At 42.3% G+C, this 57,671-nt stretch carries 48 protein-coding genes, 4 tRNA genes and 1 pseudogene (1 of these 53 running past the window's edge); 48 read left to right on the forward strand and 5 right to left on the reverse strand.

Going from position 1 to position 57,671, the window contains the following annotated elements; genetic code table 11:
* Positions 1-304 precede the first annotated feature (304 nt).
* From HNQ46_RS09205 to HNQ46_RS09260, 12 genes are all read left to right on the forward strand, one after another.
* Positions 305-1,438: a hypothetical protein gene (locus HNQ46_RS09205; protein WP_183684431.1), complete on the forward strand. Its 1,134-nt coding sequence runs from the start codon at positions 305-307 to the stop codon at positions 1,436-1,438.
* A 16-nt stretch (positions 1,439-1,454) separates the two neighbouring features.
* The gene (locus HNQ46_RS09210; protein WP_183684432.1) at positions 1,455-3,260 is read left to right on the forward strand and encodes a PIN domain-containing protein; all 1,806 of its coding nucleotides are present in this window, start codon (positions 1,455-1,457) and stop codon (positions 3,258-3,260) included.
* A gap of 119 nt (positions 3,261-3,379) precedes the next feature.
* A tRNA-Leu gene (locus HNQ46_RS09215) sits at positions 3,380-3,462 on the forward strand.
* A gap of 371 nt (positions 3,463-3,833) precedes the next feature.
* Complete coding sequence (locus tag HNQ46_RS09220; protein WP_183684433.1) at positions 3,834-4,598, forward strand: SDR family NAD(P)-dependent oxidoreductase; 765 nt, start codon at positions 3,834-3,836, stop codon at positions 4,596-4,598.
* Between the two features lie 3 nt (positions 4,599-4,601).
* Positions 4,602-5,624 (forward strand): RluA family pseudouridine synthase, encoded by a 1,023-nt coding sequence (locus HNQ46_RS09225; RefSeq protein ID WP_183684434.1) that lies wholly within the window; start codon positions 4,602-4,604, stop codon positions 5,622-5,624.
* 309 nt (positions 5,625-5,933) lie between these two features.
* Positions 5,934-7,514, forward strand: a complete 1,581-nt coding sequence (locus HNQ46_RS09230; protein ID WP_183684435.1) for a YifB family Mg chelatase-like AAA ATPase — start codon at positions 5,934-5,936, stop codon at positions 7,512-7,514.
* A 2-nt stretch (positions 7,515-7,516) separates the two neighbouring features.
* Entirely contained in the window at positions 7,517-8,419 is a 903-nt protein-coding gene (dprA, locus tag HNQ46_RS09235) for a DNA-processing protein DprA (protein ID WP_183684436.1), read from the forward strand.
* Between the two features lie 398 nt (positions 8,420-8,817).
* A complete protein-coding gene (gene topA / locus HNQ46_RS09240) occupies positions 8,818-10,827 on the forward strand; it encodes a type I DNA topoisomerase (protein ID WP_183684437.1) in 2,010 nt (669 codons plus the stop codon).
* 88 nt (positions 10,828-10,915) lie between these two features.
* Complete coding sequence (locus HNQ46_RS09245; protein ID WP_207720021.1) at positions 10,916-11,272, forward strand: type II toxin-antitoxin system RelE/ParE family toxin; 357 nt, start codon at positions 10,916-10,918, stop codon at positions 11,270-11,272.
* Complete coding sequence (locus HNQ46_RS09250) at positions 11,269-11,559, forward strand: helix-turn-helix domain-containing protein (protein WP_007156363.1); 291 nt, start codon at positions 11,269-11,271, stop codon at positions 11,557-11,559. Before HNQ46_RS09245 ends, HNQ46_RS09250 begins: the two co-directional genes overlap by 4 nt.
* A gap of 73 nt (positions 11,560-11,632) precedes the next feature.
* Positions 11,633-11,715, forward strand: a tRNA-Leu gene (locus HNQ46_RS09255).
* A gap of 128 nt (positions 11,716-11,843) precedes the next feature.
* A complete protein-coding gene (locus tag HNQ46_RS09260; protein ID WP_007156362.1) occupies positions 11,844-12,257 on the forward strand; it encodes a hypothetical protein in 414 nt (137 codons plus the stop codon).
* Between the two features lie 150 nt (positions 12,258-12,407).
* On the opposite strand, the gene HNQ46_RS09265 is transcribed toward HNQ46_RS09260, so the two are convergent.
* Positions 12,408-12,493, reverse strand: a tRNA-Ser gene (locus tag HNQ46_RS09265).
* Positions 12,494-12,797: 304 nt separating this feature from the next.
* Here HNQ46_RS09265 and HNQ46_RS12400 point away from each other — a divergent pair.
* The 3 genes and pseudogenes from HNQ46_RS12400 to HNQ46_RS09275 form a co-directional block, all read left to right on the forward strand.
* Positions 12,798-13,042 (forward strand): annotated as a pseudogene (locus HNQ46_RS12400) (IS1634 family transposase); the annotation flags it as partial.
* 250 nt (positions 13,043-13,292) lie between these two features.
* Entirely contained in the window at positions 13,293-14,084 is a 792-nt protein-coding gene (locus HNQ46_RS09270; RefSeq protein ID WP_183684439.1) for an ABC transporter ATP-binding protein, read from the forward strand.
* Complete coding sequence (locus tag HNQ46_RS09275) at positions 14,074-15,744, forward strand: hypothetical protein (RefSeq protein ID WP_243155906.1); 1,671 nt, start codon at positions 14,074-14,076, stop codon at positions 15,742-15,744. Before HNQ46_RS09270 ends, HNQ46_RS09275 begins: the two co-directional genes overlap by 11 nt.
* A gap of 316 nt (positions 15,745-16,060) precedes the next feature.
* Here HNQ46_RS09275 and HNQ46_RS09280 read toward each other — a convergent pair whose 3' ends face one another.
* Positions 16,061-16,558 (reverse strand): COG2426 family protein, encoded by a 498-nt coding sequence (locus HNQ46_RS09280; RefSeq protein WP_183684441.1) that lies wholly within the window; start codon positions 16,556-16,558, stop codon positions 16,061-16,063.
* Between the two features lie 202 nt (positions 16,559-16,760).
* On the opposite strand from HNQ46_RS09280, the gene HNQ46_RS09285 reads away from it, so the two are divergent.
* The 19 genes from HNQ46_RS09285 to HNQ46_RS09375 all read left to right on the forward strand — a co-directional run bounded on the left by HNQ46_RS09285 (position 16,761) and on the right by HNQ46_RS09375 (position 38,932).
* Positions 16,761-16,916 carry a hypothetical protein gene (locus tag HNQ46_RS09285; protein WP_007156354.1) on the forward strand — a complete coding sequence of 52 codons (156 nt, stop codon included), beginning with the start codon at positions 16,761-16,763 and terminating at the stop codon, positions 16,914-16,916.
* On the forward strand, positions 16,913-18,214 hold the full coding sequence (locus HNQ46_RS09290) for a tetratricopeptide repeat protein (RefSeq protein ID WP_183684442.1): 1,302 nt from the start codon (positions 16,913-16,915) through the stop codon (positions 18,212-18,214). Before HNQ46_RS09285 ends, HNQ46_RS09290 begins: the two co-directional genes overlap by 4 nt.
* On the forward strand, positions 18,214-18,858 hold the full coding sequence (locus tag HNQ46_RS09295; RefSeq protein WP_183684443.1) for a hypothetical protein: 645 nt from the start codon (positions 18,214-18,216) through the stop codon (positions 18,856-18,858). Before HNQ46_RS09290 ends, HNQ46_RS09295 begins: the two co-directional genes overlap by 1 nt.
* A gap of 20 nt (positions 18,859-18,878) precedes the next feature.
* Positions 18,879-19,787, forward strand: a complete 909-nt coding sequence (locus HNQ46_RS09300; protein ID WP_007156351.1) for a hypothetical protein — start codon at positions 18,879-18,881, stop codon at positions 19,785-19,787.
* 34 nt (positions 19,788-19,821) lie between these two features.
* Positions 19,822-20,706 (forward strand): diadenylate cyclase CdaA, encoded by an 885-nt coding sequence (gene cdaA / locus HNQ46_RS09305; RefSeq protein ID WP_007156350.1) that lies wholly within the window; start codon positions 19,822-19,824, stop codon positions 20,704-20,706.
* Positions 20,707-21,891: a CdaR family protein gene (locus tag HNQ46_RS09310; RefSeq protein WP_007156349.1), complete on the forward strand. Its 1,185-nt coding sequence runs from the start codon at positions 20,707-20,709 to the stop codon at positions 21,889-21,891.
* On the forward strand, positions 21,803-23,257 hold the full coding sequence (locus HNQ46_RS09315; protein ID WP_183684444.1) for an O-antigen polymerase: 1,455 nt from the start codon (positions 21,803-21,805) through the stop codon (positions 23,255-23,257). The genes HNQ46_RS09310 and HNQ46_RS09315 overlap by 89 nt, the downstream gene beginning before the upstream one ends.
* Positions 23,229-24,353: an AI-2E family transporter gene (locus HNQ46_RS09320; RefSeq protein WP_243155900.1), complete on the forward strand. Its 1,125-nt coding sequence runs from the start codon at positions 23,229-23,231 to the stop codon at positions 24,351-24,353. The genes HNQ46_RS09315 and HNQ46_RS09320 overlap by 29 nt, the downstream gene beginning before the upstream one ends.
* Positions 24,354-25,838 (forward strand): methyltransferase RsmF C-terminal domain-like protein, encoded by a 1,485-nt coding sequence (locus tag HNQ46_RS09325; RefSeq protein WP_183684445.1) that lies wholly within the window; start codon positions 24,354-24,356, stop codon positions 25,836-25,838.
* Positions 25,839-25,951: 113 nt separating this feature from the next.
* Positions 25,952-27,325 carry a carboxyl transferase domain-containing protein gene (locus HNQ46_RS09330; RefSeq protein WP_183684446.1) on the forward strand — a complete coding sequence of 458 codons (1,374 nt, stop codon included), beginning with the start codon at positions 25,952-25,954 and terminating at the stop codon, positions 27,323-27,325.
* Positions 27,326-27,334: 9 nt separating this feature from the next.
* On the forward strand, positions 27,335-28,132 hold the full coding sequence (locus HNQ46_RS09335; RefSeq protein WP_183684447.1) for an OadG family protein: 798 nt from the start codon (positions 27,335-27,337) through the stop codon (positions 28,130-28,132).
* Positions 28,133-28,141: 9 nt separating this feature from the next.
* Positions 28,142-28,519 (forward strand): biotin/lipoyl-containing protein, encoded by a 378-nt coding sequence (locus HNQ46_RS09340; protein WP_183684448.1) that lies wholly within the window; start codon positions 28,142-28,144, stop codon positions 28,517-28,519.
* Positions 28,520-28,541: 22 nt separating this feature from the next.
* Entirely contained in the window at positions 28,542-29,690 is a 1,149-nt protein-coding gene (locus HNQ46_RS09345; protein ID WP_183684449.1) for a sodium ion-translocating decarboxylase subunit beta, read from the forward strand.
* A gap of 12 nt (positions 29,691-29,702) precedes the next feature.
* Positions 29,703-31,100, forward strand: coding sequence for an oxaloacetate decarboxylase subunit alpha (locus HNQ46_RS09350; protein ID WP_183684450.1), 1,398 nt, complete (start codon positions 29,703-29,705; stop codon positions 31,098-31,100).
* Between the two features lie 687 nt (positions 31,101-31,787).
* A complete protein-coding gene (locus HNQ46_RS09355) occupies positions 31,788-33,383 on the forward strand; it encodes an N-acetylglucosaminidase (RefSeq protein ID WP_183684451.1) in 1,596 nt (531 codons plus the stop codon).
* A 116-nt stretch (positions 33,384-33,499) separates the two neighbouring features.
* Entirely contained in the window at positions 33,500-34,759 is a 1,260-nt protein-coding gene (locus HNQ46_RS09360; RefSeq protein ID WP_243155901.1) for a cohesin domain-containing protein, read from the forward strand.
* A gap of 237 nt (positions 34,760-34,996) precedes the next feature.
* Positions 34,997-37,471, forward strand: a complete 2,475-nt coding sequence (locus HNQ46_RS09365; RefSeq protein ID WP_040648359.1) for an ATP-dependent Clp protease ATP-binding subunit — start codon at positions 34,997-34,999, stop codon at positions 37,469-37,471.
* Positions 37,456-38,829, forward strand: a complete 1,374-nt coding sequence (gene radA / locus HNQ46_RS09370) for a DNA repair protein RadA (RefSeq protein ID WP_007156334.1) — start codon at positions 37,456-37,458, stop codon at positions 38,827-38,829. Before HNQ46_RS09365 ends, radA begins: the two co-directional genes overlap by 16 nt.
* Before the next feature lie 32 nt (positions 38,830-38,861).
* Positions 38,862-38,932: transfer RNA gene (locus HNQ46_RS09375), tRNA-Trp, on the forward strand.
* A 62-nt stretch (positions 38,933-38,994) separates the two neighbouring features.
* Here HNQ46_RS09375 and HNQ46_RS09380 read toward each other — a convergent pair.
* Positions 38,995-39,810 (reverse strand): CPBP family intramembrane glutamic endopeptidase, encoded by an 816-nt coding sequence (locus tag HNQ46_RS09380; RefSeq protein WP_183684453.1) that lies wholly within the window; start codon positions 39,808-39,810, stop codon positions 38,995-38,997.
* Positions 39,811-39,947: 137 nt separating this feature from the next.
* Between HNQ46_RS09380 and HNQ46_RS09385 the strand changes: the two genes are divergently transcribed.
* The 3 genes from HNQ46_RS09385 to HNQ46_RS09395 all read left to right on the forward strand — a co-directional run bounded on the left by HNQ46_RS09385 (position 39,948) and on the right by HNQ46_RS09395 (position 43,828).
* Positions 39,948-41,792, forward strand: a complete 1,845-nt coding sequence (locus HNQ46_RS09385) for an ABC-F family ATP-binding cassette domain-containing protein (RefSeq protein WP_183684454.1) — start codon at positions 39,948-39,950, stop codon at positions 41,790-41,792.
* A 223-nt stretch (positions 41,793-42,015) separates the two neighbouring features.
* A complete protein-coding gene (locus HNQ46_RS09390) occupies positions 42,016-43,632 on the forward strand; it encodes a Y-family DNA polymerase (protein WP_243155902.1) in 1,617 nt (538 codons plus the stop codon).
* Entirely contained in the window at positions 43,622-43,828 is a 207-nt protein-coding gene (locus HNQ46_RS09395) for a hypothetical protein (protein ID WP_183684456.1), read from the forward strand. Before HNQ46_RS09390 ends, HNQ46_RS09395 begins: the two co-directional genes overlap by 11 nt.
* Here the strand turns inward: HNQ46_RS09395 and HNQ46_RS09400 are convergent.
* A complete protein-coding gene (locus tag HNQ46_RS09400; RefSeq protein WP_183684457.1) occupies positions 43,794-45,068 on the reverse strand; it encodes an ATP-binding protein in 1,275 nt (424 codons plus the stop codon). The two genes, HNQ46_RS09395 and HNQ46_RS09400, sit on opposite strands and share 35 nt — an antisense overlap.
* Before the next feature lie 78 nt (positions 45,069-45,146).
* Positions 45,147-46,094, reverse strand: coding sequence for a hypothetical protein (locus HNQ46_RS09405; protein WP_183684458.1), 948 nt, complete (start codon positions 46,092-46,094; stop codon positions 45,147-45,149).
* Positions 46,095-46,344: 250 nt separating this feature from the next.
* Between HNQ46_RS09405 and HNQ46_RS09410 the strand changes: the two genes are divergently transcribed.
* The 11 genes from HNQ46_RS09410 to ilvB (HNQ46_RS09460) all read left to right on the forward strand — a co-directional run.
* The gene (locus tag HNQ46_RS09410) at positions 46,345-47,205 is read left to right on the forward strand and encodes a YitT family protein (protein WP_183684459.1); all 861 of its coding nucleotides are present in this window, start codon (positions 46,345-46,347) and stop codon (positions 47,203-47,205) included.
* A gap of 85 nt (positions 47,206-47,290) precedes the next feature.
* Positions 47,291-47,935, forward strand: a complete 645-nt coding sequence (locus HNQ46_RS09415; protein ID WP_183684460.1) for an HAD hydrolase-like protein — start codon at positions 47,291-47,293, stop codon at positions 47,933-47,935.
* A gap of 101 nt (positions 47,936-48,036) precedes the next feature.
* On the forward strand, positions 48,037-49,101 hold the full coding sequence (locus HNQ46_RS09420; protein WP_183684461.1) for an ABC transporter substrate-binding protein: 1,065 nt from the start codon (positions 48,037-48,039) through the stop codon (positions 49,099-49,101).
* Between the two features lie 88 nt (positions 49,102-49,189).
* Positions 49,190-49,930: an ABC transporter permease gene (locus HNQ46_RS09425; RefSeq protein ID WP_183684462.1), complete on the forward strand. Its 741-nt coding sequence runs from the start codon at positions 49,190-49,192 to the stop codon at positions 49,928-49,930.
* The gene (locus tag HNQ46_RS09430) at positions 49,930-50,526 is read left to right on the forward strand and encodes an ABC transporter ATP-binding protein (protein WP_183684463.1); all 597 of its coding nucleotides are present in this window, start codon (positions 49,930-49,932) and stop codon (positions 50,524-50,526) included. Before HNQ46_RS09425 ends, HNQ46_RS09430 begins: the two co-directional genes overlap by 1 nt.
* Before the next feature lie 160 nt (positions 50,527-50,686).
* Positions 50,687-51,643 carry a hypothetical protein gene (locus HNQ46_RS12185; RefSeq protein ID WP_183684464.1) on the forward strand — a complete coding sequence of 319 codons (957 nt, stop codon included), beginning with the start codon at positions 50,687-50,689 and terminating at the stop codon, positions 51,641-51,643.
* A gap of 279 nt (positions 51,644-51,922) precedes the next feature.
* Entirely contained in the window at positions 51,923-53,569 is a 1,647-nt protein-coding gene (gene ilvB / locus HNQ46_RS09440; RefSeq protein WP_183684465.1) for a biosynthetic-type acetolactate synthase large subunit, read from the forward strand.
* Positions 53,570-53,583: 14 nt separating this feature from the next.
* A complete protein-coding gene (ilvN, locus tag HNQ46_RS09445) occupies positions 53,584-53,835 on the forward strand; it encodes an acetolactate synthase small subunit (RefSeq protein WP_007156254.1) in 252 nt (83 codons plus the stop codon).
* 120 nt (positions 53,836-53,955) lie between these two features.
* Positions 53,956-54,969 (forward strand): ketol-acid reductoisomerase, encoded by a 1,014-nt coding sequence (gene ilvC, locus HNQ46_RS09450; protein WP_040648345.1) that lies wholly within the window; start codon positions 53,956-53,958, stop codon positions 54,967-54,969.
* A gap of 61 nt (positions 54,970-55,030) precedes the next feature.
* Entirely contained in the window at positions 55,031-56,227 is a 1,197-nt protein-coding gene (gene ilvA / locus HNQ46_RS09455) for a threonine ammonia-lyase (RefSeq protein WP_183684466.1), read from the forward strand.
* 50 nt (positions 56,228-56,277) lie between these two features.
* Positions 56,278-57,671, forward strand: the 5' portion of a protein-coding gene (gene ilvB / locus HNQ46_RS09460; protein ID WP_183684467.1) for a biosynthetic-type acetolactate synthase large subunit. 241 nt of this gene lie beyond the right edge of the window; only the first 1,394 of its 1,635 coding nucleotides appear in the window; the start codon lies at positions 56,278-56,280; its stop codon lies beyond the right edge, outside the window.

Raw genomic sequence — 57,671 nt, forward strand, 5'->3', positions numbered from 1 at the left:
GATTTACTTAGATAATAGATTGTCTGATTTTTTGATTTTGATACAGATACTTTCATGACGCAGTCCCTCCATGCGCCCATTATACCATATATAGCCAAATATAGCTAGTACTATTTTCATAAAATTTGACAAAAAAATACAGGCTTTTCAAGGCCTGAGGAGATTTTGGAACTATTTAACTGTCAAACTACCGCCAGTATACCATTAGCTTTTTTGAAAATCAAGCATTATTTTTTAGAACTTTGCTGTATTTTTCGAAACGATACGTTATAATGAAGCTAACTAAAGAGAAAGGAGAGGCTTCATGCTGGAGTACTTGAATTTAAAGCTGGACGGACTGGGTGTAGGGGAAAGCTCATTGAACATTTGGATGAAGAATGGTCGGATTAAGTATGCCTATGATGCGCCTGTAGAGGATGAGGGTCCGGCTCTTGTCTTGAATGTGCCCAAAGAATCTTCGGAAAGCTTCTTAAACTCTTTAGATGAGTGTGCCATACCGAAGTGGAAGCGTAGCTATTTTCAGGAAAAAAAAGGAGGTATTCCTGCATTTTCCTTCCGTTGGTTTTTGCTGTATAAAGAAGAGAATCAAGAGGCGAAAGAGTATCAAGGGATTAATAGTGTTCCGGGAAGTTGGAACCGTTTTATTGCTTCTTTAAACAGACTGACGGCTGAGGTGAACAGCGCGAATTCTCATCAGATTATGCGTTTTTCCTTACGTGTGGAAGAGGAAAGGGAGAATGTAAGCTGGAATCCTTTGACACAGAAAGAAGAAAGAGAGGATGTCTTTTTTGAAGAAACCCTGCTTCTTTCCAGAGAAAGTCAAAGCCTTGTTTACCTGCAGAACATGAATAAGCTTCCTTCGGTAAAGCATGAGTACTTTATACCCAAAATCGTGGATTATCTTTTGGGCAATATAGAACGCTATTTTCAACATTATGATCAGAGTGAGGGAAGCATAGGGGAAGAGAGTCCGGCCCTTTTAGAGATTACAATTCAATATCGGGATGGTCGGTATTTTCAGGTAAAGAGGTCCTATGATCGCTATGGCCTTCCGGATGACTGGGAAGACTTATTGGAGGACTTTCATAAGACTCTGTCCTACTACGGTGTATTCGGTTCTCTTTTTGATCCAAGACTGTATCGACATGGTGTGAAAGAAGGAGAACATATTTTTCTAAGCTGTTTATCTGAACCGAATGGAAAGCCTAGTTATTTTAGGAGCTTAGAGGACAATATTTCCGTGGGAGATTTTGTGTTGGTTCCCAGTCTGAAGCAGGAAAATGCGGAAACTGTGGTGATGATTTCTGAAGTTCTATATTGTAAAGAGGGAGCACTGCCTTGTCCTTTGGAGGAAGCCAAGCTTATTCTCCGAAAACTGGATGAAGGAGAATTCTTCGGCTTTTTATCCCAGGATAATCATAACGATGACTTTATGTGAAAAAGGAGAATAAGTTGTGATTTTTTTAGTGGATTTTGAAAATACCCATGCCAGCGGCTTTGAAGGGTATCATTATCTGACAGAGCAGGATACCTTGGTAGTGTACTACAGTGATGAAAATTCTGCTTTACAGAAGGGCGTAGTAGAGGATTTAAAGGAAAAGGCTGTCCATGTAAGAATGGTGAAGCTTTTAAAACAGCACAGCAATGCATTGGATATGTACATTGCTTCCACAACGGGAATGTTTTTGGATACAGGAGAAAAGATTTGCATTGTTTCCAAGGACAAGGGCTATGCAGCGGTTCGAGACTTTTGGCATAGCTTAAGAGGTGCGGAAATTCTTTTGGGAGAGACCATTGAAGAGTGTTTTCTCCATTCTGTGGCCAATGACGATGAAAGAATCAGAAGAGCCAAGGAGAGAAACCAAAAGGTACAGCTTATTGATGCCTTTGAAACCACCAACAATGTTCCTACCAGACCGACATTAAGCTACAGAAACAATTACAGAAGAAGAAAAAATCAATTCCTGGACGTGAACAGTCATTTGGAGCCGGTAGAGCTCTTACCGAATCCTTTGGCAAAGGAAGATGTAAGCTATGCTTCTTTGGTGGAGGAGGAAAATGACGGAGAGCATTTTTCCGTGGATTATTCTGCAAGTATCAAGGAAGAAAAGCTTTATCCGGATGAGGATCATGCTGAAAGCTTCGAGAAAGAGCTATCTTCCGATAGAGCTACAGAAGAAACTGTTGTTACTAAAGAAAAAGAAGATTTGGATTCTCGAGAGGAAGCTAAAACCGCAGATAATACCAAGCCGGAAGAAGCGAAGCATGAGGATTCTTCCAAGAGTTCGATAGAAACCGTGAATCGTATTTATCCTAAGACGGAAAAGAAAGCAAATGCTGGAAGACCTTCTAATCAAATCCAGTATATTTATGATCCGGTTTTAAAAAGAATGAAGCGTGTGGATGTAGAGGAAGTAGCTGAAGATAGCATTTCCGAAACCCCGGAGGAAGAGTCTAAGAAAACGGAAGAGAAAAAGTCTTCCGATGCAGGAAAAGATGAGGCTGTACAGGAGGATGCCAGCGCTGTAACAGAAAATCGTCCTGTGGAGCAGAGGGAACGGCAAAGACATCATAATCGTAGAAGAAGACGTTCTAACGGAAAGAAGGAAAACGGAACACAGGCTTCCTTACAAGCCTCTAATCAGGAAGTAAGCCAGGACAATACTAAAGCGGTGTCGCAGGATAGTGCTAAAGTAGCAGCAAAGGACAATGCTAAAACAGTAGTAAAGGACAGTTCTAAAGAACATGGTAAGGATGTTTCTAAGGAACGTGGAAAGAATGCTTCCAAGGAGGAGTCCAAGTCTGTAAAGGAAAAGAAGACGGAGAAGCAAGGAAAAGCGGAATCAGAAGAGAAAAATGGAAAGACTGATAAAGCAGTAAAGGAAAAGAAAGCTAAGGCTAAGGACGCGGAGAAGACTGCAGAAAGCAAAAACGATTCCAAAGCTACAAAGGCAAAGCCGGTAAGAAAGTCTACGAAGTCTAAGGCAGGAGAGGAAAAGTCGGAAAGCAAGTCGACTCGGACCAAGACCACAGAAAAAAACGCTAAGGCAAAGACCGAAGAGAAGACAAGTACAGCGAAGGAAGAAAAAACAGCAAAATCAAAGACCGGTACTAAGACTTCCAATGAAAAGACCTCTGAAAAATCTGTAAAAGTGAAGGCTGATACAAAGAAAACAGAAACCGCAAGTGTGGAGAAGCCCGTTCGGAGAGGCAGAAAGAAAAAGGAAGAAACAAAGGCTGCCGACAATAAGTCGGAATAGTAGAAAAGCTAAAAAAGCTAATCATTTATTCGCCGGAATAAATTTGGCATAAACTTTTCGCTTCCGTAAGAAAAATACTTGCACAGTAGAGGAAATTGTGATAGAATTTCCTCTGTTGCGCGGGAGTGCTGGAATGGCAGACAGGCAAGACTAAGGATCTTGTGTCCGATAGGACGTGTGGGTTCAAGTCCCATCTCCCGCAGGAGTTGAAAAACCTAGGAATTAAGCCTACAATGGCTTGAAACCTAGGTTTTTTATTGCTTATTTGGTATCTGTTTTTACAGAAAAAGCAGGGATTTTCCTCATTTTACAGTGAATGTATCCCATGAATATCCCACGAAACTGCCTATGAAACTGCTTACGGAACTGTTCATGAAATTATGGGTATAGTCCGACAATTCGGAAAAGAGATTGAGATTATACTTTGAGTAAGCTATACTTAATTCAGTATTCAAGGAAGAGTGCCGTTGGTTCGGTGACTAAAATCTTCTTTGGGCTTCCTCTGCGTAGGCTTTACTAGTATAACAGGCCCAAGGAAGTGTAGCATATTTCATAGAATCTAGGATGGATGGGATGAAAATAGCAATAATTACAGGGGCGAGTTCGGGAATAGGAAAAGAGATTTGTTTTGCATTGCAGGATCGTATTCCGGCAATACAGGAATTTTGGCTTTTTTCCAGAAGGAAAGAAAGTCTGCAAGAGGTAGAAGAACAACTATTCAGACCGGTTCGTCTTTTTTCATGGGATTTAACAAAAGAAGAGTGTTTTCAAAAGTATGAGGACTTGCTGAGAAAAGAAAATCCGGAAATTCTTTTTCTGGTCAATGCGGCTGGCTTCGGAAAGCTGGGGAGAGTGACGGAAATACCCGTTGAGGAACAGCTGAAGATGCTGGATTTAAATGTAAAGGCTTTAACGGCATTTACTTTGAAATCATTGGAGTATATGGGCTCCAGTTCCCGGATTATTCAAATGGCTTCCGCCGCAGCTTTTTTACCCCAGGCTGAATTTTCCGTTTATGCGGCTACAAAGTCTTATGTATACTCATTTTCCTTATCCTTAAGAGAAGAGTTACGAAATACAGGCGTTGGACTGACCGTGGTTTGTCCGGGACCGGTGGATACTCCCTTCTTTACGGTAGCGGGAGGTGGAGGAAGAATGCAAAAAATCAAGCAACTTTTTATGGCAAAGCCTAAGAAGGTGGCAAAGCTGGCGGTGATGGATGCGGTATTAAATCGTCCTATTTCCATTTATGGCTTGCCGATGAAGGGATTTTATCTTCTATGTCAGATTTGTCCGGATATGCTTTTGATTCCTGTAGTTCGTAAATTTTATAGGTAGACTATGCGAGAAATTCTGATATCACAAAACGAAAAGGAACAAAAGCTCTTAAAGCTTTTACAAAAATATTTTAAAGGACAGGCAGATTCCTTTCTTTACAAGATGCTTCGAAAGAAAAATATCCTTTTAAACGGGAAAAAAGCCGATGGTAAAGAGATTTTACAGCTGGGAGATACCGTTCAGCTTTATTTCAGTGAAGAGAGCTTGGGCAAGCTGATTCAGGAGCGGGAGAGTGGGGAAAAGGAGCTTTGGACTCAGAAGTGGCAGAGCTTTATTCTTTATGAAGACAAACACTGTATTTTATTTAATAAGCCGGTAGGACTTCTTTCTGAAAATGATGGAAGTTCTTCTTTTTCTGTAAATTCCCTGCTTTTATCCTATATGCGAACAAAGGGAGAGCTCAGTAAGGAACAAGAGAAAAGCTTCCGTCCGGGGATTGCCAATCGCTTGGATAGAAATACATCGGGAATCATCATTTTTGGAAAAAGCTTGGGGGGATTGCAGGCATTTGCCAAGCTTCTACAAAGCCATGATTTAGAGAAAAAATATTATGCCCTGGTGTATGGAGATTTTCAAAAAACAGGGCTGCAGGAGCATTTTCTGGAAAAAGATAAGGGGAAGAATAAGGCCTTAGAAAGTGAAAGAGGGAAAAGAGTCAAGAGTGCGTTTGAGAAGCTGGCTTGCGTGGAAAGCAGTGTGGGATCCCTTTCCCTTCTTTCGGTACAGATTTTTACCGGAAAAACCCATCAAATTCGCACCCAGCTATCCCTTCTTTCCCATCCTATTGTGGGAGATGATAAGTATGGAGATACAAGGAAAAATGCGAGATTAAGAAAAACTCTGCCCTTATCTTATCAGCTTCTTCACGCCTATTCTCTACGGTTTCCGAAATTACTGGAGAGCAGTGTGTTGTTTTCTCTTTCGGAAAAATGCTTTTTTGCTCCACTTCCAAAAGAATATTTTGAGATTTTAAAAAGCTTTCATTTGGATGCTTATCATATTGACAAGACTAAGGGGAAGGACTAAGATTATTTCTAGAGATAGTCTTAGTCTTTATTTATATATCTATATATCTATCGTTCTATTGCCTTTAGCTTCTATTGTTTTACATTCTATTGTTTTACATTCTATTGTTTTACATTCTATTATATTTTAATTCTGTTGCTTTCCTTTTCGATTGCTTTTTTTCAGCTCTTCTTTTCATTGTATTTTTTCAGGATTTCATTTTTTACTTTTCTATTCTTATCATTCTATTTTTGTCATTTTTTTCTTGTCATTCTTTTGCTCTTGGTGTCTTTCAATTTCTTTTTTAAAAAATGTATATGAGGTATTCGAATGTTATCTAAAGTCTATTCTGCTGCAATTCATGGGTTAAATGCTTATGTGGTTTCCGTTCAGGTGGATGAAAGCAATGGGCTTCCCCGCTCCATGACTCTGGGAAATGTTTCTGCTTCCGTGAAGGAGGCGATAGAACGAGTGAGTATTGCCTTAAAAAATTTAGGCTTAGAGCTTCCGCCGAAGAAAATCACCATTAATTTACAACCTGCGGATCTGCGAAAAAACGGCAGTTCCTTCGATCTTCCCATTTTTATGGGAACCTTACTGGCTCTCTATCCAAGCTGCGATTTTCCCTATGAAAACTATGGATTTTTGGGGGAACTAGGTTTAGATGGAGAGATTCGACCTGTATCCGGTGTGCTTCCCATGGTTCTGGCCTTGGAAGAGGCTGGAATGGAGGGGGTATTCGTTTCGAAAGACAATGAGCGGGAGGCTAGGAACAGTGAAAAATTAAAGGTAATTTCCTGCTCTCATATCACAGAGCTTTTGGATATTTGTAAAATTCCTTACGGAAAAAAGGAGAAGAGAAAAAATATAGGAGCAGGACCTTCTGTAGGAAGCAATGATGAAAGCTATGCAAACGGTAATGAAGAAGATCAAAATTTAGATTTCCAAGATGTTTTGGGACAAAGCTATGGAGTTAGAGCGGCATTGATTGCAGCGGCAGGACATCATGCCCTTCTTTTTTCCGGTCCTGCCGGGTCGGGAAAGACGATGATTGCCAAGAGAATTCCCGGAATTTTACCAAAGATGAGTAAACAAGAGAAACTTGAGCTAACAAAGATTTATTCTATTGCATCTTGCCTTCCTTCTGAAAAGGGCTTAATAGAGAAACGCCCCTTTCGTGCCCCCCACTCTGCTGTCAGTCAAAATACCTTGCTTGGCGGGATGTCTTCCGGAAGATTGATTCCGGGAGAATTGGCATTGGCAGGGAAGGGGGTGCTATTCCTGGATGAATTACCTTTATTTAAAAAAGAAAGCATTGAAGCGTTAAGAGGTCCTATGGAGGAAAAAAGAGTTACCTTACATCGCCTGCAACAATTCTTCTCCTATCCGGTGGATTGTCTTTTTGTGGCGGCGATGAACCCCTGTCCCTGCGGATATTTTCCGGATCGAAATCGATGTCATTGTACGCCGGGACAGATTCGAGCTTATCAACGGGGAATTTCCAAACCGATTCTGGAAAGAATGGATTTATGCGTATCCTTGCCGTCGATTACTTTGCAGGATGCATTGACCAAGGAAAAAGGAATTTCTTCGGCGGTTTTAAGAAAACAGGTGGAAAAGGCAAGGAAAATGCAGGAAAGACGCTTCTTTCAAGAAGAGAAGATACGTTGGAATGGAGATATGAATGTTAGGGCAGTAAACGAATACTGTGAACTGGGAAAAGAGGAAGCGGAATACATGGAGAATATTTTTAAGCTCAAAAATCTCTCCATGAGAACCTATCATAAAATATTAAAGCTTGCCAGAACCATTGCGGATTTGGAAGAAGAGGAGAAGATTAATATGAATCATCTGGCGGAAGCAGTTTCTTACCGAGGCCTGGAGGAGGTATTGTTTTCTTTTGAGGGATAAGTATGGAAAAGAAAAATATAGAGCTGTCAATTAGAGAATTATTGCCTTTTCAAGAGGATTTTCCGAAACGATTAAGTGAAATTCCGGATAGTCCGGAATGCCTTTATTTAAAGGGCTTTCTTCCTAAAGAAGGAGAGCATACTGTGGGCATTATTGGAGCTAGAGATGGAACGGAATATGGAAAGGATATTGCAAGGTCTATCGCGAAAACTTTGGCCAAAAAAGGGATAGGCATTGTGAGCGGAATGGCTTACGGCATTGATTCCGCGGCGCATGAAGGGGCATTGGAAGGAAAGGGCAAAACCTATGCGGTTTTAGGCTGCGGAGTAAATATCTGTTATCCAAGCTGCAATTTTAGACTGTATGAAAATATTGAGAAGAATGGAGGAATTCTCAGTGAGTATCCTTTACATTCCCCTCCTTTGCCCCATCATTTTGTGGAAAGAAACCGCCTGATTTCAGGACTCTCCGATGTGATCCTGGTGGTGGAAGCGAAGGAAAAATCCGGTACTTTTATTACGGTGGATAGAGCGTTGGAACAGGGAAAGCAGGTATTTGCCGTTCCCGGAAGAATCGTAGATCGTTTATCTCAGGGCTGTAACAGATTAATTCGGGAGGGTGCATCGGTGTGTACCTCTGCCGAAGACATATTATCCTACTTTTCTTTAGAAGCGGAAAAGGAGGAAAGCAAAGAAGATGAGATTAAAAATTTTCCAAAGGAAAAACGAAGGATTTATCTTGCTTTGGGCTATGAAAGTAAGCATTTTCAAAGCCTTCAAGAGGAATTAAAGCTTCCGAATTACATGCTGCATCGTTATCTTATTGAGCTGGAAGTGGAAGGTTATTGTGAATGTGTACAAGCTGCATATTATAGAAGAAAAAATCGGAACAGTTACTTTAACTAGAAACTTAATTTCCTATAAAAATTATACTGATTTATGTTTCTATTTTGTTCACTGCTTCATCGAAATACCTGGAAGTGCCAAAAGTAAATCTCTGATTATTTCTTGCACTTTTCTTATAAAAGTATCAAAATCTTCCGATAAAGCTCTGAAATAGCTAAATTTCATGGAATCCGACTTGCTTTTTTTTTAGGATTCGTTTATAGTGTCCACGAATTTTTAGGAAAGCAGCTTTGTATTATTTTTTAATAATAAATTTTATCTTTAATAGCCTTTAAACATGAAGTAAGAGTGCTTTGACTTACTCAAAGAGAAAGACAAGGGCGCTTATTCATGCTATAGATAAAGGAAGTGTTCTTTCGCTTTACAGCAAGTTATACCGGAACAGGAAAGGATAAGGAATGGCAAATAATCTCATTATTGTAGAGTCACCCGCCAAGGTAAAAACCATCAGTAAGTTTTTAGGAAAGTCCTATACCATTGATGCAACTATGGGACATTTAATTGATATGCCCAAAAGTTCCCTTGGAGTAGATGTGGAAAATGACTATGAGCCAAAGTACATTACCATTCGCGGAAAAGGGGAACTGCTGAGCAAGTTGAAAAAGGAAGCCAAAAAGGCGGATAAAATTTATCTGGCAACCGACCCGGATCGTGAGGGGGAGGCAATCAGCTGGCATTTGCAAAGAGAGTTGAATAAGGATGAGAAAAATGCAGCGAAAATCTCCCGTATAAGCTTTAACGAAATCACCAAGAATGCAGTGCAGAATGCCATCAAGAATCCCAGAGAAATCGATATGGATTTGGTCAATGCGCAGCAGGCCAGAAGAGTCATGGATCGCTTGGTGGGATATACCATCAGTCCATTGCTTTGGCAAAAGATTCGTAAAGGCTTATCTGCGGGAAGAGTGCAGTCCGTAGCACTGAAGATGATTTGCGACAGAGAGGCGGAGATTAATGCTTTTGAGCCGGAAGAGTATTGGAGCCTTAGTGCCAGCCTTGCTGTAGGCAAGAAGGAAGTAGAGGCGGTATTTTACGGAAAAGATAAGAAGCTTTCTTTGTCAAAGGAAGAGGATGTTCTTTCTGTTATTTCCGAAATTGGAAAAGAAAAGCTAAAGCTCATTGAGAAAAAGAAGGGGGAAAGAAGAAAGAAGGCTCCCCTTCCCTTTACCACCTCTACTTTACAGCAGGAAGCGGCAAAGCTTCTTTCCTTCCCCACCCAAAAAACTATGCGAATAGCTCAGTCTTTGTATGAGGGCGTGAATGTCAAGGGCAGAGGAGTTGTAGGTTTAATTACCTACCTTCGTACGGACTCCACCAGAATTTCTGAAGAAGCCCATGCTGCGGTATTGGAAAAAATCGGACAAGAATATGGCCCTGAATATTGTCAGAAGAATCAGGCTGAAGATAAAAAAGAAGGTAAAATTCAGGATGCCCACGAGGCTATCCGCCCCAGCTACCTGGAGATTACCCCCTTCGAGGCTAAAGAAAGCCTTGGAAAGGATGAGTACCGTTTATATCAGTTGATTTATAAGCGCTTTGTGGCGTCCAGAATGGAAGCGGCAGTTTATGAAACGGAAACGGTAAAATTTCAGGCAAAGGACTATATTTTCACCTTAAACGGCAGCCGTCTGCGTTTTGACGGATTCCTTGCCGTATATATGTCTGAGGAAGATAAGGCGGAGAAAAATGTCACTCTCCCTGAGATGAATGAGGGAGACTCCTTTAAGGTGGAAAAATGGAATAAGGAACAGCATTTTACCCAGGCACCGCCTCATTATACCGAGGCTTCCCTGGTAAAGGCCTTGGAGGAGGGCGGCATCGGAAGACCTTCTACCTATGCACCTACCATTGGAACCCTTCTTTTACGGCGCTACATTACCAAAGAGAAGAAGAACATCTTCGTTACCGAATTGGGAAATGCGGTAAATGAAATGATGTCCAAGAACTTCCCTACTATCGTAGACAAGGGCTTTACAGCGAATCTTGAGTCCTTATTGGACTCTGTCAGTGTAGGGCAGACTTCTTGGAAAACCATTGTGGAAAATTTCTATCCGGATCTTTCCGAGGCTGTAGAAAAAGCCAAAGAAGAGGTGGAGAAGGTTAAAATAAACGAAGAAGAAACGGATGTAATCTGTGACAAGTGCGGCAGAAAGATGGTTATTAAGTATGGCCCTCACGGGAAATTTCTGGCTTGTCCCGGCTTTCCGGACTGTAAAAATACCAAGCCTTATGTGGAATACGCCGGTTTTCTCTGTCCGACCTGCGGTGCGGAGTGCGTAAAGAAGAGAAGTAAAAAGGGACGAATCTTCTATTCCTGTTCTCGTTATCCGGAGTGCGACTATATGACCTGGCAGAAGCCAAAGGACGCAGTAACCGGAGAGAAAAAAGAAGGGGAGATTATGGCGTAAGCTAGGAATATTAAGTTTGTTACAAAGGGAATATTGTTCTTGCGATAATGAGTTTTATCTCATATAATAAATGAACGAGGTAGTAACAATGAGATTCACTGTAGAGTTTTATGAGAAAGAAAATGGTGAAATTCCTGTAATAAACTTTATAGACTCCTTAGAACCTAAATTGGGATCAAAAGTATTATCTTTAATTGAAATACTAGAAGAGAAGGGTAATCAGTTGAGACTGCCTTATAGTGAATGTCTTGAGGATGGGATTTTTGAATTACGATGTAAGTTTGGTTCAGATATTACACGTACTCTGTATTTCTTTTATGAAGGTGCGAATATTATTTTGACGAATGGTTTCGTCAAGAAAACTCAAAAAACTCCTGCGCAGGAAATAAAACTTGCGAAACTAAGGAGAGCTGACTACTTGTCACGAAAGGGAAAGTTGAAATGAAGCTTCAAGAGTATAAACAGAATAAGATGCGAGATTCTGAATTTGCGAAAGCCTATGAAGAAGTACAGCCGGAAATGAATATCATTAGAGCTATTATTGATGCTCGAATAGCGAAGAATATGACACAAAAAGATTTATCTAATAAAACCGGCATTAATCAATCGGAGATTAGTAAGTTGGAGAATGGAACAAGAAATCCTTCTATAAAGCTGTTACAAAGATTGGCTGAAGGAATGGATATGGTGTTGGATGTATCTTTTAAAGAAAAAACTTTATCTAAGCCTTAAATCTTTTGAAATCTTTTGATTGAAATTCTTTTTCTTGACGAAAAAAAACGATGGTGATATACTACTTTCGTTTGCAGAAGTGGCGGAATGGCAGACGCGCACGGTTCAGGTCCGTGTGAGGTAACACTCATGTGGGTTCAACTCCCATCTTCTGCAGGAAAGAAGAGACTTGGAATAAGGGGATACCTTGTTCTAAGTCTTTTTTGATTCAAAGTCTACTTGTGAAAGATAGGAATCAAAGATTTGTGTTAAAAAGTAATACTTTGTTTTAAGGAGTTTGGAATATGTTGAAGATTTCCAATTTTGAGCTTATGGCAATATTATATATGATTGCACTATTGCTAATACTTATGATATCTGCAATGATTACCTTTAAGAATTGGGCGAAAAGAGAACAGAAATATGATGTTTTCATGATTAAGAATAATGAATTGACGGTTCTGTCGGGAATACCGGTAAGATATTGCCTTAATGATATCGAAAGAGTTGAATTTTCAAAGATAGTAAGTCGAGGAAGTTATGGGGGAAGAATGAGAATATGGAAAAAGGGAGCTTTGTTTGGGCGTATTTTTTTGTTCGATGCCAGTGCCTATCGTAAAAAATTTGCTTTCAGCAGTACATACGAAGAGATAGAGCTTGTTACGGACGATTTGATGAAAAAACTGAGAGAACATGGCATTACGTGCGTAAAGAAATAGTCTGTTAAGCGTGGTCGGTTTCGTGGTCGGCTTGTAGGGAAATAGTACTGCTCGAAAGCGAAATGGTGCTTCATGCTCAATGCCTTGTAGACAAGCAAAAAGCCTAGTGTTTTAAGCTGTTTTGGCTTATACACTAGGCTTTATCTTTAACGCAGAGGGTGGGGTTCGAACCCACGTGCCCTTGCGGACAAACGGTTTTCAAGACCGCCTCGTTATGACCACTTCGATACCTCTGCAATAGAACTTCTGCATTATATAACTATTGTGAATTTATGTCAATCCTTAAAAATTTATCATAAAGGCTAGCTGAAAATTTATCATAAAACCGGAAATTCTTGGTTTTTCGTAGAGATTTTCCCCTAAATTAGCTTGCCCAACAATCCCGTCTTTAGGATTTAGCACTATATTTCTTTAGGGATAACTTTATACGCACCTGCCTTTAACCAGTATAAACACTGGTTTTTTATTTTTAAATATTTGACAAAAATATTTTTTAACTCTTTACTTTATAGTGTTATCATAGTCCTGGAAATGATTTCTATATCTTATTTTTTGAAAAAAACCAAAAATAAAAAAAGTACATACCTACAGATTTATGAAAGCTATTATGATCCCGAACGTAAATGTGGTGCACATCGTTCTTTCAAACCAGTCGGATATATCCACGAACTCATTGATAAAGGTATTGATGACCCTATATCCTTCTATTCTGATGAAATAAAAAAATTAAACAGTGAGTACAAAAAAACAAGAGAAAGAATAAGGTCAGACAGATTTCTAAAGAGTTCAGACTTTATAAAGAAACTAGCTATAAATACAACACTTCCACTGACATTATATTTTCTTAATAATGAAGATATAAATAAAATGCTAAGCCATAGGTTCTAATCTGTGGCTTAGCACTATTTTTTAATCTCAACTCCAAAAGACAGGTAATATACATGTCAAATAGAAAAAACAAGAGTAGAATGTAATGGTTTGAGATCAATATTTAGTGATATTATTATTTTAATATAATCAGAGTGGAGGAATTGTATGGATACGGTAATTAGACTGACTAATGTGAATAAGAGCTTTGGAGAGCATCATGTTCTCCATGATGTGAGCTTTGAGGCAGGCAGGGGAGAGCTTATCGGCTACATAGGGCCAAACGGAAGTGGCAAGTCCACAACTGTTAAGCTGATGCTTGGAATCCTTGGTGGATACACAGGTACAATTGAGGTCTTTGGCAAGAATATAGAAGAAGATCTGGTAAGCTACAAGAGGAAGATAGGTTATGTTCCAGAGATTCTATCTCTCTATGAGAGCCTTACAGGGGAAGAATATATCTCTTTCTTATCCTCTGTCTATGAACTAAGCAACTGGAGAGGTAGGATGGAGGAGCTTGCGGAGATATTTCAGATAAATGATGCGCTCACCACTCGTATCTCTGGTTATTCAAAGGGTATGAAGCAAAAAATAGCCATCATAGGAAGCCTTATACATAACCCTGACATCCTCTTCCTTGATGAACCGCTTAACGGTATGGATACTAATAGCGTGGCTGTGTTTAAGGAGGTGCTTAAGACACTTACCAAGCAGGGGAAGACTATATTTTATTCTTCTCATATTATGGAAGTGGTGGAGCAAATGAGTAGCAGGGTTATCCTTCTTAAGGACGGTACTGTGATTGCAGACTCAACAGTTGAAGAGCTGAAAAAGAGTAACAAAGGAAGCAGTATGGAGGATATTTTCAATGACCTTACAGGCTTTACAAAGGGACACGACCTTGCAGTCAAGTTTGTAGATACACTGACTGGAGGTGAGACTATTGAAGATGAAAAATAGCGAACCCTTTGTGCTTAAGGTAGTTGATAAATGCGTAAAACCATTTTTAAGTAAGGACCTAAACTATAGCCAGGTTAGGGAGATGCTTAGGCTAAAGCTAATTATGGATAGCAGAAGGGTTTCACAAGCTTTGCAAAATAACGGGAAGAAGATAGGAAAAGAGCCGAAAAAATCTATGATTTTAACCTGCCTGGTTTATATGGGCTTAGGAATTTTTATCGCTTCTATGCAGGTTATGCCAAATATGTTTGGAGCTAATACAATCAGCTTTGCCATGCTTATATTCATGTTATTTTCCGTCTATATCAGTGAGTATTCAGCTGTACTCCTAGACACTACAGAAAAGTCATTTTACGGAGCACTGCCGATTGGAAAAAACGAGATAAGTACTGCAAAAAACATACATATAGCCTATTATATAGGAACTATAGCAGCTGCTATGATGCTGCCATCTATAGTTGTCGGCTTTATTTCTAAGGGAATCCTATACGGCTTTGCGTTCACTCTGGTATCGATTGTGATTGTTGTCGTTTGCCTCCACCTTGCAGGAGTTATTTACTACCTCCTTCTCAAGATATTTTCCGGAGAGAAGCTAAAGGACATATTAAGCGGCTTTCAGATATTTATGACAATAGCGATAATACTCTCGTATCAGATTGTGCCAAGAGTCGTAAGCATAGCAGGCTTCTCAAAGGGGGAACTTACATTTTCGCCGGTTTACTTTTTTCTGCCATCAGCTTGGTTCTCAGCTATACTGGAGAGCCTATTTGGTGCGGGTGGAGCATGGTATATATATGTACTGGCAGGAATCACAGTGCCTGCCGTCATCTTGCTTGAAGTAATATACAGGAAAAAGGCTATGCCGGAGTTTGAAGGAGAACTTGACAAGCTTACGGAAACAGCCAAGGAAAATAAAACACTTTCAGCATTTTCATATCTTATGTGTAAGCTCCTCTCAAAGGATGAGCAGGAAAATGCCTTTATGAAGCTTGTGCTGATACAGGTGTCAAGAAACAGGGATATGAAGCTTAAGCTCTATCCACAGCTTGCCAATGTATTTATTCTGCCTATAATAATGGTTCTGCCACAGATTACAGGTGAAAAAGGACTTACAGGCTTTATAGAAAATCTCAGAGAAGGAAGATGGGGGCTGGCTCTGCTTTATTTTACAGGGCTTACTTCCGCAGCCATCTATGGGATAATAACTCAGACTGAGAATAAAGAGAGCATAATGTTCTATCAGATTCTTCCAATTGAGAATCTAAGTAAATGTATAAGGGCAGGAGTTAAGGTAGTATTGTTTCGCTATCTGACGCCTATCTTTGTGGCTCTGTCAGCTCTGCTTTTTGCGGTTTATGGAATTGCTATCCTACCCGACATAGTCATTGCCTACTTGTCGTTTATATTTGTAACAAGTCTTATGATAAGAGTAGGTACTTGGGAGCTTCCATTTTCTTCGGAATTCAATCCTGCAAATGTAGGACGGGGATTACTGTTGTTATTTATGAGTTTATTCATACTTGCCTTATTTGGATGGACGCATATATTTTGGCTTAAAACCCTAGAGTTACAGCTAATAGGTATAGTGGTGATGATACTGGCTAACCTTGTATTATGGAAGTTCTTTATGAATAAGAAATACATTATAGCCAGAGGATAAGAAATATTTTTCTTAAAGGTTAAGAAAAATGAAGAGCTAAGTGACTTATGACGTATAAAAGCTTGTAGGAAGAGTATTTAGCTATAAATACAAAACTTCCATTGACATTGTATTTTCTTAATAATGAAGATATAAATAAAATGCTAAGCCATAGGTTCTAATCTGTGGCTTAGCACTATTTTTTAATCTCAACTCCAAAAGACAGGTTATATAACTATTGTGAATTTATGTCAATCCTTAAAAATATATCATGAAAGTTAAATGAAAATTTATTAGAAAACCGAAAATCCTCAGTTTTTTGTAGATATTCCCCCCCCTAAATTAGCTTGCCCAACAATCCATAGCTGAGTAGGGACATAATCCCTGCCGCTAGGCATACTCCGATACTGATGGCTAAGAAGGCTTTTTTTCTATTCATCTTTAAAAGACTGGCTACCATAGCCCCTGTCCAAGCTCCGGTTCCGGGAAGGGGAATTCCCACAAAAAGAACCAGACCCCAGAAGTCCACCTTATCAATGGCATCCTTATGCTTATCTACCTTTTTTCTAAACCAGGATGCCAAAGGTCTTGTGAAAGAGGACTTCTCCATAAGCTCCACAATCTTGGCAAAGAAAAAAAGGACAAAGGGGATGGGAAGGATATTTCCGATTAAACAATATAACAAGCCCTGTATATAATTTACCTTTAGTAAGGAGGCGGCAATCAAACCGCCACGCAGTTCAATAACGGGCATCATGGATAAAAAGAAGACCATCATTTCCCGAGAAAGAAATTTTTCAAAATGTGCTGTAAAAAATGTAATAAAACTTTCCATAATTCCCTTTTCTCTAAACTTGAATGCCATTTTGACTTATGTTAGAATTTCATGCAAAGGCATTTTCCCATTGAAACTGTTTGGGATTCTATAAAAGAAGTATAGGGGAGTCAATGCTTTTCACAAAAACTGCACATTTGCAAAGTAAAGTGCAAACTGTTCTTTTTTAAAAATTGAGCAGTTTTAAAAATAAAGGAGTGCAATGATTAATTTCGAGGATGAGATAAAAAGGTTTAAACCCAGCTTGGATGTGGATCAGTTAGAGGATGCCATTCTCAAGGTGGACCTTACCGATATGAATGATTTGATGACACAGCTTATGGAAGAGGCTTTAAAGAAGGGGAACGATCCGTCATGAAATATGATATTACCCTGGAACGGATAGCCAACTGTTATTATAACCTGGGACTGGAAAGAGCCAGACTTCGGGACTTAAGCGGTGCCGCAGAGCTGTTGAAGAAGGCCTTGCATTTTGATAAGTACCAAAGGGAAGCAAGAAATCTGTTGGGGCTTATTTTTTTTGAGATGGGAGAAGTGGCGGATGCCTTGGTGCAATGGGTCATCAGCATGAATCTTTTGCCGGAGGATAATCCTGCGGATTATTTTTTGGAGCAGATTCAAAGAAAGCCGGCGATTTTGCGCATTTGCTCTGATAATGTAAAGCGCTACAATCAAGCCTTGGACTATGCCCAGCATAATAACGAAGACTTAGCGGTTTTTCAGTTGAATCAGGTTATCGGAGACAGCCCGAACTATGTGAAGGCCCACATTTTACTTTCTCTTCTCTATATGAGACGAAGCGAGTGGGTAAAGGCTGGAAAAAGTCTTTATCTGGTGCTGAAGATTGATAGAAACAATCCCAAGGCTCTCGTCCTTATGGACTATGTGAAGAAGAAGACCGGTAGAGCGGAGGTGGAGCAGAGTCGCCTTAGGAATGTTTTTTCCCATAGGAAAATGATGGATGACGATGTGATGATGCCTCAGGAGGTTAAGCAGATTTCTCCCTGGGCGGTTTCTGCCCTGCTCCTTTTGGGTGTGGTGATTGCCCTTTTTGTATTCTATCTTTTGATGCTTCCGGCAGGAATCAGAAGAGCCAATAGCAAAAACAATCAGGAAATGATATCCTATACGGAAAAGCTGGATGCGGCGAATCAGAAGATGGGAGATTTGTCTGCGGCCAATGCCGGTTTACAAAAAGAGTATGATGAAATGAAGGAGAAGCTGGATCGCTATGAGAATCAAAATGCTTCTTTTATGGCGCAATATCAGAGCCTTGTAGGGATTAACAATGCTCTTTCCACAGGGGATTTGACACAGGCGGCTCAGTTGTATACTGCCTTGGATCAAAGCGCCATTACGGATGAAAGTCTGGTCTCCATGCTATCTTCCATTAAGTCCCAGATGGAGGGAAGTGTGTACCTGCGTTTGCAGGAATTGGGTAGCACTGCATGGAATGCAGGTCGTCTGGAGGAAGCTTTACAGGATTATACCTGGAGTGTAAAGATTCGAAGAGAAGCGGAGAACTTATTCCTGCTGGCAAGAATACAGCAAACCATGGGCAATACTACGGAGGCGAATCAGAACTTTGACTCGGTGGTAGGGGAATTCCCAAGTTCGCCTTATGCGGAAAGGGCCAGACAGGCAAGGGGATATTGATGTTGGATCAGAGGAAAATCATAGCCATGGTGCAGGTCGCCATGCTGGAAAAGGAAATAGGGCAGGAGGCCCTGGATACGGCCAAGTACTATAGGGAAGATTATATTTCCAATCGGGTACTGCGGGGAATCCTTCAATATACAGGAATTTTCTTCCTGCTTCTGTTTGCCTATTTTTTTATGGAAATAGAAAACATTCTCCAAAAGCTGGATTTTCAATATATGATGGATTTGGGAAAACGAATTTCCCTTCTCTATTTCCTGGGCATGGTTTGTACCATTGTGCTTATTTCCATTGTGTCCTATTATTCCTATGAAAGAGCCTATGAAGACAGTTTACTTTATCGTGAACGCTTGGAGGATCTGCTTCTTTTGTCTACAGCAAAGAGAACGGAAAAGCTTAGAAAAAAGGAGGAGAAAGACACTATCGTTCAAAAAGCCAGAGAAGAGGCTCAGGAAGTGGTACTGCAAATGAAGAAAGAGGGAGCTAAACTGGATTTAGCGCCGCTTTATACAAGATCGGAAAGATTAGCTAAGCTTAGAAGGCTGAAGGACGGAGGAAAAGCTGTTCAGAAAAATGCTGCTCCCAAACAAAAGGGAGAAGAAGAGTGGCTGGATGATGAGGCGGATTGGTTGGACGAGTAAGATAGGGAGAGAGTAGGAGTATGAACGGTTTTCGACTTTTTAAAGAAAAATGTCAAAAAATATATGGACAGCAGGATTATTGGATGGTTCCTATCTTTCGTTCCTGCCTGGCCTTTCTTATCTTTTTTTCCTTAACCCGCCATTTTTCCATGGTGGGAAAACTGGCGCATCCGATTTTTCTTTTGTTTTTTAGTTTGATATCCTTTTTTCTTCCCTTTTCGACTTTGCCTATACTTCTGGGCGTAATATTGATGTCCTATTTTTATCAGCAATCCCTTTTGCTCTTAATTGTTTCCGGGGGCATCTTTTTGTTCTTGTTTTTATTGCAAAGCAGTATCAGAGGAAAATATGCCATCCTCATTGCCTTGATGCCTTTTTGCTTTCTTTTGAAAATCCATTATTTTTTGCCGATTTTTGTAGGGCTCACTATGGGTTTTACGGCCTTTCTGCCTCTGGCTTTGGGATGCTTTTTATATTTTTTCCTGAGCTTTATTCAGCAGAATGAAAAGCTTTTTACGGCCTCTGCCGATCTTACGGAACAGTTGGAATCCTTGACGAAAACCCTGCTTCCCTTTTTTAAAGATAAGGAAATGATCCTTGTATTGGTTCTTTTTTCTGCTGTGGTAGTGACGGTTTATCTGCTGAGAAACGGAAGTTTTCAGTATTCCTGGCACATTGCCGTAACGGTGGGGCTGGTAATGGAGGCGTTGCTTTGGATATTGTATCCTTTACTTTCCTTGAAGATGAATTTCCTGATTAGTATTATTGCCTATTTCATTTCTGCCTTGCTGTCTGTATTCACCCTGTTTTTCTTCCATGATGTGGATTACCGGGGAACAAAGTTTTTGCAGATGGAAGATGATGACTACTACTATTTTGTAAAGGCTGTACCGAAGAATAAAGGAGAACATTTTCCTTCTTCGGATTAAGAAATTTTCTCCATAGAGAAAAGAGAATTTTTGTGTGAACTTGATCATTTGTTGCTACGAGGAGAAAGGAGTATCGGAATTGGATTTCTTTACAAAGATTAAGGGGTGGGTAAGTTTACTTCCTGCGTTTAGTCTGTCAGGACTTGTAGAAATAGCAATTTTGGCAGGGATTATTTATGTCGTCCTTCTTTGGATTCAGAACACGAGAGCCTGGCAGTTACTGAAAGGAATTCTGGTGCTTCTTTTGTTTACGGCATTTGCCGTTTTCTTTCGTTTGAATACGATTGTTTGGTTAATTGAAAGAATTTCCACAGCGGCTATTATTGCAGCCGTTATCATTTTTCAACCGGAACTACGAAAGGCTTTGGAGCAATTAGGCTCTAAGAATCTTTTCGGGCAGTTCCAAAGGGAAGATAGCAAAGGCAGCGTCAGAGTCAATGAAGAATTAATTTCCGCATGTCAGGAAATGTCAAGATACAAGACCGGTGCATTGATTGTTATTGAGCAAAACCAAAGTCTTAAAGAGGTGGAGGATACCGGAATTTATGTGGATGGTATTGTGACGGCGGCCTTACTCATTAATATTTTTGAAAAAAATACCCCCTTGCATGACGGAGCGGTTGTGATTTCCGGAGACAGAGTGGTTTCCGCTACCTGTTATCTCCCCCTGTCCGATACCGGAATTTCCAAGGCCTATGGCACCAGACATAGGGCGGCGTTGGGAATTTCGGAAAGTACGGATGCCATCACTCTGGTAGTATCCGAGGAGACGGGACGAATCTCCGTAGCCTGTCAGGGAAAGCTTTTACATGTCAAAGAGGCAGGAGAATTAATACGTTATCTTCCGAAGCAAGAGCAGGAAGAGCAGAAGAAAACTTTATTTTCCCGCATTCTTCCCAGAAAAAAGGAGGAGAGATAAATGAAGTTTTTTAAAGAGAATCTTATATTAAAGCTGGTGAGTGTGGTTCTGGCTTTGCTGCTTTGGCTGATTGTTTTCAATGTGTCCAATCCGGAGCAAAAGGAAAGTAGAACCGTGGAATTACAAATTTTGAATCAGGATACCTTTTCCGCAGAGAATAAAACCTGGGAGGTGGATCGGAGTACGGTTACCGTTAGTTATACCGTGCGAAGCAATCTGGCTTCCTCTGTAAAGGCTTCCGATTTTAAGGCCTATATCGATTTAAGCGATTATTCTATTACAGGTTCCGTACCGGTCTATGTGGAGCTTGTCAATCAGGAAAATGCTTCCAGTATTTCGGATATCGTGGCCAGACCTTCCGTTGTTCATGTCAGCATAGAAGATTTACAAAAGAAAAAATTTGATTTACAGGTGCATCAACAGGGCAATGTGGCTGAGGGCTATACCGTTTCGTCCATTACTGTTGATCCTACCACCATTTATGTAAACGGTCCGGAGTCATCCGTGGGAAGAATTTCTTCTCTTGGGCTGGTGGTTAATGTGGATGGCATGAATCAAAATACCGATGGTACCGGAAAGATTGTTTTTTACGATGCTAACGGAAAGATTATTCAAAATCTGCCGAATGTCAGCCTGTCTCAGGAGCAGGTGGATTATACGGTGGTGATTCACAAGAAGAAGGATCTTATTCTATCCGCAACAACAGAAGGAAATGTTCAAAACGGTTATACGGTGGAGGAGCTTCAGATTTCTCCAAAAAGCATCAGTGTTTCCGGCAGTGAATCTGTTTTGGATGGGATCAATCAGCTGACTCTTCCTGCCCTGGATGTATCCAATGCCAAGGAGGATGTGAGTGTAAGCTTGCGGCTTAAGGATTATTTGCCCAGCGGTTTGTCTCTTGCAGAGCCCAACAGTACAGTCTATATTCATGCCACTATCAAAAAGCTTCCGGAAAGCACAAAGGAAGAAGTGGAGCAGAATACCAAGGCAAGTACTACGGAAGAGAGTACGGAGGGCACAACAGAAAGCAGCAAATCCTCGGAAAGCACGAAGACCACAGAGGAGGAAAACTCGGCGGAAACAAAGGGAAGCGGTAATGGAGATAGTAAAGGAAGCGGAGCGGATAGTGGAGAATCTACAGAAAACAAAGGGCCCAGCGCTGAACGGAAAGCAAAATCACAGTAGAAATAGTCTGTTTTTTGACCTTTGCTTATATACGGTATTGTATGGCATGGCATATCTTTTGAAGGAAAAGGGATATGCCGTGCTTTCCTTTTTCTGCTTTCTGATTTTGTCTCTTTATCTTTTTCTTCGAGAAAGAGAGAGAGAGGGAAGTAGTGTAACATTGTCCGGTCTTCTTGCTTTGGGATTACTTTTTGGAGAGGGGGTGGCTACTTTACAGCTTAGCAAGCTTTCTTCTCCCTGGACCATTCATACCTGGCTGAGCTTTTATTTGGCTTACCTTTTATTCTATTTGGGCTATCACGGTAGAACGTATTTATCTGAATTCGCGGCTTCTCGTTTTCTGAAAAATACAAAAATCTTCTCGGAAGAAGCAAAGAAGATGGATTTATCCGGGAAAGAATATCGGTGGAACTGTACAGAAGGACAATTTTTAAAGCTTTGTATTTTAGGACTTCTTTTGCTTTCTTATTTTTCTTTTGTGATAGAGGCATTGGCTCTTGGCTATATTCCTTTATTTACGGAGCATACCCCCCACGCATATTCTTATTTTCATTTAAAGGGACTCCATTATTTCACCACTCTTTTTGTGCTGGTTCCTATGCTTCTTCCTTTTTTATATCAAAAAGAGGGCAGCCTAAAGCTGTTTTCAGGCATCAGTTTATTTTTAGCTCTTCTTTTACCAATCCTTTTGGTTTCCCGTTTTCAGCTTCTGTTTTCCCTGTTTTTATTTGTGTTTTCTGCCTTGTATCAGGGCTTAAGGATTCGGAAAAGATATCTGCTTTTATTATTTCTTTTTTTGCTGTCTGCCTATGTTTTTCTTACGATAGAGAGAGCCCATTCCGTTTCCTATCTTATGGGAATCTTTGAAATGAAAAATGATAAGCTTCCCATCTTTTTGGTACAGCCCTATATGTACATTGCCAATAATTATGAGAATTTCAATTTGCTGACAAAAAACATAGAGGAACATTCCCATGGTTTTCGTATGGCCTATCCATTTTTAACCCTTTCCGGGGCGAAATTCTTTTTTGATTTTCCCTTGGCCTATCCGGTCTATTTAACCAAGGAGGAGCTGTCTACCTTGGGGATTCTGTACGATGCCTACTATGATTTCGGACTTTTGGGCGTTATGCTTTTCTCTTTAATTTTGGGGCTGCTTTCTTCCTGGATTAAAGAGCTTTCAGGGAAAGAGAAAAATCCTTTTGGAGGCGCATTATATATCCAATTTGCTTTTTATTTTCTATTTTCCTTTTTTACAACCTGGTTTTCCAATGCCTCCAGCATTTTTTACTTTGCTGTGACGCTCGTACTTGCAGTTCTATGGAAGGGCTTTGTTCATGAAAAAAATTCTGCTGTATCTATATAAAATGCTTTTTCCTTTGGGAGTATGTGTTTTCTTTCTGTATTTTCTCCCCAAGCTATTGTTCTTTTTTCTCCCCTTTACCCTGGGGGCGATAATTGCCTTTTGCTTAAATCCCCTGATTTCTTTTTTGCAAAAGAGCTTCCCGTTTTTAAAGAAAAAGCAAATATCCCTGGTGCTGACCTTAACTATTTTCGCTTTGTTTTTTTATCTTTGTTTTTGTCTTATGCAGTTGGGACTTCCCATGCTTAAGCAGCGCATTTCTCGTTTGCCTTTGGAGATTCAGGATTTAAAGCGTCAACTGGAGAAAATGATAGAGGAAAATTTGCCCTACTTTCCTCCATTCATCCAAAATCTACTGTCGGATCTTCCCGGTACTTTGGACGGTATAGGAAGAACCATGATGAATAAATGGACTTCTCCGGCCCTGCAATTTTCTCTGCAAGTGGTTAGCGGCTTGCCTGAGTTGTTTCTTTACCTGATTATTACTATACTGTCTGCTCTTTGTTTTTCTCAGGAAGGGGCAAAGCTGTTATCGATTCTGCATCGAAATATTCCGGAGCAGTTCAGAAAATATATGCAGCTTCTTAAGGAGGACGGAAAAAAGATTTTAAAGGGCTATGTTTGGGCGCAAATCCAAATCATGTTTTGTGTGTTTATTCTCTTAAGCGTCGGTTTTTCCTTATTGAGAGTGGAGCTTGCGATTCCTTTGGCTTTTTTAACCGCTTTTTTGGATGCCCTCCCTGTTTTTGGCGTGGGTTTTATTATGTGGCCCTGGATGGCTCTGATTTTATTAAAAGGAAAATTTTTATTCTTTTTAGCTCTCTTATTGATTTACATTCTAAGCCAGATGATTCGACAGATTTTGCAACCGAAGATTATTGGGGATGCAGTGGGCTTGCCCCCTTTACTGGCTCTGATTTTCCTGTTTTTAGGATATAAGCTTTACGGGATTTCCGGAATGGTTTTAGCCCTGCCTGTTGGCATGCTGCTGGTACGTTTTTATCATTATGGAGCGTTTTCCGGATTTTTCTCTGCCGGAAAGACCCTTGGCAAAATGCTTTTAGACTATGCAGGTGTAAAAAAGGATGAGGAAGTGTAAATGAAGGAGAGCTGTCAGAAAAATCATATTTCATTGCCTGAGGAGTTTAGCGAAAGAATGAAAATCAGGCTGGGGCAGGAGTGGGAGGCTTTTTTAGAAGCCTGTTCTCTGCCTCCGAAGCGAGGGCTTCGGCTGAATTTACAGAAGGCGGAGGCTAATCCGGATTTTCCTTTAGAGAAATGGAAGGAAAATTGGAAGCTGGAAGAGTTAAAATCGGAAAGCTTAAAACTAGAAAATTCAAAGAACGAATACGGTCTCGCCTTGGCTAGAGAATACCTTTGTGATGAAGAGTATTTGCAAAGTATAGGGGTGCAAATCGGTCACGATGCCTACCATGAGGCGGGGCTTTATTATATTCAGGACCCTTCCGCCATGTCTGTGGTTCCTTATATGGAAATTCGCCCCTTTGACAGATGTCTGGATCTTTGTGCCAGTCCGGGAGGAAAGAGCTTGCAGATGGCAGACCGGCTTAAGACAGAGGAAGGCGGAATTCTTCTCTCAAACGAATTCATTATGGAAAGAGCTAAAAATCTTTCCAAAAATGTGGAACGTATGGGCTATAGCCATGTGGCGGTGAGCTCCTGCTCCGCTGAAGAGCTGGAAGCGCAATTTCCGGCATTCTTTTCCAGAATTTTGGTAGATGCACCTTGTTCCGGAGAAGGAATGTTTCGGAAAAATCCGGAGGCCATAGCGGATTGGTCTTTAGAGAAGGTTTCGCAATGTGCAGGTCTACAAAGAGATATTCTTGGTCATGCCCTGGGAATGCTTAGGGAAGGTGGGCTTTTGGCCTATTCCACCTGTACATTTTCCGAGGAGGAAAATGAAGAAATGCGGGAATGGATTTTAGAAAAGCATCCGGAGCTCAGATTTTTAGGAGAGAGGCATCTTTATTTTCATAACAGTGTGGGAGAGGGACAGTATTTTTCTCTTTTTCGGAAAGAGGGAAAGGATCTTGAGAGAGAGGATATGGATATTTCTAAGCTTTCCATGCTTTGGGAGAAGAAGGCTAAAAAATATTTTTATTATCCCTCTTCTTTAAAATGCTTTTTATCCCTGCCTTTGCTTCGAATCGGTATTGCGGTTTTGGAGGAAGGTAAGAAGAGCTGGGAATGGAGTCATAGCCTAAGCCACGCTATAGACCTTCCTAAATGGGGGGATGCTCTTACAAAGCTTCCTGAAAAATCGCCGGAGACCAAATTGCTTTACAGACTTTCCTTGTACGGAGAAGACAGAAGGGTAGAGGCCTATCTCAATGGACAAGAAATAGCGGTGGAGAAAGAAGAGCTAGAGAATTTTCTTATGGCCGACAGAAAAGGAAACGTAAACAATAAAAAAAGCGATAAAGAAAGCGATAAAGAAGGCGATAAAAAAAGTGATAAAGGATTGGTTCTTTGTACTTGTGACGGACTTCCTTTGGGCTTTGGATATTACCGAAACGGACGACTAAGAAACCTCTATCCTAAGGGAATACGCTTTAAAAAATAGAAGCATATATTAAATGTTTGTTATTTCTTTGGCTTGAATTAGATTTTGCTATCGTTTACAATAAGCCATGTTAAAAGGGTAATTTGCCCTCAAAATAGAAATGGAGGAAGATTATGGATCAGCGTAATTCTTTGGCAAGGAAGCGTATAGAGGCCTTGCTGGATGAATCCAGTTTTGTGGAAATCGGTGCTCATGTTTGCAGCAGAAGTACAGATTTTAATTCCGGTGAGAAACAGGAAGCATCGGATGGAGTCATTTGTGGGTATGGCAGTATTTCCGGGAAGCCGGTATATATTTATGCACAAGATAGAGAAGTACTCTCCGGAAGTATTGGAGAGATGCATGGAAAGAAGATTGCAAATCTCTATGATACAGCAATGAAAATGGGATGCCCGGTGGTGGAATTACTGGATTCCAGCGGACTTCGTATTCCGGAAGCTACAGATGCTATTTTTGCCCTTTCTACCATTTACGAGAAGAAGGCAAAGGCAAAGGGCTTGATTCCCCAATATACCGTGATTTTCGGACAGGTAGGAGGAGGACTTGCCATTCTTCCTTCTCTTTCCGATTTTTCCTTTATGGAAAAGGAAGAGGCAAGACTCTTCCTTACTGCTCCTGACGGCGTAGAGGGAAATAAGGATGAGGCTTTTGCTAAGGCTGAAGCCCAGGCTAAGCAGGGAAATCTTGATTTTTACGGTACGGAAGAAGAGATTTTTGATGAAGTTCGTAAGGCGTTTGCCTTTTTACCTGCCAATAATGAAGATGCAGCTTATCAGGAGGATATGGAAGATAGCCTAAACCGTAGTGTGGAGGGCTTCTTCGCATTGGCACCGAGAGAGGCGCTGGAAACTCTTTCAGATGAAGGAAGAATCTTTGAAGTAAAGTCTCATTTTGGAGAGGGGGCAGTTACTGCTTTTATTTCTCTAAACGGACAGACTGTGGGGGCGGTGGCAACCAATGGGGAGCCTCTGCATTGGAAGGCAGTGGAAAAGATGGATCAATTCCTTCGTTTCTGCAACAGCTATTCTATTCCTATTTTGACAGTGTGTGATGTGCCGGGCTTTGAAAACTGCTCTTGCAATGAAAAGCATATGGCAAAGGCTATGGCAAGTCTTCTTTCCATCTATGGAAATGCTTCCGTGCCTATGGTGAGCCTCGTGAAGAAAGCTATCGGTTCCGCAGGAGCGGCAATTGGCAGTAAGGGACTGGGCGTGGACTTGGTTTATGCTTATCCCGAGTCTGAAATTTCCATTATGGATGCCAAGTATGCAGCGGATATTTTGTATCCTGAAAAATCCGCCTCCGAGAGAGAAGAGGAAAGCAAGAAATTTTTAGCGGAGAAATCCTCTGCCTTAGCGGCGGCAAAGAGAGGATATGTGGATGATTTGATTTTACCGGAGGAAAGTCGTCAAAGAATTATTTCCGCCTTTGAAATGTTATACGGAAAGGCTAACTTTGATTTTCATAAAAAATTCGGAAGCAACTAGGAGGGGAAAATGAAGAAGATAAATAAAATATTCCTCCTATGTGCTTTGCTCCTGTCCTTCTTTTTACTTTCCTGCGGAAATCAGACTGTGGAAGCGGAAGCCTTGGATCCTTCCACATTGGCTGAACTGGAACAAACGATAGAGCAGTATTTTACCTCTATGGTAACCCAGGATGAGAGCAGTCTTAACCAGGGGATTGAGGAGGCCTACAAGGCTAAGGAAGAGGTTCTCTATAATGCCCTAAATAATTTTAAGAATGACAAAGAGGAGCTGGGAGAATTTCAGGAGGTCAAGGAGAACATTGTTACAAAAGAAGATGGAGAATACAAGTTCCATCTTGTGGCACAGTTCGAAAAAAGAAAATTAGACTTTGATGCATCCTTAAAAGAGGATTACAGCGGCTTTACCTCCATGAGTTTTGTTCCGGAGTACAGTATGGAAGAGAAGATGGCTTCCGCAGGACAAAACTTATTGGTGGGAATGGGAATGGTTTTTGCCGTACTCATTTTCATTGCCTGGATTATCAGCCTCTTTAAGTACATTCACATTTGGGAAGAAAAGCACCGGGAGAAAAAGGCTAAGAGAAAGATGCCGGCTCCTACAGCTAAGGCGGTAGAAAAGCAAGTTCCCAAGCGCGTGGTTCCTGTTATAGAAAAAGAAGAGGGTATCCCCGAGGATGTATTAAGCATTGTAATGATGGCGGCTATTGAGGCCTATGAAGCGGAGCAGGTCGTGGAAAATCCTTTTAAGGATGCCAAGGAATTAAACAACGGTCTGGTGGTTCGTTCGATTAGAAGACGGAGATAAGGAGAGATTATGAAGCAGTATACAATTACAGTAAACGGTGTAGCTTATGATGTAACAGTAGAGGAGAAAAACGGCGGTGTTGTTTCCGCGCCAAAGGCAGTGGAGAAATCTGCTCCCGTAGCTTCTGCTCCTGTAGCCTCCGCACCTGCAGCATCTGCTGCCAAGGAAGGCAATGTGGCAGTATCCGCGCCTATGCCCGGAAAGATTCTGGCGGTAAAGGCGAAGGAAGGGGATAGCGTAAAGGCGGGAGATGTACTTCTTGTTTTGGAAGCCATGAAGATGGAAAACGATATTGTAGCTCCCCAGGATGGTGTTGTAGCAAGCATTAACGTAAAGGTGGGAGACAGCGTGGAATCCGGTGCGAAATTGGCCAGCTTAAACGCATAAGTTAGGATAGGAGGATATTTTCATGAATATAGTAGAGACCTTATCCAATCTACTACAGCAAACGGCCTTCTTTCATCTAACTCCGGGAAATTACCTGATGATTCTTGTTGCCCTGGTTTTCCTGTATCTGGGAATTGCCAAGGGCTTTGAGCCCCTATTGATGGTACCTATTGCTTTCGGAATGCTTTTGGTAAATATCTATCCGGATATTATGTTAAGTCCGGAAAAGTCCATCAACGGAACCGGGGGGCTTTTATGGTATTTCTTCCGCTTAGATGAGTGGACCATTTTACCGTCTTTGATTTTCCTGGGAGTGGGAGCCCAGACGGACTTCTCCCCGTTGATTGCTAACCCCATCAGCTTCTTACTGGGAGCGGCGGCACAGTTTGGTATTTACGCAGCCTACTTTATTGCTATTTTTCTTGGCTTTAACGGAGCGGCTGCTGCGGCAATTTCCATCATCGGAGGAGCGGACGGTCCAACCTCCATCTTCCTTTGCAACAAGCTGGGACAGACGGCGCTGCTTGGACCTATTGCGGTTGCGGCATACAGCTATATGTCTTTGGTGCCAATCATCCAGCCGCCTATTATGCGGGCTTTAACCACGAAGGAAGAGCGGATGTGTAAGATGGAGCAGTTAAGACCGGTTTCCAAGCTGGAAAAAATTCTGTTCCCCATTGTGGTAACCATTGTGGTTTGTTTGATTTTACCGACAACAGCTCCCCTTGTGGGAATGCTGATGCTGGGAAATCTTTTTAAAGAGTCCGGTGTGGTAAAGCAGTTAACGGATACTGCGGCAAATGCCATGATGTATATTGTGGTTATTTTACTGGGAACCTCTGTAGGAGCAACCACCTCTGCAGAAGCCTTTTTAAATGTAAATACCTTAAAGATTGTGTTCTTGGGACTGGTAGCCTTTGCCTTCGGAACAGCGGCAGGTGTACTTCTCGGAAAAGTGATGTACTATGCTTCCGGAAAGAAGATTAATCCGTTAATCGGTTCCGCCGGCGTTTCCGCAGTGCCTATGGCGGCAAGAGTATCCCAAAAGGTGGGAGCGGAATCAGACCCGACCAACTTCCTTTTAATGCATGCCATGGGACCAAATGTGGCAGGTGTTATCGGAACGGCGGTTGCAGCAGGAATCTTTATGGCTGTGTTTGGAGTGAAATAGAAAGGGGAAAATATGGCAAAAGTTAAGATTACGGAGACCGTGCTGAGAGACGCACATCAGTCCTTGATTGCCACAAGAATGCCCAGTGAATTAATGGAGCCGATTTTGGACAAGATGGATCAGGTAGGATACCATGCGGTGGAATGTTGGGGAGGAGCAACCTTTGATGCCTGCCTTCGTTTCCTAAAGGAAGATCCCTGGGAAAGACTTCGGATGTTGAAAAGACATTTTAAGAATACGAAGCTGCAAATGTTATTTCGCGGACAGAACATCTTAGGCTACAATCACTATGCCGATGATGTGGTGGAGTACTTTGTAGAAAAATCCATTGCCAACGGTATTGATGTCATTCGAATTTTCGACTGTTTAAATGATATTCGAAATCTGGAAACTGCCGTTAAGGCCACCAGAAAAGAGGGAGGACATGCTCAGATTGCCCTTTGCTATACTCTGGGAGATGCTTATACCCTGGAATACTGGGAGAACCTGGCAAGAGATGTGGAAAATCTCGGTGCGGATTCCCTTTGCATTAAGGATATGGCGGGATTACTTCTTCCGAAGGAGGCTACAGAGCTTGTTGGGGCTTTAAAGAGAGGAACTTCACTTCCTATCGAAATGCATACCCACTACACCTCCGGTATGGCTTCCATGACCTATTTAAAGGCTATCGAAGCGGGAGCGGATATTATTGATACCGCATCCACTCCCCTGGCTATGGGAACCTCCCAGCCCTCCACGGAGGTTATGGTGGCGGCTTTGCAGGGCACCGAATATGATACAGGCCTTGATCTGGACAAGCTCATCGAGATTTCCAACTATTTCCAGCCCTACCGTGAGGAATGTATCAAATCCGGCCTTCTTTCCACAAAGGTTTTGGGTGTAGACATTAAGGCCTTAAAGTATCAGGTTCCGGGAGGAATGTTATCCAATCTGATTTCCCAGCTTCATCAGGCAGGAAAGGACGAGAAGCTTCAGGAGGTTTTGGAAGAGGTTCCAAGAGTGCGTAAGGACTTTGGAGAGCCGCCACTGGTTACCCCTTCTTCTCAGATTGTAGGAACCCAGGCAGTAATGAATGTGATTACCGGAGAGCGGTATAAGATGGTTCCCAAGGAGTCTTATAAGCTGGTTGCAGGAGAGTTCGGTAGAACTGTAAAGCCTATGGATGAAGAAATGCTGAAGAAGGTCTTAAAGGGAGAGAAGCAGATGACAGATCGCCCTGCAGACCACATTCCGCCACAGCTTGAGCAGTTTAAAGAAGAGTGTAAGGAATGGATGCAGCAGCCGGAGGACGTACTGTCTTATGCATTATTCCCTCAGGTAGCCAAGGACTTCTTCCAGTACAGAGATGCCCAGAAATCCGGCATTGCGTTAAAGAACGCAGACAAAGAAAATAAAGCCTACCCGGTGTAAAACGAGGTAGAAAAAACAATACAGAAGGAAGCAAAAAAGACTGTAAAAAATTAAGCTCTTAAAGAAATTTCAGCAATATAGGTCTGAAACGGGGCACGCTCTCGCTAGCCTCGCCTCACATCGGATACTAAGCGAAAAACTGCGTTCCACTTGTTTTTCGCAAGTACTGGTGGGCTCAGACTACCCCGCATTCAGACCTATATTGTCGAAAATTTCTTCCGAATTTTGATTTTTGCAGCCCTTTTTTGCTTCCTTCTACATTATTTTAGAGTCTATAAGCAGAGGAGAATCAGACTTATCCCTTCTAGGATAGCTTTTGATAAGGGACAATCTGAGCCCGTCGGCACTTAGCTTTTGTTTTGTAAAAGCTTAGAGCCGTTACCTGGCGAGGTTAGCGAGAGCGTGTCCTGTTCCAAAAGCTATCCTAGAAGGGATGCATTCTCTCTGCTGCTAGCCCCGTTCATTACGTTTCTTTGTCATTTGTCTGAATAATTCCAAGAAGCATTGACGGAAGGAAATAAAAAAATTAAAATGATGCAAGAAAATCTTCATTGAAAATTATTTTTTAATCTTTATAATTTCCGATAGAATTGCAGATGTATAAAGACAGGGATTTTTTCCCTGATGAATCACAAAGAGATGCTTCTTCAAGAACATCCTTCTTTGGCGTAAAGGGCAGGGAGAAAAATGAGAAGAACAAGTTGGAGACGTTTTATAAGTTTAGGATTAATCTTGAGCAGCGTTTTTGCTACGCAAGCTTTTGCTACAGAAAAGGATGCCGTAATTAAGGGCAGTATGGTCAATGTAAGGGCTGAAGCCAACAAGAACAGTAAAAAGGTGACGAACCTTTATTCCAATACAGCCGTTAAAGTAGGGGATCCGGTGCAAAACTCTTCCGGAGAAAGCTGGTATCCGGTTAATTTCCAAGGGGGAAGCGGATATATTCGTTCCGATTTTGTAAAATTTCCGGTTCAATACCAAAGGGATGAGGCCTTTGAGAACGCTTTAAATCAACAGGGCTTTCCGGAAGCTTATAAGGACGGCCTAAGAGCTCTCCATGCAGAGTTTCCCAACTGGCAGTTTAAGGCTTTACATACCAATTTGGATTGGCAGAGAGTTTTAGACGGAGAGATGGAAGGAACCGGCAGTCTTGTGGACAAGAATGCTATTTCATCCTGGAAGTCCACCGATCAGGGAAAATATGACTGGAATACAGGAACATGGGTAGGATTTGACGGTCCTACCTGGGTTGGTGCCTCCAGACAATTAACAGCATACTATATGGATCCCAGAAACTTTTTGGATGAGTCCTACATTTTCCAATTCTTACTCCACAGCTATAATCCGGAGGAACAGACGAGAGACGGTTTGGCAGCCATGCTAATGGGCAGCTTTATGGATAGCGGAAGTCAAGGCAGTGGAAATGGGGGAAACAGCGGAAGCGGAGATGCTTCCTCTACCCAGAATTCAACGGAAACAGTAGTCATTTCCAATGATGGACCGGGAGCAAACATATCAAATGCGGAGGGAACGGTTATTCCTTCCGGAACCACAGCGGCATCTGCAGACAATTCCAATACAAGTAACGGAACAAATGCAGGCGGTGTGGATTACGTGAGTATTATTATGAAGGCTGCGGAGCAGTCTAAGCAGAATCCCTATGTTCTTGCTTCCATGATTTTACAGGAGCAGGGAAAAGGAACCAGCGGTTCTATTTCCGGAAGTAGCGGACATTATAATTATTTTAATATCGGAGCTTACCAGGACGGAAAGATGGGAGCCATCGAGAGAGGGATCTGGTATGCCAAGCAAAGTGGCAGCTATATGCGTCCCTGGAATACCAGAGAAAAGTCCATTGTGGGCGGAGCGCAGTTCTTTGCGGAAAATTATATGAATGCGGGACAGAATACTTTGTATCTGAAGAAATGGAATGTACAGGGTTCCAACCTGTTTAAGCATCAGTACATGACCAATGTACAGGGCGCTGCAGAGGAAGGGGCCAAGTTATCCTCCGCTTACAGCAAGGATATGAAAAATAAAGCGCTGGTTTTCTCCATCCCTGTATATAAGGATATGCCGGGACAGAAAGAGCCGATTCCTACCGGTGATGAGAAGCCCACAAGAAAAGACAGTGGAAGCAGTTCCGGAAATACCTCGGGAAGCGGAAACGGCGCAGCAAACAATGCCGGAAATACAAGCGCCAATGGAAACAGCAGTAGCACAGCAGGGAAGACTGAAAGCGGTGTAGAAGTAGTGGAGATCGGGAAGAGTCCTCTTGGTTAAAAAGTCTTGAAAGAATTCTCTTCTTTCAGTAAAATATAACGGAATATGTCGAGTAAAACTTCGGGTACTGTCAGAGGATGGAAAGACTCGAATCAGAGGAATTTGAGGAAATAATAATGAAATCATTACAATATATACTATATACTTGCCTGCTCAGCCTTCTGTTTTCCATGGCTGTGTTTGCGGCAGACGGACAACTGAGCTTTTCCGATCCGACGGGTAAGGTAGGAGAAGAAATCACGGTAAATATGAAGATTAAAAGTGATACTCCCTTAGCCAGAGTGGATATCACCCTTCGCTATGACAGTAATGCTTTACAGTTTGTCAGCGGAACGAACACTGATGGAGGCGCAGGAACACTGCGTGTACATGGTACCGGCGATAATTCCGTAGCCAATACTTTGGCCTTTGCTTTGAAATTCAAGGCAGCTTCCGCAGGACAGTCCAGTATTACGGTAGAAAAACAGGAAATATACAGCGGGGATGAAAGTCTTTTGAACCTTACCCATGTGGGAAAGGGCGCCGTAAATATTACTGCGGAAGAAACAAGCAGTGAAAGTGCGGCGGAAACCTCGGCCTCTGCAGAAGAAAGTGAAGAGGCGGAGACCAAGAACGAGGGGGTTAAGCTTACCGCAAAGGATAAGAGCATTACCATTATGAATCCCGGTTCCGATGTAAAGATTCCGGATGGCTTTTGGGAAAGCACCATTGATGTAGACGGCCATCAGGTAAAGGGATGGGTATGGAAGGCTGATACAGAGCATCAGTACATCATTGTTTATGGAATGAATGATGCGGGAGATTTACATTTTTATCGTTATGACTTAAAGGAAAAAACCATTCAGCGGTATTTTCAGGATCCTTTAGAGGCTGAGCAGAAGAAAAATGCGGAAAGCTATCCGACTTTATTGACTCAATATGATGCTTTGGTAGGAAAATATAATGTTCAGACCATATTAAGCATAGTTTTTGCCTTAGTGGCTTTGCTTCTTGCCGCCCTATCCATCTTCCTGTGGCAGTCACGTAGCAGATTGAAGAAAGTTATTGCCTTCCAGAAAGAAACCTTGGAGCGAGAGCGAAAGGAAAGCCGACCCAATGTAGAGCGTTTCTCTTTAAAGGAAGAATTTCCCATGAAGGAAAAGGATTTCCCCGAGGAAGAGGAAGAAGAGGGAAGAACCAAGCTGATTGGACGTAGACCCAATGTGCATCATGAGGGTGAAAACGGATCCGATATTGAAGATGCGGATTTAGGAGCCACCAGAGCGATTTCTTTATCTGCGGAAGATAAGAAGCGATTGGCGGATAAAGAGAAGCATAAAAAAGAGGATTCTTTGGAGCATACCAAAGAAGTAGAGCTGGAAATCGAAGAACTGTAAGAGACTGTTTATCATGCAGTATAGCCATAAAAGTAGGATTTATCCTGGAGCTATACTGCATGAATTTTTTTATCCATGAAAATTTTTCTCATGGGACTCCTTCACAGATTATTCAAAAAGCTTTGCTATCATGATAAAATATTTAGATTCAATCAGAAAATTTTAACTGGACAACACTGCTTTTAGGGACTATAAAAGCAGAAACGGTATTGTATAGAAAAGGATAGGGTGGAGAAGATGAATCAGTTTACGATACAGGCGCAAAGGTCTTTACAACTTGCCATAGAGGTGGCTGAAGAGTGTCATCATCAATATATTGGAACAGAGCATATCCTCTTAGGTCTTGTACGGGAAGGTACAGCCGTTGCAGGGAAGGTTTTAAAGGCAAATGGTGTAACGGAAGAAAAGATTGCGGATATGATTGCCAAGTTTATGGTTAGCGGAGAAAGCGGTGTTTCCCTTGCAGATCCCAGCGGTTATACCCCATCTGCCAAGAGAGTTCTGGAGCAGGCAATGCAGGAAGCCAGAGAGGGACAGTCCCGTCTTGTGGGAACCGAACATTTATTAATGGCGATATTAAAGGATGGAAACTGTGTAGCATCCCGTATTATTTCCACCTTGGGTGTTTCCATGCAAAAGATTTATACCCAGCTGAATTCCGCCATTGGAAGAGACAATCTGGTGGAAGAGAGAAATAATAGAGAGAAGGAAGTACGATCCGTGCAAACCCCAACTTTGGATCAGTACTCCAGAGATCTTACCGCGTTGGCAAAGGAAGGAAAGCTGGATCCGGTGGTTGGTCGCGGACAGGAAATTATGCGTATGATTCAGATTCTGTCCAGAAGAACCAAGAATAATCCTTGTCTTGTGGGAGAACCGGGGGTAGGAAAGACGGCTGTGGTGGAAGGTCTGGCCAATAAAATTGCGGCAAAGGATGTTCCGGACAGTATTTTGAAAAAGCGTTTATTAACCTTGGATTTATCTGCCATGGTGGCAGGCTCCAAATACCGTGGAGAGTTTGAGGAAAGAATTAAAAAGGTGATTCAAGAGGCAAGAACAGACGGGGAAGTGCTTCTATTTATTGATGAGATTCATACCATTATCGGAGCGGGAGGCGCTGAGGGAGCCTTGGATGCTGCCAATATTTTAAAGCCTGCCTTAGCCAGAGGAGAGCTGCAGATTATCGGTGCAACCACCTTGGAGGAGTATAGAAAGCATATCGAAAAAGATGCGGCACTGGAAAGACGTTTTCAGCCGATTACGATTGAAGAACCAACAGAAGAAGAAAGCATCAAGATTCTGGAAGGGATTAAAGAGCGCTACGAAGAGCATCATCAGGTAGTGATTGAAGAAGAGGCTATTTTAGCAGCGGTGAAGCTTAGTGCCCGCTATATTAATGATCGGTATTTGCCGGATAAGGCTATTGATTTAATTGATGAGGCTGCTTCCAAAATCCGCATTTTAAATAGTGGAGAGCCTGCAGCAATCAAGAAATTAAGAGCTCAGATTGCCGAGTTTGAAGAAGAAAAGGAAGATTGCATTCGCAGGGAGGATTTTGAAGGCGCTTCTCAGATTAAGAAAAAACAGGAGCAGAGAAGAAAACGACTGAGTAAGGAGCTGGAGCTTTGGAAGACTGAAAGAGAAGAGAACCGTCTTCACGTACGGGAGTCAGATATTGCTCAGGTAGTTTCCGATTGGACCAAGATTCCTACCAAGAAGTTGGAAGAAACGGAGACGGAAAGGCTGAAGAATCTGGAGAATCTTCTTCATGAAAGAGTGATTGGTCAGAATGAGGCGGTGAAGGCTGTTGCGCAAGCTATTAAGAGAGGACGCGTAGGCTTAAAGGATCCTAAGCGCCCCATTGGTTCCTTTATGTTCCTGGGACCCACCGGAGTGGGAAAGACAGAGCTGTCCAAGGCTATTGCGGAGGTGATTTTCGGCTCTGAACAGAATCTGATTCGTGTAGATATGTCGGAGTACATGGAAAAATACAGTGTTTCCAAGATGATCGGTTCCCCTCCCGGATATGTGGGTTATGATGAGGGGGGACAGCTTTCCGAGAAGGTAAGAAGAAATCCTTACTCTGTTATTCTATTTGATGAGATTGAGAAGGCCCATCCGGATGTGCTGAACATTCTTTTACAGGTGTTGGATGACGGACATATCACCGACTCTCAGGGACGAAAGGTTTCCTTTAAGAACACCATCATTATCATGACCTCCAATGCAGGGGCGGAACAGATTATCAGCCCGAAAAAGTTAGGCTTTGAAACCACTCCCGGACAGCTAGATAAAGACTATCAATATATGAAGAATAAGGTCTTGGAAGAGCTGAAAAACCTCTTTAGACCGGAGTTTTTGAATCGTATTGATGAAATCATTGTCTTTAGACCCATCAGTAAGGAAGATATGTCCAAGATTTTGGATATTCTTCTGTCCCAGCTGTATAAGCGTGCAAAGGGCGAACTGGATCTTGGTTTACGCTTAGATAAGGGGGCAAAGGACTTCCTGGTGGAAAAGGGCTATGATCCTAAGTTTGGTGCAAGACCTTTAAAGAGAACCATCCAAACCCAGGTGGAGGACTTACTGTCTGAAGCCATTTTAGAGGGAGAGATTCCCCAGGGCTCTTTGGTTACCGTGAAAATGGATAGATCCGGAGAGAAATTAAAGACCAGCATTAGAAAAAGGAAGGAAGAATGCCAAAAAGTTTAAATCTTTTTTTCTGTAAGGAATGTGGGTATGAGACCATCAAGTGGTTGGGACAGTGTCCTTCCTGTAAGGCCTGGAACTCTATGGTGGAGGCTCCAAAGGAAAGTAAAAAAAGACTGGGGGGAGCAGGCTCTATGCTTCCCCTGAAAAAAGCAGAGGCGAAAAAGCTGGAGGAAATTCCATTAGATAAGGAAGATCGTATTTCTACCGGCTATGGAGAGCTGGATAGAGTATTGGGAGGTGGCCTGGTGGCCGGCTCCCTCGTTTTATTAGGGGGAGATCCGGGAATCGGAAAATCCACCATTTTCCTCTCCGTAAGCCTGCATTTGGCTTCCAAGGGAGGGAAGAGAGTTCTCTATGTCTCCGGCGAGGAATCGTTAAAGCAGATTAAGCTTAGGGCCAATCGCATGGGAGAAGTGGAAGGGGAGCTTTATTTTCTGTCCGAAAGTAACTTGAATCAACTCTTGGAGGTGGTGGAGGAAAGAGAGATTGATTTTCTGGTGATTGACTCCATCCAAACCATGTTCTTGGAGGAGGTAACTGCCTCTCCCGGTTCCGTCAGTCAGGTGCGGGAATGTACCTCCTTCTTGCTTCGTCTTGCTAAGGATCGAGGAATTACCATAGCGGTGATTGGTCATGTGACCAAGGATGGAAATGTTGCCGGGCCGAAGATTTTAGAGCATATGGTGGATGTGGTGTTGTATTTTGAGGGAGAACAGAACAGCCAGCTACGTATTCTGCACGGACAAAAAAATCGTTTTGGTTCCACCAATGAAATTGCCGTTTTCACGATGGAAGAGAAGGGGCTTTGTGAGGTGGAAAATCCCTCTGCTTTACTTTTGGCAGGCCGTGCTCTGGACTGCTCAGGCTCCATAGTTTCCTGCGGTCTGGAAGGAACAAGACCGATTCTTATGGAAATTCAGGCACTTTTGGTGGCCACCAACTTCGGCCTCCCCAGAAGAACCGCAAACGGTATGGATTATAATCGTTTGCATATGCTCCTTGCGGTAATGGAAAGGCGCTTAGGCATTGAGTGCTCTAAGTTCGATGCCTATATCAATATTGCCGGAGGCTTAAAGATTTCGGAGCCTTCTATTGATTTGGCAGTGCTTTTGGCTCTTGTTTCCAGCTATAGAAACCTTTCTATTCCGGAAGATACCATGGTTTTTGGAGAGGTGGGATTGTCCGGTGAAATTCGCGGCGTGAGCCATAGTGAAGCCAGAATCGAAGAAGCCATTCGACTGGGCTTTAAAAGGATTCTCTTACCTGCCTATCATGCACCGGCAAAGGGAAAAAAGAAAGATATTGAACTGATTCCGGTAAAAAATATAAGAGAGGCATTGACAATCTTCAAAAAATAGCATAGAATCATACCGTTGATTTTTTAAAGCAAAGGGGATTAGTTCAATGGTAGAGCAACGGTCTCCAAAACCGCCGATGGGGGTTCGAATCCCTCATCCCCTGCTACCAAGAAACCCTAGGAATTAAGCCTAAAGTGGCTTGAAACCTAGGGTTTTTGCTTGTTCCTAGAACCTTGCAAACAGATACACAAATCCCGAACCGAACATATCCGCCATGGAGTGCACCAGAACCACCGGAAGAAGATTTTTGATTCTATAGGTATAGAAGTAGTAATACATAAGTCCAAATACCACACCGATAATAATGGCGGAAGTCATGCCCTGATAGGTATGGAAGGATATACGAATCATTGTGGAGTAAAGCAGGGTTTGCCATTTGTACTTTTGGTCTACGGTGCCCAGTAAGCCTAAAAAGAAGAATTCTTCGTAGAAGGCATTTAATAAAGCATAGATAATGGCAATGGGGCTTAAGGCGGCTATTTTCCGAAATAACTCAAAGAAATCCACGGAAAGGAGAACTTCTTTGGTGAAGTAGTTATAGCCGTTATCAAAGAGAAGGTAAAGAACGTCTGCACTTAGTCCCATAATGGCAAGTAAAACAAAGTACCAGGGAATCACAGAGAGCTTAAATCGAAAGGGGATTTGCTTAAAATCAAAGTTACGAACAATCAGATAGAGAAAAACCAAAAGCAGCATAAAGAACTGGAATTGCAGGTTACTGGAATAAGCTACCCCTTCAGTGGCTGTATCCACAGTTTCCGCTACCGTTTCCGTAATGCTTTCCGTATTTTGGCTAAGAAGGATGGGGGAGAGGGGGAAAGCGTAAAACATAGCGGATTTTACAGCATTTAAGCTGTCTAGAAATAGCTGGTTGGAGCGAATAATAAATTCTCCGAATAAAATCAAGCTAATGATGATGACATCATAGAAACGAAGATTCTTGGTTTTTTCTTTGGGGAAAATGAATTGACGAATAGACATGCTGCTCCTTTCTTTCCGCTAAGCAATTTAAAGGATAGAAAACTTACAGTTCCATCAGTGCATTGCTATTTTAGCCGTATCTTTGCTATTATAGCAAGGAAAAATCTCTTAAAAAGGAGAGGAAAGAGGAAAATTCTATGGCAGGAAGTATTGTAAATATAGAAAAAGGCAGCAAAAGCTTTCAAAATAAAGTTTTGTTTTCCGATGCCCAGTTCTCGATTCAAGAAGGAGAGAAGGTGGCATTAATCGGAAGAAACGGAGGAGGAAAGTCTACTTTGCTTCGGATTATTGCCGGAGAAGAGGAGCTGGATAGCGGAAGCATTGTACGAAGAAGGAGCTTGAAAATCAGCTATCTTACCCAGGAAAGTCATTTTCCGGAGGAGAAGAGTATTTTGGAGGCTCTGGTAGAGAACTTTGCCCTTCGTATGGGAGAGCAGGAAAGAGAGGCCTTTGGAAAGAAGGTTATGCAGGAGATTGGCTTGGAGGATTTCTATTCTCCCTGCAAGATTTTATCCGGAGGACAGAAGAAACAGCTGGCTCTTTTGGCGGCCCTAAACACAGAGCCGGATTTGCTGCTTTTGGACGAGCCTACAAACCACTTGGACGAGGAAATGGCGGAGTGGCTGGAGGAAAAATTAAAGCGCTTTAAGGGAGCGATTTTGCTGGTGAGTCATGACCGCTATTTTTTGGATACGGTTTGTGATGTGATTGTGGAGCTGGAAAGAGAAGGCTTTACTCGCTACGAATGCTCCTACTCCTCTTATTTGGAAAGAAAGGCGGAGCGATTCAATATCGAAAAGGCTCAGGAAAGAGCCAGACAAAGTCTGCTTCGGAAAGAATTGGCTTGGGTGCGAAGAGGCGCAAAGGCCAGAACCACCAAACAAAAGGGACGACTGCAACGCTATGAAAAGCTTTACCAAATGCATGGTCCAACGGAGGAGGAAGAGCTGAGCCTTGCCTCCATTTTCGTGCGTCTGGGGAAGAGTACCATAAACTGTGAAAACCTGACAAAACGCTATGGGGATAAATTATTATTCTCTGATTTCAGCTATAATTTTTTACGGAATGACCGTATCGGCATTATCGGGAAGAACGGGGCAGGAAAGTCTACCCTGATGAAGGCTATTTTGGGAGAGATTCCGGTGGATGAGGGAAAGGTGGAAATCGGACAAACCGTGCGGATTGCCTATTTTCGTCAGGAAAATGAAGATTTGCCGGAAAAGGAAAGGGTAATCGACAGCATTAAGGAGATTGCGGAATATCTGCCTACAAAGGAAGGTTTGATTTCCGCCTCCCAAATGGCGGAGCGTTTCCTTTTTTCTCCGGAAATGCAGTACGCCCCCATTGAGAAGCTTTCCGGCGGAGAAAAGAGAAGACTGTATCTACTTCGTATTTTGATGTCCGCCCCCAATGTGCTGTTCCTGGATGAGCCCAGCAATGACCTGGATTTAAGCAGCCTGATTGTTCTGGAGGATTTTTTGGACAGCTTTCCGGGCATTGTTTTTGTGATTAGCCATGATCGATATTTTCTGGATCGTACGGTGAATCGTCTCTTCATTTTTCAGGAAAATGGACAGATTCGCCAGTTTGAGGGAGGCTATACCGACTATCAGGTACAGCTTTTGAAGGAAAAGGAAGAGGCGGAAAATGTAGAAAAGGGTAGTAAAGCAGAGTCCAAAGAGGATAGAGGAGAAGAAAAGTCCGAGGGGGATAAGAAGAAATCCTGGCAGGGAGCAAGGCTTTTAAAGATGACTTATCAGGAGAAGAAGGACTTTGAGCATATCGAAGAGGAGATTGCCAAATTGGAGGAGGAGCTTGCTTTTATTGAAAAGGAAAGTGAATTAAACGGCAGGGACTATGTATATCTTGCGAAACTACAGGAGCAGAAGGAAGAAGCCGAGGGAAAGCTTTTGGAAAAGTATGAGCGCTTCGAGTATTTGACGGAGCTTCAGAAACGAATTGATGCCGGGGAAAAGGTTTAAAGTTCATACAAAAGATTAAGGAAAAGCTCAAGGAAAAGACCAAGGAAAAGACCAAGAGAAAGATTAAGTCAAAGCTCAAGGAAAAGATCAAGAAAAAGATCAAGTAAAGATTAAGCGTAAGATTAAGCAAACATTTTTAGAACAAATGTTTGCTTTTTTATTTACAAAACAAATGTTTGGTTTTAGAATAAGAGAAGAAAGGAAGAAGAATGGAGATAGAGCCATGGATGTGTATGGGGAAGTGCAAAAGGAAAGAAAATGTCACTATATGGCCATTGATTTAAAGTCTTTTTATGCTTCCTGCGAGTGCAGAGAAAGAGGCTTGGATCCTATGGATGCTTATTTGGTGGTGGCGGATGGAGAAAGGACGGAAAAAACCATCTGCCTTGCAGTAAGTCCTGCCCTAAAGGCTTACGGTGTTCCGGGAAGAGCCAGACTTTTTGAGGTGGTAGAAAAGGTACGAAAGATCAATTATCAAAGGTCGAAGCTTTACGGAGGACAGCCTCTTGTGGGAAAGTCCTGCTTTGATTCAGATTGTAAAGCCTATCCTTTTTTGGCAGTAAACTATATTACGGCTCCTCCCAGGATGGCTTTATACATGGCTTACAGCAGGCGTGTTTATGAGGTGTATTTGGAATTTGTTTCCAAGGAGGATATTCACGTCTATTCCGTGGATGAGGTTTTTATGGATCTTAAGCCCTATGAAAGAATTTATCAAAAAAGCAGTAGAGCCTTGGCGGAGGAGATTTGCAGAAGAGTTTATGAGGAGGTAGGGATGATTGCCACCGTCGGTTTAGGGGAGAATCTCTATCTGGCCAAGGTAGCTATGGATATCGAAGCAAAACACATGCAAGCCTCTAAGGAAGGGATTCGTTTGGCTATGTTGACGGAGCAATCTTATCGGGAAAGTCTTTGGCAGCATAAGCCCCTCCATGATTTTTGGCGGATTGGCCGAGGAATTGAGAATCGTTTGGCTCACTATGGAATCTATACTATGGGAGATATTGCCATGGCGGCTCTTTCCGGCAGTAAAGAAAAGAAAAATCAGGCACTCCTGTATAAGCTTTTTGGAATACAGGCAGAGCTTTTGATTGACCATGCCTTTGGCTATGAAACTTGCAAGATAGAGGATATTAAGGCCTTTCACAGTAAAAGCAATAGCCTGCATAGCGGGCAAGTGTTGCCGTCTCCCTACGGCTTTTCCGAGGGAAGGATGGTGGCAGAGGAGATGGCGGAGGATTTGGCGCTGGATTTACTGAAGAAAGGGAAGGATTCCGCCTTTGTACAGCTCTATCTCTCCTTTGATGAAGAGAATGGGGGAGAAAGCTATGAGGGGAATCTTGTTCGGAATCACTATGGAAAAAGAGTACCGAAATCGGTCCATGGTCTCTATCATTTTCCGAAAAGAAGCAATCAGGGCAGAGCCTTTCGAGAGGCGGTTTTGGATATCTATGACAGGATTATGGACAGAAGATTAAGAATTAGAAAGCTCAGTATTTCCGCAGAGGATGTAAGGGACTGTGAAGCCTTACCGGAGGGGCAGCTGGATTTGTTTCAGCATTTTTTGACCTCGGCTGAGAAAGAGCAGGAGCTTACAGAAAAGAGGCAGTTTCTGGAAAAGGAGGAGAAGGCTAGAGGAGCAGCTTTAGCGGTAATGGAGAAATTCGGAAAGAATGCCTTACTGAAGGGCTACCAGTATCTGGAGGGAGCCAGAGGGAGGGAGCGGAACCGACAGATTGGAGGCCATAGTAGCGGCGTTTCGGACATGGCTTCTATCAGGAGAAAGGAGGAAGCAACTATAGCGAAGAATATAGTGGAAGAAGAGGATTATGAAAGATAGAAAAAAAGAAAAGATAGGAGAAATCTCCTATCAATCCATTTTATACACCACCTATCCCATCCCCCTTCTTCGGAAGAGGATGTCCAAGGAAAGTCGAGCGGCACAATTTGCTCCCTTTGCTGCCCTAAAGGGTTATGAGGAGATGCTGGAGGAGGAAAATCCTAGTCCTTTTTCTGTACCAGTAAAGACTGGATAAATTGTTCTGCTGTTCGTCCTGTGGCGGCTCCTCTTCGGATAGACCAGGCATTGGCCATGGTCAGAATCTTCTCCTCAGAAATGGAAAGCTTGTATTTATTGGCCAGAGAAAGTACGATTTTCTGATAAAGGGTATAGGCCGGCTTTTGGAAGAGGATGGAAAGACCAAAACGATCTGCCAGGGAAAGTTTTTCCTCTGTGGTATCGGAATGGTGCAGGTCTTCCTGATATTCGATATCATTTTTATCGGAAAGATTTTCTTTTACCAGATGTCTTCGGTTGGAGGTAGCGTAAAGCAGGATATTGTCTGCTCTTCCCTCTAAACCGCCCTCCATTACGGCCTTCAGCAGTTTATATTCCACTTCAAAATTCTCAAAGGAAAGGTCATCAAAATAAAGAATAAAGGAATAGGGTCTTTCTCTAAGAGTCTGTAAGAGGAAGGGAATTCCTTCCAGATCCTTTTTGAAAAGAGAAACAAAGCGGAGTCCTTTGGACTGATATTCTTCCAAAAGCGCCTTCATACAGCTGGATTTTCCGGTTCCCGCATCTCCGTAGAGCAGGACATGGTTTGCCTTCTTTCCCGCTAAAAAGGCCTCTGTATTTTCTTTCAAGGCGGAAATTTCCTTTTCATAGCCCAAAAGAGTGGAGAATCCGGGATACTTCTGCAAAGGAAGACCTTTCAAATAGTATTCGGAAGAGCTTGTACCAAAAATATTTTCTTTTTCCAAGCTAAAGGCGGAATGACAGCGGAAAAGTCCTACGCCATGTTCCTTATACTCCATTTCTAAAATAGAGGAGAATTCTAAAGCATCCTTAGCTGCTTCCAGCTTATTGTTAAAGGAAAGCAGCTGTGCTTCGTAGGAATAGGAGGGAAAATGCTCTGTTTTGGCAGCTTTTCCTTTAAATACAGAGTCGATAGCCTTTTGTTCCTTTGGAAAGAAGAAAGACAGATTTAAATGGTAGAGAGAATAGAGAATTTCCATTTCTCTTTGGATAAATTCAGGATAAGAGAAATGCTCCCAGCCCTTTTTTTCGGCAGATAAGCTTAGAGAATTTTCGTCCTGCAAAAGAAAATCGGCAAGAAAAATATGCCAAAGGTTTGTTTCCTTTGGCATAGTGGAATAATTTTGAAAGAGACGGGAGAGGGAAGCATAAGGAGCATCTGCCTTTAAATCCTGCACGAAATCTGTTTCTAAAAGATTTCGGTAAAACAATAATTCTTCCATTCTTTCTAGATTCATCCCTTGTACTCCTATTCTTTATTTACTATAAAAGCTTGCTGCTGGATATTTTCTATTCCCTAATAGATGATAGTTTATCTAGTTTGACTTGCTTTTTCCGGAACTACTCTTGCTGTTATCGTGAGAGGAATTCTTTTCCGAAGTATTCTTGGAAGAGCTCTTTTCGGAGCTGTTCTTTTCGGAGCTGTTCTTTTCGGAATTATCACCGGTATGATTTTTGGAAGAGCCGGTTTTTTCAGAGCTGCTTTCCTCCTCCTTATTTCCTGACTTACCGTTATGTGTGTTGCTCTTACTGTCTTTGTTTTTGCTGTTTTCGTTCTTGCTGTTTTCGTTCTTGCTATCTTCGTCCTTAGCAGTTTCTTCATCCGCCTTGGTTTTCGGATAAGGAGATTCTTCTAAAGTGAAGTTACCGGTCACCTGATTTCCCGATTTGTCAGAAACATACACGGTAAGTCCATTACTTTTCATGGAAAATGTCACCTTGCCGGTAGCTTCATCAATGTTGGTGGGTTTAAGATTGTCTCCATCCTTATCGATTCCGTAAATTGTGGCATAATCCACTCCGGACTGATCATCGCTTACAGTAAACTCAACATATCCGGAGCCGAGAACAACATTATCCTCATCGATGACGGGAGGATTTTCATCAAAACTATTGATTTGGGTATTGCTGACTTGCATCATTCCGTTGATGGATTTTGCGGAAATTCGAAGATTTCCATTTCCGGTAAGAGAAATGATGTAATTTTGATTTTCCTTTGTGAAATTTTGCTCTTTTCCTTCTAATTTTGCGGTGAACTCTTTAATAGGAAGAATGGAATCCACATGAACCAAAAGAGTTCTTACAGCAGGATCATCCGTTTCCGTGGCTTCATTCACCTTTAACTTAGGAGTCGCTAAAACAAAAAACAAAATAATGGAATTAATCACCAGATAAGGCAGGACATAATGAAGAAGTATGGAAAGAAAGCCGGACTTCTTTTTCTGTGACCCTTTGGAACTTCTATAATCTTTTTGGTTGGACATGTTTTTCTCCTCAGCTTTTCTAGATACTACGGCAAAAAAGTATACCAAATCTTCCTTTTGCTTACAAGATAACTTCTATGCAATTAGGACTTCCTATCGAAATTGTTAAGAAATATCAGTGCATTCGCTGAAATTAAAAATAACCGGCAACAAGATTTAACAAAAGACATTCCTAAAGACATTCCCTCTGAACCCTAGGCAAAAGAGAAAGAGAATGTTAGAATGAAAAGACTAATCTTGGAGGGGTGTTATGAAATTTGATACGAAAAGAGATATAAAAAGGCTACTTGGCGTTTTGGCGGGAGCCACCTTGTTGGCTTTAAACTTGAAAACCTTCGTTTCAGCCGGAGGACTTTTTCCGGGAGGTGCCACGGGACTCACAGTCCTGTTACAAAGAGTAGCGTTACGCTATTTTAACTTAGCGCTTCCGTATTCTGTACTGAATATCATTATCAATATTATTCCTGTTTACATCGGCTTTCGGTATGTGGGAAAAAAATTCACAATCTTATCTTTGATTATGATTTTATTCACAGGCTTTGTTACGGATAGTGTGAATTTACAGCCCATTACCTCGGATATGCTTTTAATATCTATCTTTGGAGGAATCTTAAATGCCTGTGCCATTACGCTTTGCCTCAGGATGGATGCCACTTCCGGGGGAACGGATTTTATTGCGATTTATCTGTCTCAGAAAAAGGGAGTGGACACCTGGAATTTGATTTTCTATTTTAACGCCGCCCTTTTGGCTGTTGCCGGATATCTTTTCGGTTGGGAGAAGGCGTTATACTCCATCATATTCCAATATGTGTCTACACAAACCATTTCCGCGCTTTACAGAAATTATCAAAAGCTTACGCTTTTTGTGATTACGGATTATCCCAATGAAATAGCAGCGGGAATCCATGAGGTCTGTCATCACGGCGCCTCTATTATGCACGCCATGGGAGCATTTGAAAGAAAAGACCATTATATGGTGTATTCTGTGATTTCTTCAGCGGATATCAAGAAGGTGAAAATGAAGATTAACGAGATTGATCCGAAGTCCTTTGTGAACACCATTCGTTCTCAGGATATTACCGGGCATTTCTATATGAGACCGAAGGATTAAAAGAGTAGGGGATGATATTTCTGTTTGAAGCAAAAGGACTTAAAGGGCAGAAAGTAACAGTAGAGAAAAGGGAGAAGAAGTACTTATGAAAAAGAAGTATCAGAATATATTTTTGGATCTGGACGGAACCATTATGGATTCCGGCTCCGGAATTATGAAGTCGGTGCAATATGCCTTGGATCATTTTTCCTTGCCCAATGAACCGGAGGAAAAGCTGAGAAGATTTGTGGGACCTTCCTTGCAGGATTCTTTTATGCGATTCTACGGTTTTTCCGAAGAAAAGGCTAAAGAAGCCATTTCTTATTATCGGGAATATTATCCTGAGAAGGGAATGTATGACGCCTTTTTATATCCCGGGATGGAGGAATGCATGAAGAAGATGCATGAAGGAAGGAAGAAGCTGGTGCTTTTAACCTCTAAGCCTCTGTTTTTTGCCACTCAGATTATAGCCCACTTTGGTTTATCCCCTTATTTTTTTCTGGAAATCGGCACGGAGCTTAAAGAGCAACATTCCGACAAGAGTTTCTTGATGGAGCAAGCTATAGAAAAGGGCTGTTTTCAAAGAGAAGATTGTCTTATGGTAGGAGATACCGTTTACGATATTCAAGGGGCGAAGGATGCAGGAATCGACTCTGTGGCAGCGCTCTACGGCTATGGAGAACGAAAAGAAATCGAAACGGCAAATTATTTCATTGAAAAGCCTTTGGATTTATTGAAGATTGTTTTTTAATAGAGTAAATTTACTCGGTGTACCCGCTGCTGAATGAAGAGGGAAAATTATGGCAGGATAGCGGTAAAATTATATTTACAGTTCAAGAAGAAAGGATGTATATGAAAAGAAATCTTTGGAAATGGCTGTTACTTTGTCTTCTTTGCCTTGGTCTTTTTGCCTGTACAAAGGGCGGAGAGAGCTCTACGGAAGCAAAGAAGGGATCTACTCCTGCTGTAGAAGAAAAGAGCTCTTCGGTAGAAAGTTCTGAAAATGCGGAAGAATCTAAGGCAGAGAATAAGACTGAGACAGGAGAAGGCCCGACGATTTTAAGCCTTAAGGGACCCACTACCATAGGCCTTGTGCATTTGATGGAGAAAAGTGAAGAGGAAAAACTTCCTTACCAATTTCAAATGGAAGCAAGCCCGGATGCTTTACTTCCGGATTTTGTAGCGGGAAAGGGACAGATTGCTACAGTTCCGGCCAATATGGCGGCAGTTTTATACCAAAAGCTGGATAAGGATGTGGAAGTTCTGAATATCAATACGCTGGGAATCCTGTATGTGATTACCGGAAATGAGGAAGTGAACAGCATTGCGGATTTAGCCGGAAAGGATATTTATATGCCGGGACAGGGAGCCACACCGGAGTATGTGCTTCGTGCCCTGCTTTCCAAGAACAATGTGGAGGGAAATCTCAACTTTGTAACGGAACCTGCTGAGGCAGTAGCGCATTTACAGGTGAATCCCAACGACGTGGCAATTCTTCCTGAGCCCTTTGCTACTGCAACCCTTTTACAAAACAGTAATTTACAAAGAAAAATCTCTATTACAGAGGAGTGGAAGAAGTCCTTTGACGGGGTAGAGTTGCCCACAGCGGTAACCATTGTCAGAAAATCCTATGCCAAGGAACACCCTGAAATTGTGAAGGCTTTTTTGGAGGAGGAAAAAGAAAGCATTGCCGCTGTGGAAAAGGATGTTCAGAAGACGGCAGAACTTGTGGTGAAACAGGGAATCCTGGAGAAGGAAGCTTTGGCTGCCAAGGCTATCCCAAACTGTAATATTCATTTCATTGACGGAGAAGAGATGAAGAAAGCTTTGGAGCAGTACTATCAAGTTCTTTTTGCATCTAATCCGAAGTCGGTGGGAGGAGTCTTACCGGAAGAGGGATTTTATGCAGAGCCTTAATAGAGGGGAAGTGACAGTTCTTTTTGAAAGCCATAGCTTGGATATAGAAAAGAACGAAATGCATTCCTGTTATTAGGAAGGAAAGAATGTGAAACAATGGCGTAAAGCGGGAATTATAATATTTTGGTTGCTTCTATGGGAATTGTTTGCCGGATTGGTGAACAATTCCTTTCTTTTGGTTGGACCTATAGAAAGTGTTAAAGCCTTAAGTCGACTATTACAGCAGCAAGAATTCTACGGAATACTGTGGAAAAGCTCTCGGGGAATTCTCTCGGCCTATCTTCTGAGTTTTCTCCTGGCTTTAATCCTTTCTTATCTTTCCTATAGAAATTCTTTGTTGGAGGATTTTTTGAAGCCGGGAGTTTTTGTGTTAAGAAGTTTACCGGTGGCCAGTTTTATCATTATCCTTTTGTTCTTTTTGGGAAGAGACAAGCTTTCTTTCACTATAAGCGGTTTTATGTCCTTTCCGATTTTCTACATTAACCTTCTGGAGGGCTTTCATAAAACAGACCATAAATTACTGGAAATGGCGGAAGTCTTTCATTTTTCCCTATATCGAAGACTTCGGTATATCCATCTTCCGGCAGTATATCCCTTATTGCTTGGGGCAGCGAAATTAGCCATGGGACTTTCCTGGAAGAGCGGAATTGCGGCGGAGCTGATTGGTCAAGTGGGGAAAAGTATAGGCTATCAGTTGATGGAGGCCAAGGTGAGCCTGGAAATGGCGGATGTCTTTGCCTGGAGTATCGTGATTATTGCCTTGTCTCAGTGCTGGGAAATCCTGGTAATACTGCTGATTAAGGGCTTGTGCAGGAAGGGATGTGCGTAATGGAGATTCGAATTGAAAATGGAGAGAAGCGCTTTGGAGAAAAAGTCCTTTTTTCCAATTTTTCCTGCCAAATGGATTTTCACAAACATTCTCTTTATAGAATTTCCGGTGAATCCGGAAAAGGGAAGACCAGCTTACTTCGGATTTTGGCTTCTCTGGAAAAACTGGATCGGGGCGAGCTACAGTTTCTATTCGGGGAGGCAGCCAGAGGAGAGGGGAGCTTTAAGGTTTCCATGCTATTTCAGGAAAATCGACTGCTGGAAAAATGTAGCGCATTGGAAAATCTTCAGATTGCTTTGCCGATGCTGTCTAAAAAAGAAATTCTAACAGAAATGACTGTTTTTTTCGAAGAAGAAGATTTCAGAAAAAAAGTAGAGAAATATTCCGGGGGAATGAAGAGGCGATTAAGCTTTCTAAGGGCAATGCTTTTTCCCTTTGACTTCCTGCTTCTGGACGAACCCTTTACAGGCTTGGATAAGGCAAATAGAAAGATAATGGAGGAGTATCTGCTTTCCCATCAAAGAAAACGTCCGGTAATCTTTGCCAGCCATGAAAATCCACTGCTATGGAAAGATTACGGAACTATCGCGTTATAAATTGAAGGGCCTTGTATGATAAAAAACTTAAAATCGCAGTTTTAAATACTTAAAAAGAAAAACTGTAAAGAAAATTTTATGAAATGGCAGAAAACTTGTAACACATGAAGAAAGACTTTTGTCTATACTTTTGATAGCAAATAGACAAAAGGAGGTTTCTATGAAAGCTAAATCATTTTTAAAAGGAATGGCAGTGTTTATGAGTATTATGGCGGTCTCCGCATTTTCCGCCTTTGCCGCAGGAAACAAGGCAGAAATCGGATCGGTGAATTTACAGATTGACAGTTCGGACATCGAAATCGGGTCGGCTGCAAAGAAGATTTCCGTAAGTAGCGGTGATGACGGCTTCACCATTCAAAATGATGAAGGAACCGCTTTGAATATGCAGGGAAATGTTTGGAAAAGTAACACGACTCCCCAGTTCAAGGTGATTTTAAAGGCGGATTCCGAGCATAAGTTCAACACCAACAATTTAAAGACTGCGAATTTTTATAAATTTAGCGGAGCTGAGGTAGGATTTGTAAAGGCTACAGGTACTGCAAATTCCATCACCCTCACCATCAAAACCAAGAAGCTGAAGGCAAATCCCGGTGACTTGACAGTAGGAGATGTAAGCTGGAGAGATGAAAACGGTGTGGCAGAATGGTCCGGGGTGGATAATGCGGAAAAATATCTGGTAAAGCTCTATAGAGGAAGTCAGTTTATCACCAGCGGAGAAACTACCGGAACCAGCTATGATTTTCGCTCTGCGATTACCCAGAACGGAAACTACAGCTACAAGATTAGAGCCTATGCTTACGGAAGCTATGGAGACTGGGTAAGCTCCGAAGAACTGGAGATGAGAGCAAGCTCTTCTCAAGGCGGTACGGAGAATGGACGTTGGATTTTAGATGCAAATGGTTGGTGGTTCTTAAATCCGGACCGTTCTTATCCTGCCAATACTTGGAAGATGATTAACGGAAAGTGGTATTATTTCAATAAGTCCGGCTATATGAAGACCGGTTGGGTACAGACCAACGGAATTTGGTATTATCTTGGTGCAGACGGTGCGATGCTCAGCAATACCAGAACACCGGACGGCTATTATGTAAATCAAAGTGGAGCATGGGTAGCGTAAACCCCACAGAATCATAAAAAATGCAAAAGTTATAGCAGATATAATGAAAAGTTTCTTGACAGAGAAATAAGCCTATGGGATAATTCCTTCATATTTTTCAAGGAGGAAAGGGTTATGCAGAACATTTGGCTGGCAATTATTATGATTCTTGCAGTCATTATTGTCTTACACGATAATGTTTGTTTGCGTAACGCCACTTTTGAAAGATAAAGACATGATTTGAGCCTTTAGCCTTACAGCGTTACGCTGTAAGGCTTTTTCAATGAAACGGGAGAGAAAATGAAATTATCAGGGGCAAGGCTATTAATTGAAGAGTTGATTCATCAGGGGGTGGATACCGTATTCGGCTATCCCGGAGGCGCAGTTTTACAGATTTATGATGAGCTGTATAAGTGTAAGGATCGGATTCATCATGTTCTTACCGCCCATGAGCAGGGGGCAGCCCATGCTGCAGACGGCTATGCCAGAGCCAGTGGTAAGGTTGGCGTGGTTATTGCGACTTCCGGTCCGGGAGCTACGAATCTGGTAACGGGCATTGCCAATGCTTATCTGGATTCCGTTCCTATGGTGGCCATTACCGGCAATGTAGCCACGGAAGCACTGGGAAGAGACAGCTTCCAGGAGGTGGATATCGTATCCATTACCCAGCCTGTGGTGAAGCATAACTTCATGGTAAAGGATGTTACGGAGCTGGAGCAGACGATTAAAGAGGCTTTTCAAATTGCCAATTCCGGAAGAAAAGGTCCGGTACTTATTGATATCCCTAAGGACGTACAGATTAGTGAATGTGAATATGGAGTAGCCGTTCTTCCGAAGATGCCGGATAAGCCGAAGCTTCCCTATGATCAGGAAGGGGTTATTGCCTTACTGAGTCAGGCGAAGAAACCATTAATTTATGCCGGTGGAGGTATTACGGCGGCTAAGGCGGAGAAAGAGCTGATTGCCTTGGCGGAGAAGCTGAATATTCCGGTTACCGTCAGTATTATGGGAAGGACAGCATTTCCCGACTCTCATCCCTTGAGTCTTGGTTTGGTGGGAATGCACGGAAGCTATGTGGCGGCAAAAACCCAGTCGGAATGTGATGTTTTGCTTGCTTTAGGAGTTCGTTTTTCCGATCGTGCCACCGGAAATATTGCCCGGTATACCCAAAATTGTAAAGTCATTCATGTAGACATCGATAAGGCGGAAATCGGGAAGAACATAAGTCCGGATTATTCCGTACAAGGAGATGTGAAGAAGTGGATTAAAGAAATTCTTCCAAAGTTGAAGGAGCAAAAGCATCCTAAGTGGTGGGAAGAAATCCATGGCTTCGAAAAAACCAAGAGTAAAGTGGAGGGAGATTTCCATCCCAAGCATATCTTGGAGACTTTACGGAAGTATACGGAAGACGATACAGTGGTAGCTACCGATGTGGGACAGCATCAGATGTGGACAGCACAGTACTATCGTTTTGAAAAAGGCAGAACCTTCCTAAGCTCCGGCGGATTGGGAACCATGGGGTATGGCTTAGGGGCAGCCATCGGAGCTTGTTTTGGAAGAAAGAAGGCTCATACCGTTTTAATTACTTCCGAGGGTTCCTTCGGCATGAACTGTAACGAGCTTTGTACAGCGGTTCATGAAAATCTACCGATTACCATTATTCTGATGAACAATCGAGTTTTGGGTATGGTGAGACAGTGGCAGACAGCCTTTTTCGGAAAGCGTTATTCCGAAACGGTTTTGGATAGAAGCACGGACTTTGTAAAGCTGATGGAAGCTTACGGCGGAAAAGGCTTTAATGCAAAAAATTGCAAGGAGCTGGAAGACGCTTTAAAGGAAAGAGAGCATTATAACGGACCAATATTGATTAATTGCTCCATTAATCCGGATGAAAAGGTGCTTCCGATGATTCCTCCCGGAAAATCCGTGGATGATATTATTTTATAAGGAGGGGAGGAAAGATGAAGAAGTTTACCATTGACCTTTTTGTGAATAACCGCTTCGGCGTTTTGAATCGGATTACAGGACTTTACTGTAAAAGAGCTTACAATATTGAATCTATCCAAGCCGGCCCTACAGAAATTCCCGGGTGTACCAAGATTGAAATCGTTTCCACCGGGGATGACTATATGCGTACTCAGGTAATTTCTCAGTTGGAGAAATTATATGACGTACGGAAGGTAGAGCTTCTTTCGGAGATGGATGGTGAATAAAGTCGTGAAATGCCGGAATTCGGCTTCACAATAGAGAGGCGGAACAGTGCTTTAAGGAAAGTCCCTGCATTTGTTCCAAGGGATCCCCTTATGGGGAAAAGTATAGAAGGAGAGAAAACAATGGCTATTATGTACTATGAGAAGGATTGTGACTTACAGTTATTAAACGGTAAGAAGGTTGCCGTGATCGGTTATGGCTCTCAGGGTCATGCTCATGCCCTGAATTTACGGGACAGCGGTGTGGATGTAGTCATCGGTCTTTATGAAGGTTCCAAGTCTGCTGATAAGGCAAGAGAAGACGGCTTTACCGTATACAACACAGATGAGGCTGTAAAGAAGTCCGATATTATCATGATTTTGGTAAATGACGAGAAGCAGGCTAAGCTATACAAGGATCAGATTCAGGCAAACTTAAGTGAAGGTAAGACTCTTGCTTTTGCTCACGGATTCAACATTCATTATCATGCCATTGTTCCTCCAAAGAATGTAAATATTATCATGGTTGCACCCAAGGGACCGGGACATACCGTTCGTTCTCAGTATGTAGACGGAAAGGGTGTTCCCTGCCTTGTAGCTTGTGAGCAGGATTATTCCGGAAACTCTATGGATGTGGCTAAGGCTTATGCAGCTGCTATCGGCGGTGCAAGAGGCGGAATCTTAGAGACAACCTTTAAGGAAGAGACAGAGACAGACCTTTTCGGAGAGCAGGCTGTACTTTGCGGTGGTGTTTGCGCTTTAATGGAGGCAGGCTTCAATACTCTTGTTGAGGCAGGTTATAAGCCGGAAAATGCATATTTCGAGTGTGTACATGAGATGAAGCTGATTGTAGACCTGATTTTTAATGCAGGATTTGAGGGAATGCGTTACTCCATTTCCGATACAGCAGAGTACGGCGATTACACCGCAGGACCAAAGATTATCGGTGAGGAAGCAAAGAAGGCAATGAAGCAGATTCTTTCCGATATTCAGGATGGAACCTTTGCGAAGGATTGGATTTTGGAGAACCAGGCAGGAAGACCTCACTTCTTAGCAATGAGAGAGGAACATGCAGAAACCTTGGCTTCCAAGACAGGTCAGGATTTACGTCAGAAGATGGGATGGAAGCAGGTTCAGGATTTGGATCAAGCGAGATAATTGCCCTAGGCCAGCGGCACATTTTGTGCCGCTTTTTTTAAAAGAAAAAGGAAGTAGAAAGATGGAATTAACATTGGATCGGGTATATCAGGCAGCCCATGTTTTAAAGCCCGTAATACATAAGACGGATTTGGTACATGCAACAAGAATTCAAACAGATTGTGATTTATACTTAAAGACGGAAAATTTACAAAATACCGGTTCTTTTAAGATTCGAGGGGCTTACTTTAAGATATCCACCCTATCCGAGGAAGAGAGAAAAAAGGGAGTGGTAGCCTGCTCCGCAGGAAATCATGCCCAAGGAGTGGCTTTGGCTGCTCAGGCCAGCGGCACCAAGTCCACCATCTTTTTACCGGCCATTGCCCCTATTTCCAAAGTGGAGGCTACCAGAAGCTACGGGGCCAGTGTGAAAATGATAGACGGTGTTTATGACGATGCCTATGAAGCGGCGGTGAAATTCCAGGAGGAGCATGGATCTGTCTTTATTCATCCCTTTAATGATGTGGATGTTATGGCAGGACAGGGGACTATCGGAATGGAAATCTTGGATCAGCTGGAGGATGCGGATGCGGTAGTCGTTCCTGTAGGCGGAGGCGGACTCATTTCCGGTATTTCCTTTGTAATTAAGAAATTAAATCCAAAATGTAAGGTGTACGGCGTACAGGCACAGGGCGCGGCTTCCATGGTGCAGGCGGTGAAGGATCATCATCTGGAGAGTCTGGAAGAAGTACATACCTTTGCGGATGGTATTGCGGTAAAATCTCCGGGCAGCTTAAGTTATGCCATGGTAGAAAAATATGTGGATGAGCTGGTGACGGTTACAGACGATGAAACTGCCGCAGCGATTTTAACTCTTATGGAAAGACAAAAAATTGTTTCCGAGGGTGCGGGAGCGGTTTCCGTAGCGGCAGTCCTTTTCAATAAGATTCCGGTAAAAGGCAAAAAGGTCGTTGCGGTTATTTCCGGCGGAAATATCGATGTGAATATCCTGGCCCGTGTAATTAACCGTGGTCTATTAAAAACCGGAAGAAAAGCAAGTCTTACCATTCCTCTTTTGGACAAGCCCGGACAGCTGGAAGAAGTTTCCAAGATTATTGCCGAGCAGGGAGCCAATGTGACCAAGGTGGATCACAATAACAATGTGGAGGATTCCGACATTAACGGATGTCATCTGACCTTACAGATTGATACCAGAGACTTTGCCCATATTGAGCAAATTAAGCAAGCCTTTATTCAAAGAGGATTTACTATTCTTTAGAGCGTTGAAAGAGTTTATCCAAGGATTGGAAAAATAGAGTAGGAGGAGAGATGACAGGAGCTGCTGCCATTGTAAAATGTTTGGAGTTGGAAAAGGTGGACTTTGTTTTCGGCTATCCCGGGGTAGCGATATGTCCCTTTTATGATAGTTTGGAAGACAGCGAAATCCGTTCCATTTTGGTGCGTACGGAACAGAATGCAGCCCACGAAGCCAACGGGTATGCCAGAATCAGCGGAAAGCCGGGGGTCTGTGCGGTAACCTCAGGACCGGGTGCTACCAACATTATCACAGGAATCGCCACTGCCTTTGCAGACAGTATTCCTTTGGTTGTAATCACAGGACAGGTGGAGAGTGCTTTACTGGGATCCGATGTATTCCAGGAGGCGGATATTTGCGGTGCCTGTGAATCCTTTGTAAAATACAGCTATACCGTACGAAATGTAGAGGAAATTCCTAAGATTTTCAAGGAAGCCTTTCATATTGCCATGACCGGAAGAAAGGGACCGGTTCTGATTGATATCCCTATTGATGTACAAAATGCTTCTCTTCGGAAATTCCAGTATCCGGAGGAGGTTAAGATGAGAACCTACAAGCCTACGGTACAGGGAAATCCGGTGCAGATTAAAAAGATGTTCCAGAGATTGGCAGCTACAAAGCGTCCTATTCTTTGCGTGGGCGGTGGCGTACATCTGGCAGATGCTAAGGAGAGGGTTCGGGCATTTTCCAAGAAATTCAATATTCCTGTGGTTTGTACCATGATGGGACTTGGTGTAATGGAGGAAAATGATCCCCTTTTCTTCGGTATGGTGGGGAATAACGGAAAGCCCTACGGAAATAAGGCTATGAATCATGCAGACCTTATCATTATGATGGGCGCCAGAGTAGCAGATCGTTCCATTAGTCAGCCGGACTTGATTACAGATAATAAGACCTTGATTCACATCGACGTGGATCCCGCGGAAATCGGAAAGAATGCAGGACCGGAGATTCCATTGGTGGGAGATATTGCCAGCGTGTTGGATGCCTGCCTGGAGGAAGAGGGAGAATTTCATTATTCCTCCTGGATTTCCGAATTGGAGAATATTAAGGGAGAAATTCAAAAAGTTCTTCAAAAGAAGAAAGAAGAGGGAATGACTAAAAATCATTTGGTTCATCCCGAATATTTCCTGGAAGAGCTGAACAAGCAGTTGAATCAGGACGCGGTTTATGTGGCCGATGTAGGACAGAATCAGCTGTGGTCCTGTGCCAATTATCAAATGAAAGACGGGCGCTTCCTTACTTCAGGCGGTATGGGTACGATGGGATATTCTACGCCGGCAGCTATCGGTGCTTACCTTGCCGATCCGAAGAAGCAGGTGGTGGCAGTTATGGGAGACGGTTCCTTCCAGATGAGTATGATGGAATTGGCTACCATGAAACAATATAATATCCCCATTAAGCTAAT

Source organism: Oribacterium sinus (assembly GCF_014202695.1).
Taxonomy (GTDB): domain Bacteria; phylum Bacillota; class Clostridia; order Lachnospirales; family Lachnospiraceae; genus Oribacterium; species Oribacterium sinus.

Excerpts from the sequence above, each read along its gene's own strand:
- HNQ46_RS09205 (WP_183684431.1), top strand. The coding sequence starts at position 305 with ATGCTGGAGTACTTGAATTTAAAGCTGGACGGACTGGGTGTAGGGGAA.
- HNQ46_RS09220 (WP_183684433.1), top strand. The coding sequence starts at position 3,834 with ATGAAAATAGCAATAATTACAGGGGCGAGTTCGGGAATAGGAAAAGAG.
- HNQ46_RS09225 (WP_183684434.1), top strand. The coding sequence starts at position 4,602 with ATGCGAGAAATTCTGATATCACAAAACGAAAAGGAACAAAAGCTCTTA.
- HNQ46_RS09230 (WP_183684435.1), top strand. The coding sequence starts at position 5,934 with ATGTTATCTAAAGTCTATTCTGCTGCAATTCATGGGTTAAATGCTTAT.
- dprA (WP_183684436.1), top strand. The coding sequence starts at position 7,517 with ATGGAAAAGAAAAATATAGAGCTGTCAATTAGAGAATTATTGCCTTTT.
- topA (WP_183684437.1), top strand. The coding sequence starts at position 8,818 with ATGGCAAATAATCTCATTATTGTAGAGTCACCCGCCAAGGTAAAAACC.
- HNQ46_RS09245 (WP_207720021.1), top strand. The coding sequence starts at position 10,916 with ATGAGATTCACTGTAGAGTTTTATGAGAAAGAAAATGGTGAAATTCCT.
- HNQ46_RS09250 (WP_007156363.1), top strand. The coding sequence starts at position 11,269 with ATGAAGCTTCAAGAGTATAAACAGAATAAGATGCGAGATTCTGAATTT.
- HNQ46_RS09260 (WP_007156362.1), top strand. The coding sequence starts at position 11,844 with ATGTTGAAGATTTCCAATTTTGAGCTTATGGCAATATTATATATGATT.
- HNQ46_RS09270 (WP_183684439.1), top strand. The coding sequence starts at position 13,293 with ATGGATACGGTAATTAGACTGACTAATGTGAATAAGAGCTTTGGAGAG.
- HNQ46_RS09275 (WP_243155906.1), top strand. The coding sequence starts at position 14,074 with ATGAAAAATAGCGAACCCTTTGTGCTTAAGGTAGTTGATAAATGCGTA.
- HNQ46_RS09280 (WP_183684441.1), bottom strand. The coding sequence starts at position 16,558 with ATGGAAAGTTTTATTACATTTTTTACAGCACATTTTGAAAAATTTCTT.
- HNQ46_RS09285 (WP_007156354.1), top strand. The coding sequence starts at position 16,761 with ATGATTAATTTCGAGGATGAGATAAAAAGGTTTAAACCCAGCTTGGAT.
- HNQ46_RS09290 (WP_183684442.1), top strand. The coding sequence starts at position 16,913 with ATGAAATATGATATTACCCTGGAACGGATAGCCAACTGTTATTATAAC.
- HNQ46_RS09295 (WP_183684443.1), top strand. The coding sequence starts at position 18,214 with ATGTTGGATCAGAGGAAAATCATAGCCATGGTGCAGGTCGCCATGCTG.
- HNQ46_RS09300 (WP_007156351.1), top strand. The coding sequence starts at position 18,879 with ATGAACGGTTTTCGACTTTTTAAAGAAAAATGTCAAAAAATATATGGA.
- HNQ46_RS09310 (WP_007156349.1), top strand. The coding sequence starts at position 20,707 with ATGAAGTTTTTTAAAGAGAATCTTATATTAAAGCTGGTGAGTGTGGTT.
- HNQ46_RS09315 (WP_183684444.1), top strand. The coding sequence starts at position 21,803 with ATGGAGATAGTAAAGGAAGCGGAGCGGATAGTGGAGAATCTACAGAAA.
- HNQ46_RS09320 (WP_243155900.1), top strand. The coding sequence starts at position 23,229 with ATGAAAAAAATTCTGCTGTATCTATATAAAATGCTTTTTCCTTTGGGA.
- HNQ46_RS09325 (WP_183684445.1), top strand. The coding sequence starts at position 24,354 with ATGAAGGAGAGCTGTCAGAAAAATCATATTTCATTGCCTGAGGAGTTT.
- HNQ46_RS09330 (WP_183684446.1), top strand. The coding sequence starts at position 25,952 with ATGGATCAGCGTAATTCTTTGGCAAGGAAGCGTATAGAGGCCTTGCTG.
- HNQ46_RS09335 (WP_183684447.1), top strand. The coding sequence starts at position 27,335 with ATGAAGAAGATAAATAAAATATTCCTCCTATGTGCTTTGCTCCTGTCC.
- HNQ46_RS09340 (WP_183684448.1), top strand. The coding sequence starts at position 28,142 with ATGAAGCAGTATACAATTACAGTAAACGGTGTAGCTTATGATGTAACA.
- HNQ46_RS09345 (WP_183684449.1), top strand. The coding sequence starts at position 28,542 with ATGAATATAGTAGAGACCTTATCCAATCTACTACAGCAAACGGCCTTC.
- HNQ46_RS09350 (WP_183684450.1), top strand. The coding sequence starts at position 29,703 with ATGGCAAAAGTTAAGATTACGGAGACCGTGCTGAGAGACGCACATCAG.
- HNQ46_RS09355 (WP_183684451.1), top strand. The coding sequence starts at position 31,788 with ATGAGAAGAACAAGTTGGAGACGTTTTATAAGTTTAGGATTAATCTTG.
- HNQ46_RS09360 (WP_243155901.1), top strand. The coding sequence starts at position 33,500 with ATGAAATCATTACAATATATACTATATACTTGCCTGCTCAGCCTTCTG.
- HNQ46_RS09365 (WP_040648359.1), top strand. The coding sequence starts at position 34,997 with ATGAATCAGTTTACGATACAGGCGCAAAGGTCTTTACAACTTGCCATA.
- radA (WP_007156334.1), top strand. The coding sequence starts at position 37,456 with ATGCCAAAAAGTTTAAATCTTTTTTTCTGTAAGGAATGTGGGTATGAG.
- HNQ46_RS09380 (WP_183684453.1), bottom strand. The coding sequence starts at position 39,810 with ATGTCTATTCGTCAATTCATTTTCCCCAAAGAAAAAACCAAGAATCTT.
- HNQ46_RS09385 (WP_183684454.1), top strand. The coding sequence starts at position 39,948 with ATGGCAGGAAGTATTGTAAATATAGAAAAAGGCAGCAAAAGCTTTCAA.
- HNQ46_RS09390 (WP_243155902.1), top strand. The coding sequence starts at position 42,016 with ATGGATGTGTATGGGGAAGTGCAAAAGGAAAGAAAATGTCACTATATG.
- HNQ46_RS09395 (WP_183684456.1), top strand. The coding sequence starts at position 43,622 with ATGAAAGATAGAAAAAAAGAAAAGATAGGAGAAATCTCCTATCAATCC.
- HNQ46_RS09400 (WP_183684457.1), bottom strand. The coding sequence starts at position 45,068 with ATGAATCTAGAAAGAATGGAAGAATTATTGTTTTACCGAAATCTTTTA.
- HNQ46_RS09405 (WP_183684458.1), bottom strand. The coding sequence starts at position 46,094 with ATGTCCAACCAAAAAGATTATAGAAGTTCCAAAGGGTCACAGAAAAAG.
- HNQ46_RS09410 (WP_183684459.1), top strand. The coding sequence starts at position 46,345 with ATGAAATTTGATACGAAAAGAGATATAAAAAGGCTACTTGGCGTTTTG.
- HNQ46_RS09415 (WP_183684460.1), top strand. The coding sequence starts at position 47,291 with ATGAAAAAGAAGTATCAGAATATATTTTTGGATCTGGACGGAACCATT.
- HNQ46_RS09420 (WP_183684461.1), top strand. The coding sequence starts at position 48,037 with ATGAAAAGAAATCTTTGGAAATGGCTGTTACTTTGTCTTCTTTGCCTT.
- HNQ46_RS09430 (WP_183684463.1), top strand. The coding sequence starts at position 49,930 with ATGGAGATTCGAATTGAAAATGGAGAGAAGCGCTTTGGAGAAAAAGTC.
- HNQ46_RS12185 (WP_183684464.1), top strand. The coding sequence starts at position 50,687 with ATGAAAGCTAAATCATTTTTAAAAGGAATGGCAGTGTTTATGAGTATT.
- ilvB (WP_183684465.1), top strand. The coding sequence starts at position 51,923 with ATGAAATTATCAGGGGCAAGGCTATTAATTGAAGAGTTGATTCATCAG.
- ilvN (WP_007156254.1), top strand. The coding sequence starts at position 53,584 with ATGAAGAAGTTTACCATTGACCTTTTTGTGAATAACCGCTTCGGCGTT.
- ilvC (WP_040648345.1), top strand. The coding sequence starts at position 53,956 with ATGGCTATTATGTACTATGAGAAGGATTGTGACTTACAGTTATTAAAC.
- ilvA (WP_183684466.1), top strand. The coding sequence starts at position 55,031 with ATGGAATTAACATTGGATCGGGTATATCAGGCAGCCCATGTTTTAAAG.